60 protein-coding genes and 1 riboswitch (1 of these 61 only partly in view) are annotated in these 54898 nt (G+C 68.7%); of the genes, 19 read left to right on the forward strand and 41 right to left on the reverse strand.

Annotated features, from left to right (window positions below; translation table 11 throughout):
- Nucleotides 1-484, forward strand: the 3' portion of a protein-coding gene (locus PSV00_RS11235) for a Ppx/GppA phosphatase family protein (protein ID WP_300447166.1). The gene continues 623 nt to the left of window position 1, outside the view; only the last 484 of its 1107 coding nucleotides appear in the window; the start codon falls outside the window, past its left edge; it ends in the stop codon at nucleotides 482-484.
- On the opposite strand, the gene PSV00_RS11240 is transcribed toward PSV00_RS11235, so the two are convergent.
- Genes PSV00_RS11240 through gyrA form a run of 5 tightly spaced genes read right to left on the reverse strand, consistent with a single transcriptional unit; the run spans nucleotide 463 to nucleotide 6397 of the window.
- Nucleotides 463-1374, reverse strand: a complete 912-nt coding sequence (locus PSV00_RS11240; RefSeq protein ID WP_300447168.1) for a peptidylprolyl isomerase — start codon at nucleotides 1372-1374, stop codon at nucleotides 463-465. The two genes, PSV00_RS11235 and PSV00_RS11240, sit on opposite strands and share 22 nt — an antisense overlap.
- A 23-nt stretch (nucleotides 1375-1397) precedes the next feature.
- A complete protein-coding gene (locus PSV00_RS11245; protein ID WP_300447170.1) occupies nucleotides 1398-2267 on the reverse strand; it encodes a peptidylprolyl isomerase in 870 nt (289 codons plus the stop codon).
- A complete protein-coding gene (gene coaD / locus PSV00_RS11250) occupies nucleotides 2264-2752 on the reverse strand; it encodes a pantetheine-phosphate adenylyltransferase (RefSeq protein ID WP_300447172.1) in 489 nt (162 codons plus the stop codon). The genes PSV00_RS11245 and coaD overlap by 4 nt, the downstream gene beginning before the upstream one ends.
- A gap of 51 nt (nucleotides 2753-2803) precedes the next feature.
- The gene (locus tag PSV00_RS11255; protein WP_300447174.1) at nucleotides 2804-3607 is read right to left on the reverse strand and encodes an aminotransferase class IV; all 804 of its coding nucleotides are present in this window, start codon (nucleotides 3605-3607) and stop codon (nucleotides 2804-2806) included.
- Between the two features lie 3 nt (nucleotides 3608-3610).
- Nucleotides 3611-6397 carry a DNA gyrase subunit A gene (gyrA, locus tag PSV00_RS11260; RefSeq protein WP_300447176.1) on the reverse strand — a complete coding sequence of 929 codons (2787 nt, stop codon included), beginning with the start codon at nucleotides 6395-6397 and terminating at the stop codon, nucleotides 3611-3613.
- 124 nt (nucleotides 6398-6521) lie between these two features.
- Between gyrA and PSV00_RS11265 the strand changes: the two genes are divergently transcribed.
- The 4 genes from PSV00_RS11265 to PSV00_RS11280 all read left to right on the forward strand — a co-directional run bounded on the left by PSV00_RS11265 (nucleotide 6522) and on the right by PSV00_RS11280 (nucleotide 8922).
- Entirely contained in the window at nucleotides 6522-7085 is a 564-nt protein-coding gene (locus PSV00_RS11265) for a superoxide dismutase family protein (RefSeq protein WP_300447178.1), read from the forward strand.
- A 124-nt stretch (nucleotides 7086-7209) separates the two neighbouring features.
- The gene (lspA, locus tag PSV00_RS11270; RefSeq protein WP_300447180.1) at nucleotides 7210-7767 is read left to right on the forward strand and encodes a signal peptidase II; all 558 of its coding nucleotides are present in this window, start codon (nucleotides 7210-7212) and stop codon (nucleotides 7765-7767) included.
- Between the two features lie 68 nt (nucleotides 7768-7835).
- A complete protein-coding gene (locus tag PSV00_RS11275; RefSeq protein ID WP_300447181.1) occupies nucleotides 7836-8402 on the forward strand; it encodes a DUF3035 domain-containing protein in 567 nt (188 codons plus the stop codon).
- Nucleotides 8403-8475: 73 nt separating this feature from the next.
- Entirely contained in the window at nucleotides 8476-8922 is a 447-nt protein-coding gene (locus tag PSV00_RS11280; RefSeq protein ID WP_300447183.1) for a PaaI family thioesterase, read from the forward strand.
- Nucleotides 8923-8925: 3 nt separating this feature from the next.
- Here the strand turns inward: PSV00_RS11280 and PSV00_RS11285 are convergent, their stop codons facing one another.
- The 6 genes from PSV00_RS11285 to PSV00_RS11310 all read right to left on the reverse strand — a co-directional run bounded on the left by PSV00_RS11285 (nucleotide 8926) and on the right by PSV00_RS11310 (nucleotide 14838).
- Entirely contained in the window at nucleotides 8926-9831 is a 906-nt protein-coding gene (locus PSV00_RS11285; RefSeq protein ID WP_300447185.1) for a DMT family transporter, read from the reverse strand.
- 88 nt (nucleotides 9832-9919) lie between these two features.
- On the reverse strand, nucleotides 9920-10372 hold the full coding sequence (locus PSV00_RS11290; protein ID WP_300447187.1) for a thiol-disulfide oxidoreductase DCC family protein: 453 nt from the start codon (nucleotides 10370-10372) through the stop codon (nucleotides 9920-9922).
- Between the two features lie 7 nt (nucleotides 10373-10379).
- Nucleotides 10380-10862 carry a single-stranded DNA-binding protein gene (gene ssb / locus PSV00_RS11295; RefSeq protein ID WP_300447188.1) on the reverse strand — a complete coding sequence of 161 codons (483 nt, stop codon included), beginning with the start codon at nucleotides 10860-10862 and terminating at the stop codon, nucleotides 10380-10382.
- A 73-nt stretch (nucleotides 10863-10935) separates the two neighbouring features.
- On the reverse strand, nucleotides 10936-11373 hold the full coding sequence (locus PSV00_RS11300) for a hypothetical protein (protein WP_300447189.1): 438 nt from the start codon (nucleotides 11371-11373) through the stop codon (nucleotides 10936-10938).
- The gene (locus tag PSV00_RS11305; protein WP_300447191.1) at nucleotides 11370-12038 is read right to left on the reverse strand and encodes a hypothetical protein; all 669 of its coding nucleotides are present in this window, start codon (nucleotides 12036-12038) and stop codon (nucleotides 11370-11372) included. Before PSV00_RS11305 ends, PSV00_RS11300 begins: the two co-directional genes overlap by 4 nt.
- Nucleotides 12039-12117: 79 nt before the next feature.
- Nucleotides 12118-14838: a transcriptional regulator gene (locus PSV00_RS11310; RefSeq protein ID WP_300447193.1), complete on the reverse strand. Its 2721-nt coding sequence runs from the start codon at nucleotides 14836-14838 to the stop codon at nucleotides 12118-12120.
- A gap of 107 nt (nucleotides 14839-14945) precedes the next feature.
- On the opposite strand from PSV00_RS11310, the gene PSV00_RS11315 reads away from it, so the two are divergent.
- Complete coding sequence (locus PSV00_RS11315; RefSeq protein ID WP_300447195.1) at nucleotides 14946-15083, forward strand: hypothetical protein; 138 nt, start codon at nucleotides 14946-14948, stop codon at nucleotides 15081-15083.
- On the opposite strand, the gene PSV00_RS11320 is transcribed toward PSV00_RS11315, so the two are convergent.
- From PSV00_RS11320 to PSV00_RS11370, 11 genes are all read right to left on the reverse strand, one after another.
- Nucleotides 15084-15914, reverse strand: a complete 831-nt coding sequence (locus tag PSV00_RS11320; RefSeq protein WP_300447197.1) for a flagellin — start codon at nucleotides 15912-15914, stop codon at nucleotides 15084-15086.
- Between the two features lie 131 nt (nucleotides 15915-16045).
- Nucleotides 16046-16330, reverse strand: coding sequence for a hypothetical protein (locus PSV00_RS11325; protein WP_300447199.1), 285 nt, complete (start codon nucleotides 16328-16330; stop codon nucleotides 16046-16048).
- A 103-nt stretch (nucleotides 16331-16433) separates the two neighbouring features.
- The gene (locus PSV00_RS11330; RefSeq protein ID WP_300447327.1) at nucleotides 16434-17264 is read right to left on the reverse strand and encodes a flagellin; all 831 of its coding nucleotides are present in this window, start codon (nucleotides 17262-17264) and stop codon (nucleotides 16434-16436) included.
- A gap of 257 nt (nucleotides 17265-17521) precedes the next feature.
- A complete protein-coding gene (locus tag PSV00_RS11335) occupies nucleotides 17522-17713 on the reverse strand; it encodes a hypothetical protein (protein WP_300447201.1) in 192 nt (63 codons plus the stop codon).
- A gap of 423 nt (nucleotides 17714-18136) precedes the next feature.
- The gene (locus PSV00_RS11340; RefSeq protein ID WP_300447205.1) at nucleotides 18137-18520 is read right to left on the reverse strand and encodes a M15 family metallopeptidase; all 384 of its coding nucleotides are present in this window, start codon (nucleotides 18518-18520) and stop codon (nucleotides 18137-18139) included.
- On the reverse strand, nucleotides 18517-18789 hold the full coding sequence (locus PSV00_RS11345) for a hypothetical protein (protein WP_300447208.1): 273 nt from the start codon (nucleotides 18787-18789) through the stop codon (nucleotides 18517-18519). Before PSV00_RS11345 ends, PSV00_RS11340 begins: the two co-directional genes overlap by 4 nt.
- Nucleotides 18789-18956, reverse strand: a complete 168-nt coding sequence (locus PSV00_RS11350; protein WP_300447210.1) for a hypothetical protein — start codon at nucleotides 18954-18956, stop codon at nucleotides 18789-18791. The genes PSV00_RS11345 and PSV00_RS11350 overlap by 1 nt, the downstream gene beginning before the upstream one ends.
- Nucleotides 18953-20431, reverse strand: a complete 1479-nt coding sequence (locus PSV00_RS11355) for a DUF2793 domain-containing protein (protein WP_300447213.1) — start codon at nucleotides 20429-20431, stop codon at nucleotides 18953-18955. Before PSV00_RS11355 ends, PSV00_RS11350 begins: the two co-directional genes overlap by 4 nt.
- Nucleotides 20432-20597: 166 nt before the next feature.
- Nucleotides 20598-21317, reverse strand: coding sequence for an anti-sigma factor (locus PSV00_RS11360; RefSeq protein ID WP_300447215.1), 720 nt, complete (start codon nucleotides 21315-21317; stop codon nucleotides 20598-20600).
- Nucleotides 21314-21862 (reverse strand): sigma-70 family RNA polymerase sigma factor, encoded by a 549-nt coding sequence (locus PSV00_RS11365; RefSeq protein WP_300447217.1) that lies wholly within the window; start codon nucleotides 21860-21862, stop codon nucleotides 21314-21316. The genes PSV00_RS11360 and PSV00_RS11365 overlap by 4 nt, the downstream gene beginning before the upstream one ends.
- A gap of 78 nt (nucleotides 21863-21940) precedes the next feature.
- Nucleotides 21941-22402, reverse strand: coding sequence for a DUF4112 domain-containing protein (locus PSV00_RS11370; RefSeq protein ID WP_300447219.1), 462 nt, complete (start codon nucleotides 22400-22402; stop codon nucleotides 21941-21943).
- Nucleotides 22403-22445: 43 nt separating this feature from the next.
- On the opposite strand from PSV00_RS11370, the gene PSV00_RS11375 reads away from it, so the two are divergent.
- Nucleotides 22446-23420, forward strand: coding sequence for an endonuclease/exonuclease/phosphatase family protein (locus tag PSV00_RS11375; RefSeq protein ID WP_300447220.1), 975 nt, complete (start codon nucleotides 22446-22448; stop codon nucleotides 23418-23420).
- Here PSV00_RS11375 and PSV00_RS11380 read toward each other — a convergent pair.
- From PSV00_RS11380 to PSV00_RS11405, 6 genes are read right to left on the reverse strand one after another with little or no spacing between them, the layout of a single operon-like run.
- Nucleotides 23401-24633 (reverse strand): CCA tRNA nucleotidyltransferase, encoded by a 1233-nt coding sequence (locus PSV00_RS11380; protein ID WP_300447222.1) that lies wholly within the window; start codon nucleotides 24631-24633, stop codon nucleotides 23401-23403. The genes PSV00_RS11375 and PSV00_RS11380 overlap by 20 nt on opposite strands.
- Nucleotides 24630-25292, reverse strand: a complete 663-nt coding sequence (locus PSV00_RS11385) for a CoA pyrophosphatase (protein ID WP_300447224.1) — start codon at nucleotides 25290-25292, stop codon at nucleotides 24630-24632. The genes PSV00_RS11380 and PSV00_RS11385 overlap by 4 nt, the downstream gene beginning before the upstream one ends.
- The gene (locus tag PSV00_RS11390) at nucleotides 25289-25858 is read right to left on the reverse strand and encodes a DUF1285 domain-containing protein (protein WP_300447225.1); all 570 of its coding nucleotides are present in this window, start codon (nucleotides 25856-25858) and stop codon (nucleotides 25289-25291) included. Before PSV00_RS11390 ends, PSV00_RS11385 begins: the two co-directional genes overlap by 4 nt.
- A gap of 41 nt (nucleotides 25859-25899) precedes the next feature.
- Complete coding sequence (locus tag PSV00_RS11395; protein WP_300447227.1) at nucleotides 25900-26394, reverse strand: N-acetyltransferase; 495 nt, start codon at nucleotides 26392-26394, stop codon at nucleotides 25900-25902.
- 34 nt (nucleotides 26395-26428) lie between these two features.
- The gene (locus PSV00_RS11400) at nucleotides 26429-27202 is read right to left on the reverse strand and encodes an enoyl-CoA hydratase (RefSeq protein ID WP_300447229.1); all 774 of its coding nucleotides are present in this window, start codon (nucleotides 27200-27202) and stop codon (nucleotides 26429-26431) included.
- Between the two features lies 1 nt (nucleotide 27203).
- Nucleotides 27204-28292 (reverse strand): MBL fold metallo-hydrolase, encoded by a 1089-nt coding sequence (locus PSV00_RS11405; protein ID WP_300447231.1) that lies wholly within the window; start codon nucleotides 28290-28292, stop codon nucleotides 27204-27206.
- Between the two features lie 236 nt (nucleotides 28293-28528).
- Between PSV00_RS11405 and PSV00_RS11410 the strand changes: the two genes are divergently transcribed.
- The 4 genes from PSV00_RS11410 (at nucleotide 28529) to PSV00_RS11425 (ending at nucleotide 31877) form a co-directional block, all read left to right on the forward strand.
- Nucleotides 28529-29515 carry a hypothetical protein gene (locus PSV00_RS11410; protein ID WP_300447233.1) on the forward strand — a complete coding sequence of 329 codons (987 nt, stop codon included), beginning with the start codon at nucleotides 28529-28531 and terminating at the stop codon, nucleotides 29513-29515.
- A gap of 74 nt (nucleotides 29516-29589) precedes the next feature.
- Complete coding sequence (gene xth / locus PSV00_RS11415; protein WP_300447236.1) at nucleotides 29590-30369, forward strand: exodeoxyribonuclease III; 780 nt, start codon at nucleotides 29590-29592, stop codon at nucleotides 30367-30369.
- Nucleotides 30370-30372: 3 nt separating this feature from the next.
- Nucleotides 30373-30888, forward strand: coding sequence for a hypothetical protein (locus tag PSV00_RS11420; RefSeq protein WP_300447239.1), 516 nt, complete (start codon nucleotides 30373-30375; stop codon nucleotides 30886-30888).
- Nucleotides 30889-30971: 83 nt separating this feature from the next.
- Complete coding sequence (locus tag PSV00_RS11425) at nucleotides 30972-31877, forward strand: cobalamin biosynthesis protein CbiG (protein WP_300447241.1); 906 nt, start codon at nucleotides 30972-30974, stop codon at nucleotides 31875-31877.
- Nucleotides 31878-31924: 47 nt separating this feature from the next.
- On the opposite strand, the gene recN is transcribed toward PSV00_RS11425, so the two are convergent.
- Nucleotides 31925-33625, reverse strand: a complete 1701-nt coding sequence (gene recN, locus PSV00_RS11430; protein WP_300447243.1) for a DNA repair protein RecN — start codon at nucleotides 33623-33625, stop codon at nucleotides 31925-31927.
- Between the two features lie 98 nt (nucleotides 33626-33723).
- Entirely contained in the window at nucleotides 33724-34581 is an 858-nt protein-coding gene (locus tag PSV00_RS11435) for an outer membrane protein assembly factor BamD (protein WP_300447244.1), read from the reverse strand.
- A 203-nt stretch (nucleotides 34582-34784) separates the two neighbouring features.
- Here PSV00_RS11435 and PSV00_RS11440 point away from each other — a divergent pair, with 203 nt between their 5' ends.
- The 7 genes from PSV00_RS11440 to PSV00_RS11470 all read left to right on the forward strand — a co-directional run bounded on the left by PSV00_RS11440 (nucleotide 34785) and on the right by PSV00_RS11470 (nucleotide 41820).
- The gene (locus PSV00_RS11440; RefSeq protein ID WP_300447246.1) at nucleotides 34785-35720 is read left to right on the forward strand and encodes a ribose-phosphate pyrophosphokinase; all 936 of its coding nucleotides are present in this window, start codon (nucleotides 34785-34787) and stop codon (nucleotides 35718-35720) included.
- A gap of 89 nt (nucleotides 35721-35809) precedes the next feature.
- Nucleotides 35810-36892, forward strand: coding sequence for a hypothetical protein (locus PSV00_RS11445; RefSeq protein WP_300447248.1), 1083 nt, complete (start codon nucleotides 35810-35812; stop codon nucleotides 36890-36892).
- A gap of 158 nt (nucleotides 36893-37050) precedes the next feature.
- On the forward strand, nucleotides 37051-37734 hold the full coding sequence (locus tag PSV00_RS11450; protein ID WP_300447250.1) for a 50S ribosomal protein L25/general stress protein Ctc: 684 nt from the start codon (nucleotides 37051-37053) through the stop codon (nucleotides 37732-37734).
- A gap of 76 nt (nucleotides 37735-37810) precedes the next feature.
- Nucleotides 37811-38428 carry an aminoacyl-tRNA hydrolase gene (gene pth, locus PSV00_RS11455; RefSeq protein WP_300447252.1) on the forward strand — a complete coding sequence of 206 codons (618 nt, stop codon included), beginning with the start codon at nucleotides 37811-37813 and terminating at the stop codon, nucleotides 38426-38428.
- Nucleotides 38429-38593: 165 nt separating this feature from the next.
- The gene (locus PSV00_RS11460) at nucleotides 38594-39097 is read left to right on the forward strand and encodes a copper chaperone PCu(A)C (RefSeq protein ID WP_300447255.1); all 504 of its coding nucleotides are present in this window, start codon (nucleotides 38594-38596) and stop codon (nucleotides 39095-39097) included.
- A gap of 69 nt (nucleotides 39098-39166) precedes the next feature.
- Complete coding sequence (ychF, locus tag PSV00_RS11465) at nucleotides 39167-40264, forward strand: redox-regulated ATPase YchF (protein ID WP_300447258.1); 1098 nt, start codon at nucleotides 39167-39169, stop codon at nucleotides 40262-40264.
- A 63-nt stretch (nucleotides 40265-40327) separates the two neighbouring features.
- Nucleotides 40328-40448: riboswitch (SAM riboswitch) on the forward strand.
- An 82-nt stretch (nucleotides 40449-40530) separates the two neighbouring features.
- Nucleotides 40531-41820, forward strand: a complete 1290-nt coding sequence (locus PSV00_RS11470) for an aminotransferase class I/II-fold pyridoxal phosphate-dependent enzyme (protein ID WP_300447260.1) — start codon at nucleotides 40531-40533, stop codon at nucleotides 41818-41820.
- A gap of 67 nt (nucleotides 41821-41887) precedes the next feature.
- On the opposite strand, the gene PSV00_RS11475 is transcribed toward PSV00_RS11470, so the two are convergent.
- The 6 genes from PSV00_RS11475 to petA form a co-directional block, all read right to left on the reverse strand.
- The gene (locus PSV00_RS11475) at nucleotides 41888-42277 is read right to left on the reverse strand and encodes a RidA family protein (protein ID WP_300447263.1); all 390 of its coding nucleotides are present in this window, start codon (nucleotides 42275-42277) and stop codon (nucleotides 41888-41890) included.
- Nucleotides 42274-43893 carry a M28 family peptidase gene (locus PSV00_RS11480; RefSeq protein WP_300447266.1) on the reverse strand — a complete coding sequence of 540 codons (1620 nt, stop codon included), beginning with the start codon at nucleotides 43891-43893 and terminating at the stop codon, nucleotides 42274-42276. The genes PSV00_RS11475 and PSV00_RS11480 overlap by 4 nt, the downstream gene beginning before the upstream one ends.
- 99 nt (nucleotides 43894-43992) lie before the next feature.
- Nucleotides 43993-45654 (reverse strand): M28 family metallopeptidase, encoded by a 1662-nt coding sequence (locus PSV00_RS11485; RefSeq protein ID WP_300447269.1) that lies wholly within the window; start codon nucleotides 45652-45654, stop codon nucleotides 43993-43995.
- Nucleotides 45655-45795: 141 nt separating this feature from the next.
- On the reverse strand, nucleotides 45796-46671 hold the full coding sequence (locus PSV00_RS11490) for a cytochrome c1 (RefSeq protein ID WP_300447272.1): 876 nt from the start codon (nucleotides 46669-46671) through the stop codon (nucleotides 45796-45798).
- A gap of 5 nt (nucleotides 46672-46676) precedes the next feature.
- The gene (locus tag PSV00_RS11495; protein ID WP_300447275.1) at nucleotides 46677-47981 is read right to left on the reverse strand and encodes a cytochrome b/b6; all 1305 of its coding nucleotides are present in this window, start codon (nucleotides 47979-47981) and stop codon (nucleotides 46677-46679) included.
- 11 nt (nucleotides 47982-47992) lie between these two features.
- On the reverse strand, nucleotides 47993-48532 hold the full coding sequence (gene petA, locus PSV00_RS11500) for a ubiquinol-cytochrome c reductase iron-sulfur subunit (RefSeq protein ID WP_300447278.1): 540 nt from the start codon (nucleotides 48530-48532) through the stop codon (nucleotides 47993-47995).
- A 195-nt stretch (nucleotides 48533-48727) separates the two neighbouring features.
- On the opposite strand from petA, the gene PSV00_RS11505 reads away from it, so the two are divergent.
- Nucleotides 48728-49177, forward strand: coding sequence for a tRNA (cytidine(34)-2'-O)-methyltransferase (locus PSV00_RS11505; RefSeq protein WP_300447281.1), 450 nt, complete (start codon nucleotides 48728-48730; stop codon nucleotides 49175-49177).
- 9 nt (nucleotides 49178-49186) lie between these two features.
- Here PSV00_RS11505 and PSV00_RS11510 read toward each other — a convergent pair whose 3' ends face one another.
- The 5 genes from PSV00_RS11510 to PSV00_RS11530 all read right to left on the reverse strand — a co-directional run bounded on the left by PSV00_RS11510 (nucleotide 49187) and on the right by PSV00_RS11530 (nucleotide 54575).
- Nucleotides 49187-49981 (reverse strand): TlpA disulfide reductase family protein, encoded by a 795-nt coding sequence (locus tag PSV00_RS11510; protein WP_300447284.1) that lies wholly within the window; start codon nucleotides 49979-49981, stop codon nucleotides 49187-49189.
- Nucleotides 49978-50610, reverse strand: coding sequence for a class I SAM-dependent methyltransferase (locus PSV00_RS11515; protein ID WP_300447287.1), 633 nt, complete (start codon nucleotides 50608-50610; stop codon nucleotides 49978-49980). The genes PSV00_RS11510 and PSV00_RS11515 overlap by 4 nt, the downstream gene beginning before the upstream one ends.
- 49 nt (nucleotides 50611-50659) lie before the next feature.
- On the reverse strand, nucleotides 50660-52753 hold the full coding sequence (locus PSV00_RS11520; protein ID WP_300447290.1) for a TonB-dependent receptor: 2094 nt from the start codon (nucleotides 52751-52753) through the stop codon (nucleotides 50660-50662).
- A gap of 96 nt (nucleotides 52754-52849) precedes the next feature.
- The gene (locus tag PSV00_RS11525; protein WP_300447293.1) at nucleotides 52850-53230 is read right to left on the reverse strand and encodes a DUF2946 family protein; all 381 of its coding nucleotides are present in this window, start codon (nucleotides 53228-53230) and stop codon (nucleotides 52850-52852) included.
- Between the two features lie 79 nt (nucleotides 53231-53309).
- Nucleotides 53310-54575, reverse strand: coding sequence for a dipeptidase (locus PSV00_RS11530; RefSeq protein WP_300447295.1), 1266 nt, complete (start codon nucleotides 54573-54575; stop codon nucleotides 53310-53312).
- Between the last annotated feature and the right edge of the window lie 323 nt (nucleotides 54576-54898).

Below are 54898 nucleotides of genomic sequence, written 5' to 3' on the forward strand. Positions count from 1 at the left end.
CGGTCATGACGCCTGGTTCGAGGCCATGGTCGTCGACATGGGCGTCGCCCTGGCCGCGGCCGAGGTCGAACCGGACCTGCATGCGCTGTTCACCGGTGGCCGGGCCCATATGGTCGGCACCTCCGGTGCCATCACCAGCCTGGCCGGCATTCACCTCGGTCTCGACCGCTACCAGCGCAACCGCGTCGACGGCCTCTGGATGACGCGCGCCGACTGCGAGCGCGCGACCGAGACCCTGCAGCGCCTCGGCCCGACCGGGCGCGCGGCGGAGGCCTGTATCGGTCCCGACCGGGCCGATCTGGTCCTCGCCGGAGCCGCCATCATGGCCGCCGTTCAGCGGGCCTGGCCCTGCGAACGCGTGCGCGTCGCCGACCGTGGCCTGCGCGAGGGTCTGCTGCTGCAGCGGATGCGCGAGGATCGGCGTCCGACCCGGCGTCGACGCAACCGGGGCCGGACCCGGCCTCAGCCACCCGTCGGGACCTGAGCCTGGGAGACCTCGACCGGCAGGGTGATGTCGCAGACCGAGAAGTCCGCGCCGCGTGACTGCCGCACCTGGTCCGCCAGGGTCCGGAATGCGGCGGACTCCGTATCCAGCACCCGCACCACCGGACGCCCGACCTCGGGCAGGTCGGCGGCGACCCGGACCCGCGTCATCCTGTCGGGATCCGCCGTGACCATGCCGTTGTCGCCGGCACCTGACTTCAGCGCTCGCACCACGTCCAGCCCGGACACAACCGTGCCCCAGACCGTGTAGCGCTTGTCCAGCGCCGGATAGGCCTGCCGCATCAGGAAGAACTGGCTGTTGGCCGTGTCATTGCCCTCGTCGCGCGCCATGCCGGCCACGCCTGGGCAATACAGACCCCAGCCATGCACCTTGCCGTCGGCAGTCAGACTCATGGCCACGTCGGGCTGGGTCTGGACCGGCAGCGAATGCAGGAATCCGACCAGGGCCCCGGCCGGGGCGGCGACGGCGGTGAACGGTATCGAGGCGTCGCGGCGGAAGGTGAACTCCGCGCTGAGGTCCGGATAGGGACTCTGGCCTTCGCCATTGCCCAGGGGATCGCCGGTCTGGGCCATGAACCAGTCGATGACCCGGTGCCAGGTCAGGCCGTCAAAGAAGCCGGCGCGGGCCAGCAACCGGATCCGTTCGACATGCTCGGGGGCGACCTCCGGGGCCATCTCGATCAGGATCCGTCCCCGGTTGGTATCGATCACCAGAAGATTGGCCGCCGGCACGGTCCGCCAGTCCGTGACCGCTGCCGCCATCGCGTGCGACGCCGCCGCCGGCGGGGGTCCCCCCACCTCCTGGGCCTGGACCAGACCGGCCCCGGCCAGGGCGGCCAGACCGCCCAGGATCGCTGTCGCTCGTCTCATCGTCGCCCCTCCCGTGGTCATGGTCAGCCGCCGACCAGTTCGGCGGTCGGCTGAACATCACAGATGCTGAACTGCGCCCCGCGTGCGGCCCGCACCCGCGCCACCTCGGCCTGGAAGGCCGCGGACGCCGGTCGCAGCACCCGGACCACCGGGCGTTCCCCTTCCGGCAGGGCCGAGGCCATGCGCACCCGGGTCATCGCATCGGGGGAGTCGCTGACCCGGCCGTCCGTCGATTCCGGTCCCGCCTTCAGGGTCTTGACCACATCCAGCCCAACCACGACCCGGCCGAAGGTCGTGTACAGGCCGTTCAGGCTGTCGTTCTCATCCATCATCAGAAAGAACTGGCTGTTGGCGCTGTTGGCCCCCGAGGACCGGGCCATCCCGGCCACGGCGGGACAGAACAGGCCGCTGCCCGCGGTCTTGAAGTCGGCGGTCACGAACATCTGGGCATCCGGCTGGGTCACCACCGGCATCGAGCCGAGAATACCGCGCAGGCCGTCGCCACTGTCGGGAACGGCGACGAATCCACTGTCGGCCCCGCGCCGGAAGCTGAATTCCCCGGCGATGTCCGGCAGGTCGCTGCCGTTCATCCCGGTCCCCGTGGGATCGCCCGTCTGGGCCATGAAGCCGGCGATGACCCGATGGAAGACGATGCCGTCATAGAACCCGCGATCCGTCAGGGTGCGGATACGCACCACATGGTTCGGGGCGACCTGCGGCTCCAGCTCGACCAGGACGCGGCCCTTGGTGGTGTCGATCACCAGCAGGTTTTCCGGCGCGATGGTTCGCCAGTCACCCGATGCGGCGCCCGCCTGGGCCGCGACCGACCCCGCCCCCGTCACCAGTGCGACGGCGGCAACCGTTGCCGCCAGAATTCCGAAGGATTTGCTCATGAGTGTTCCTTGACCTTGGCCCGGACCTGTTCGGCGACCGACGGGCTGACAAAACTGTCGATCGCGCCGTCCAGACGGGCGATCTCCTTGACCAGACGCGAGGCCACGGCCTGATGCCGCGGATCCGCCATCAGAAATACGGTCTCGATGTCGGCATTGAGACGCTGGTTCATCGCCGTCATCTGGAATTCGTATTCGAAATCGGCGACGGCGCGCAGGCCGCGCACGATCATCTGGGCCCCGAGGCTCTCCGCGAAATGCATCAGCAGGGTGGCAAAGGGCTGGACGATGATCTCTGCATCGATCCCGACGACCTCGGCGCGAACCATCTCCACCCGCTCGGCGGTGGTGAACAGCGGCCCCTTGTCGTCATTCTGGGCCACGCCGATGACCAGCCGGTCCACCAGCTTCACGGCCCGGCCGATGATATCCATGTGCCCGTTGGTCACCGGATCGAATGTTCCGGGGTAAAGCCCGATACGCATGGCGTTTTCTCCGCTGCAGCGCACAGGTCTAGCAGCCGCCCGCCGCCGGGCCTAGATCGACTGACGCGGGTTTGACCGCCAGGCCTGACGCAACCGCTCGATCATGGCCGGGGACTCCGGCAGGCTGGTCGAGCCGATCCCCGTGACGGCGCAGGCCGGCGTGGCACTGTTGCACAGGAAGGCCGCGTCAAACCGGTCGACCTCTTCCCGCCGCACCGGCTCACGGACGGCGTCCAGCCCCACGCTCGCGAGGCCCCGGTCGATCAGGGCCTGGGCCACGCCCGCCAGCATCGGGGCCCGTGGCCAGACCACCGTCTCGCCACGCAGGAAGCCGATGTTCCACAGACTGCCCTCGGAGATCCGACCGTCGGCGTCGGCGAACAGGGCGTCGTCAAACCCGGCCTCACGCGCCAGACGTCGGGCACGGAGCAGGGGAAAGGTGGCGGCATGTTTGAGATGGGCGGCGTCACGGACATGGGTCTGGACCTGAACCCGCACACTGTCTGCCAGCGGCGGCGGCGGCGGCGAGGCGGCGATCATGACCTTGGGGCGACCGGTCCAGTCCGGCGTCCGAGGACCGATTTCCGGCGAAAACAGACTTACCCGCAGCCACGCCGCCTGCCGATCATCCAGCGCCGCCCGCATAAACGCCCGCAGACGCGTCTCGCCGACGGACTCGCCAAACAGTTCGCGTGCCGACGCTTCAAGCCGCGCCAGATGCAGATCCAGCCCACGGACACCGCCCCCTTCAACAAGGAATGCGGTGTAGGCCCCGTAGTTGACCAGGGAGACACAGGCGAGGTCAGCCTGGGTGGCCGCCTCCCCCTCGACCAGGATCACGCGGTCCGGCCCCATGGATCAGGCGTCGCCGCCCTCATCGCTGCCGCCGTCCATGTCCGTGTCGATGTCCACGTCGGTCCCGCCCTCAACCTCGGCCAGGCGTTCGACCGAGACGACCTTTTCACCCTCGGCGGTGCGGAAGATGGTCACCCCCTGGCTGGTGCGGCCGACGGTGCGGACCTGGCTGACCGGAGTCCGGATCATCTGGCCACCCGAGGTAACCAGCAGCAGATCGTCGCCATCCTCGACCGGGAAGGAGGCCGCCAGACGGTCCCCCGCCCGACCGCCCAGGCCATGGGCCGTCAGCCCCTGGCCGCCCCGTCCGGTGCGCCGGTATTCATAGGCCGACGACCGTTTGCCGAAGCCGGTCTCGGTCACGGTCAGGATGAACTGCTCTGCCGCGCCCAGTTCGGCGATCCGCTCGATCGACAGGGCGGCGTCGCCATTGCCCTCGTCCTCGTCATCCGCCTCGATCACCGGCGTGTCGTCATCGCCGTCACCGGCCGCGCGCCGCATGGCGGTGGCATGTTTGACATAGGCGGACCGCTCGTCCGGCGTCGCGTCGACCCGGCCCAGCACGGCCATGGAGATCACCTGGTCGCCGGCCTTCAGACGCACGCCGCGCACGCCGGTCGAATCCCGGCCCTTGAACACGCGCACATCGTCGGCCTTGAAGCGGATCGCCCGGCCCAGGGCCGTGGTCAGCATCACGTCGTCATCGGCGGTGCACAGGGCGACGCCGACCATGTGGTCGCCGTCCTCCAGCTTCATCGCGATCTTGCCGGCCCGGTTGACGGTGGCGAAATCACTGAGCTTGTTGCGGCGCACGTCACCCGAACGGGTCGCGAACATGATGTCGAAATTGCCCCACTCCGCCTCGTCCTCGGGCAGGGGCAGCACATTCATGATGCTGTCGCCGGGCTCGATCGGCAGCAGGTTGACGAAGGCCTTGCCGCGCGAGGTCGGCCCGCCCAGCGGCAGACGCCAGGTCTTCAGCTTGTAGGCCTTGCCGTTGGTGGCGAAGAACAGCACCGGCGTATGGGTCGAGGCCGAGAACACGCCGACGATGGCGTCCTCGTCCTTCATCGTCATGCCCGACTTGCCCTTGCCGCCGCGATGCTGGGTCCGGTAGGCGTTCAGCGCCACGCGTTTGACATAGCCGCCGTGGGTCACGGTCACGACCATGTCCTCGCGCGGGATCAGGTCCTCGTCTTCCAGCTCGAAATCGCCGTCGCCGATCTCGGTGCGGCGCGGCACCGCGAACTCGGCCTTCACGGCCAACAGGTCTTCGCGGATCACGGCCAGGATGTTGGCCCGGTCCGACAGCAGCAGCAGGTGTCTGGCGATGGTGTCAGCCAGGCCGCGCGCCTCACCGAAGATGTCGTCACGACCCAGGCCGGTCAGGCGCGACAGGGTCAGGGCCAGGATGGCCCGGGCCTGTTCGTCGGTCAGGTTCAGCTTGTCACCCTCGACCAGCAGCGAGCGCGGGTCGGCAATCAGCTCGATCAGGGCCATCATGTCCCCGACCGGCCAGGCCTTGGCCTGCAGCCGCTCGCGCGCCTCGGCCGGGTCGGCCGAGCTGCGGATGATGTGGATGACCTCGTCGATATTGGCAACGGCCACGGCCAGACCGACCAGCACATGGCCGCGGTCGCGGGCCTTGGCCAGTTCGAATTTGACGCGGCGAACGACCACCTCCTCGCGGAAGTCGAGGAAGACCTCGAGCATCTTGCGCAGGCCCATCTGCTCGGGACGGCCGTGGTTCAGAGCCAGCATGTTGACGCCGAACGAGCTCTGCATCGCCGTATAGCGCCACAGCTGGTTCAGGATCACGTCGCCCGAGGCGTCACGCTTCAGCTCGATGACCATCCGCATGCCCTGACGGTCGCTTTCGTCGCGCACGTCGGAGATGCCTTCGATCCGCTTCTCGCGCACCATTTCGGCGATGCGTTCGATCAGGGTCTGTTTGTTGACCTGGAAGGGCAGTTCGGTGACCACGATGGCTTCGCGGTCCTTGCGGATCGTCTCGACCGTGGCCTTGCCGCGCACGATGACCGAGCCGCGGCCCTCGCGCAGGGCGTTGCGGGGGGCGGTGCGGCCCATGATCTCGCCGCCGGTCGGGAAGTCGGGGCCCGGAACCAGGTCCAGCAGGGCGTCGTCGGTAACCTCGGGATCATCCAGCAGGGCCACGCAGGCGTCGATGATCTCGCCGAGGTTATGCGGCGGGATGTTGGTGGCCATGCCGACGGCGATGCCGCCCGCGCCATTGACCAGCAGGTTCGGGATCCGCGCCGGCAGGACGACCGGCTCCAGTTCCTTCTCGTCGTAGTTCAGCTGGAAATCGACGGTATCCTTGTCGATGTCGGCCAGCAGGGCCACCGCGGCCGGGGCCATCCTGGCCTCGGTGTAACGCATCGAGGCCGGCATATCGCCGTCGACCGAGCCGAAATTGCCCTGGCCATCGACCAGCATCAGCCCCATCGAGAAGGGCTGGGCCATACGCACAAGGGCCATATAGACGGAGGCATCGCCGTGCGGGTGGAACCGGCCCAGCACGTCACCGACCACACGGGCGCATTTCGAATACGAGCGCTCGGGCGTCATGTTCAGATCGTGCATCGAATACAGGATGCGGCGATGCACCGGCTTCAACCCGTCACGGGCGTCAGGCAGGGCCCGCGAAACGATCACGCTCATGGCGTAGTCGAGGTAGGAGCGTTTCAGCTCTTCCTCGATCGTGATGGTGGAAATGTCGCCGTGCGCACCGGACGGGGGCACGGGGGTCTCGAAGGTGTCGTCGGTCAAGGAAATCGGGCTTTAAATGGCCGGAATCGGAACGTGATCCGCTATAAGGGTTTTCTAGCATCCAGGTCGTCGCGAGGCAAAGTTTCAGGACCCGCGGAAGCCGTCTGTGAAAGGAAATCCTGCCATGCGCGCCATTCTCCTCTCCACCGCCCTCCTGCTTCCCCTCGGGGCCTGTGTCAGCCTGACCGAAAACCACTACACGCCGGAGCCTGCCGCACGCGCGGCGATGGGCGATTTCGGCGAGGCGACGCTCCGGAACGCCGCGGGGGAAACCATCGGGCGCGCCGTCCTGACCCAGGGGGCGACCGGCCTGCTGATCCGCATCGAGGCCGGCGGCCTGACACCCGGGTGGCACGGGGTTCACATCCACACCACCGGCCGCTGCGACGCCCCCTTCACCTCGGCCGGCGGCCACATCAACCACGACACACCGGTCCCGCACGGGCTGCTGAACCCGGACGGCCCCGACGACGGCGACCTGCCCGACATCTACGTCCATGCCGACGGCCGGGTGAATGCCGAGGTCTTCACCACCCGCGCCCGGATCGCCGCCACCGGTCCCGGCCAGTGGCTGTGGGATGCCGACGGCGCGGCCCTGGTCATCCACGCCGGCACCGACGACCATCGCAGCCAGCCGATCGGCGGGGCCGGGGCCCGGGTCGCCTGCGGGGTGATGGCCGCCGGCTGACCCCCGGTCCTGGCCCGCTCCAGCCCGGACCCTGGGCCGGCCGCAGACCGCCGGGCCACGATTTGATCTTCGCGCCCCGGCCTTCGCCTGCTAACCCCGGCCCCTCAACCCTGAAGCGACCTGCATGAAAATTCCTCGTATCGCCTACGCCGCCTACGGCATTGCCCTCGTCGTCATCCTCTTCGACCAGCTGACCAAGGCGTCGGTTCTGGACGCGATGCAGATGCTGACCGCCGGTGGCCAGTTGATCGACCGGGAGATGTGGTCGTTCCAGTCCATCCCCCTGATCCCGCCGATGCTGCGCCTGACCTTCGTCCTCAATGACGGCGTCAGCTTCGGCCTGCTCGGTGGCGGGGCCGGTCGCTGGGGGCTCAGCCTGTTCTCGATCCTCGTGGCCGGGGCCCTGGCCTGGTGGGCCCTGAAGGCCGACCGTCGCCTGCTGATCAGCGCCATCGGCCTGGTGATGGGCGGCGCTATCGGCAATGTGATCGACCGCATCCGTTTCGGCGGCGTCGTCGACTTCATCGACTTCTCCGGCGTCGTCATCGGCAGCCACCGGGTGTTTCCGTGGATTTTCAACGTGGCCGACAGCGCCATCACCATCGGTGTCATTGTGCTGATAATCGACAGTCTGCTGTCCGAGCGGCAGCCGGCGGTTGGCGAAGCCGCTGAAAAGTCGTAATCAACCGTCCATCTAGCCGTTCCACAGCCGCGTCCCTGACGCGCGACCAACGAGCCGAGCCCCTGATCATGCGAATTCGCAGTGCCGCCGTCCTGTCCATTGTCGCCGTATCGGCCCTGTCCCTGGGGGCCTGCACCAGCATGCGTCAGAGCATCGGCCTGACCAAGATCACGCCGGACGCGTTCCTGACCGTCTCGACCGCGCCCCTGACCGTGCCGCCGGAATACGGCCTGCGCCCGCCGGCACCCGGCCAGCCGCGCCCGCAGGAACTGGCCCCCGAAAGCGCCGCCCGCCAGATCCTTATGGGTCAGCGCCAGGCCGTCACCCGCACCACCGGTGAGCAGATGTTCGTCGCCCAGGCCGGGGCTGATCGCGCCGACCCCCTGGCCCGCTACGTCATCGACGATGAATTCGGTGACCTGGCCCACAAGGAAGAGAGCTTCGCCAACCGGCTGATGTTCTGGCGCAGTGACGCCCCCGCCACCCAGGCCGCGACCGTCAGCCAGACCGCCTCCGGTGCCCTGACCATCGACGCCGCCTCCGAGGCCGAACGACTCCGGGCCCTGACCGGCAGCGACCGCCGCATCGTCATCGCCCCGCGTCGCACCGTCGGCTTCAAGCTCCCCGGCCTTTAGGACCGCGTCTGCGGCGCTTGTCGCCGCGCGGTCTGTCCCGAATGTGTGCGGACCGTCCCGCCGGAGCGTTCCCATGGCCGAAGCTGACCGCCCCGCCCTGTCCGGGCTTGAGCAGCTGCAACAGCTGCTGTCCGGACTGGTCCCGCCGATTCCGATCGCGGTGACGCTGGACTTTCGCCTGATCGAGCTGGATGCGGGCCGCGTCGTGTTCGCCGGCACGCCCGGCCTGGCCGTCTATAATCCGATCGGCACCGTCCACGGTGGCTGGATCGCAGCGATCCTGGATTCCGCCTGCGGCTGTGCCGTCCATTCCGGCCTCAGACCCGGCCAGGCCTATACGTCGCTGGAGCTGAAGACGGTGTTCCACCGCGCCCTGACCGCCGACGTCCCGGTACGGGCCGAGGGTCGCCTCGTCCAGATCGGTGGACGGGCCGGCTTTGCCGAGGCCGATCTTCGCGGACTCGACGGCACCCTCTACGCCACGGCCACCTCAACCTGTCTGGTGATCCAGCCGCGCTAGGGCCTAGGCCCCCGAAGCCCCGGCTCTCAGGCCGCGCTCGGCCAGGGCCACCACCGCGACCCCCCCCATGGTCAGGGCGGCCCCGGTCAGGATCTGCACCGTCAGCACATCGCCCAGGAACAGCCAGCCGATGGCGATCGAGACCACCGGCGTGGCCAGCAGATAGGGTGTGACCCGCCCCGCCTCACGCCGTTGCACCAGCCAGAACACCAGGGTCGTCGCCAGGACCGACGAGACCAGTCCCGCCCACAGCACACAGGCCCAGATCAGGGGCGTGGCCGCCCGTACCGCCTCCATCTGTCGATCTTCGAACACCGCCGAGCCAAACGCGAGCGTCGGCAGGGCCACCAACGACAGCAGGCCCTGCATTTTCAGCGGCGGAATCGAGGTTGTCCGCCGGGCGATGACCGTGGTCAGGGCCCAGCAGCCGGCGGCGCCGATGCCGACGGCGATGGCCTTCCAGTCCTGCAGCACATGGGGATCGCCCATCATCCAGGCGACACCGATGAAGGCGATGACCATGCCGACCAGGGCGTATTTCGACAGCCGCTCGCGCAGCAGCAGGAAGGCGAACAGGGCCGTGAACGGGATCCACAGCTGCGCCGCTACCGACACCGGACTGACGTCCTGCGCCAGGGAAAAGGCCAGAAAGATCAGGCCATAGTGCAACGGCCCGCCGACGAAGACGATGATCAGCAGGCTCTTCCAGTTGGGAAAGGGCGGGCGCACGAACGGCACCAGACAGGCGGCGGCGATGCCAAACCGCAGCGCGCCCATCAACAACGGCGGCAGCACCTCGGTCCCGACCTTGGCCGCGGCATTGTTGACCCCCCAGATCACCACCACCGCGATAATGGCCAGGATCTCCGGCAGGGTCAGGGCATGGGAGGGGGATGCGGGCTGGGTCACCAAAGGCCTATGACACAGCGGCAGCCACCCCGGGCATCACATCCGGTGAACACCTGTGACGGGGCTCAGAAAGTCGACCAGGAAAATGTCATCCGAGTATCCGGTCCGGGTCAATGCCGGGGGTCAGCACGCAGACTGCATTTCCCAGACCTGACTGCATCCGGTTGCGGGCGACGAAATCATAGACCCGGTCCCGTAGTCCTTCCGGAACGGCCCGGAACACTGCCGTGAGCAGGAAAACGCCCCCCAGTCCCGCTGCGATCCGCAGCACGGCCCCGGAGCGCAGCCAGGCCCGGCCGTCCTGCAACAGGATCATGGTCGGTCGCTCGTCAAGATCGAGCGCGTAGTGGGCATACAGGGCACGGCCGGGGGCGGAGCCGGCCGCCATCAGGCGAAACCGACCCCGGCGATCATGGCGCAGCACCATCCGCGCCGAACGGGAGCAGATCGGACAGTCGCCATCATAGATCACCACCGGCCGATCATCGGCAAAGGCCGGGACGGCCGGGTCGCTTCGATAGCTGAACGCCGGCCGCGCCATTGTGGTCCTAGAACGGGATGTCGTCGTTCAGGTCGTAGCTTTCCTTGGGACCGCTGGGCTTGTTGGCCCCGCCGGTCGAGAAGCCCGAGGAATAGTCGTCGTCACCGCCACGGCTGGCCCCGCCACCGGCGGATTCATTGCGCCCGCCCAGCATGGTCAGCTCGCCCTTGAACTTGCCGACCACGATCTCGGTCGAATATTTCTCGACACCGGACTGGTCGGTCCATTTGCGGGTCTGGATCGCGCCCTCGATGTAAACCGTCGAGCCCTTCTTCAGATAGTTCTCGGCCACCTTGATGATGTTGTCATTGAAGATGACCACCCGGTGCCACTCGGTCTTTTCCTTGCGCTCGCCCGAGGACTTGTCGCGCCACTGCTCCGACGTCGCCAGCGACAGGTTGCAGACGCGTTCGCCCGACGAGAGCGAGCGGATTTCCGGGTCCTTGCCCAGATTGCCGATCAGAATGACCTTGTTGACGCTGCCCGCCATAGCCGAGCTCCCATGCTTGAGTTTGAAGCGCGCAACCTAGTCGATCACGCGCCAATGTTCCAGTTTTGTTCGTTCAGTTCGCCGCGGCCGGCGGCGGGGCCGCGACCGCGACCGGCGTGCCGTCGATCTCGCGCTGGATGGCCGCCGGGATCGCCAGCCGCCCGTCTCCGGTCCGGGCCAGGGCGATGAAGCGATTGCCATCGAGGGTTCTGGAGAAGGACACCCCGATCCGATCGATAAAGATATACTGCCCCTGATAGGCCCCGACAATCTCGCGTCGCGTGCCACCCATGCGCAGGAATCGCAGCCGCATCTCCTCAAGCCGCGCGGCGCAGAATTCGATCTGCGGCTGATCGTTGGCCACGACGCTCAGCTCCGGCGCACCCTTGCCGTCGGCGGCGGGCATCACGAAATAGCAGACCCCCGGCGTATAGGGGGCCTTGGGCGCGGACTCACAGGCGACCACCGCCAGACCGGCGACCGTGATCGCGGCGAGGGTCAGGGCTCTCAACGGTCCAGCCCCGGAAACTGGCAGTTGCGATCCTGCTCGGCCAGGGTGCGGAAACGGCTGTTGTCGCTGGACTGTTCGACCCGACGCGGCACCAGCCGCAGGGTGGTGTCGCCCCAGCGGCCATACAGGGCCTCGCCCGGACGCACGCAGGTGCCGGAATACAAGGCCATCACACAGGCGTTCAGCCCCATGTTCGGCGACAGCGACCGCCAGTCGGACCCGGTGTGCCGCAGGCAGGCATTGCCGGTGGCCACGGGCGCGGGGGCCGGCTGGCTGGGCGTGGCCGGTGCCGGCAGGGGCTCGGCCTCGGCCATGACGACCGGCGGCAGGCTCGGCGGCGGGGCGAAGGCGGCGGTCGGAGCCGCGGCCAGGGCTCCGGTTTCATCGAGGCCGACATCAAGGGCGTCGGTCGCCAGCCCGTTGCGGCGGGCGCAGTCCGTCAGGGTCGCCATGCCGATAAAGCGGCCGTCGACAAAGCAGCGCAGCTCGCGGGTCGGCTCCAGACCCGGCGCATCAGCCACATCGACCGTCAGTCCGCCGCGCTCGGCCGGCGACGGCCCGGGGGTCCGTTCACCGCCCGCGCTGAAGACCAGGGCCAGGACGATGGCCAGGACGGCGGCGACGCCGACGCCGATCGCCAGGATGGTGCGGTTGTTGAGGGGCATTCAGGGCTCGCGCGAATGGATGGGCCCAATAACCCCGTCCGGGGCCGGGGCGTCAACCGGCAAGCCGTCCGGATCGACTCTATCCACCCAGTCGTGAGAGCGCCGCCTGGTAGTTGGCGATCTGGGCGGTAAGATAGGCCGGAGCGGTTCCGGTAATCTTCGGCTTGGTCGAGGCCGGTGCGAGGGCGCGATAGGCGTCACGCACAGCCTTCATCGCCGCCTGCAGTCGCTCCCCGGTCTCTTTCGCCGCGTCCGGGGCCAGCGACAGGGTCCGGGGCAGGTCCAGGCCGAAGGTCCGGACGGCACCGGTGCCGCTGCTGATGCCGATGAACCCCTGCGACAGACCCAGGCCGGCCAGGGCATTGCGACCGGACTCACCGGCGGTCAGCACGGCTCCGGCCTTGCCGTCGCGGGCCATGATCGACAGGCGCTGGACTCCCGTGCGCAGGGCCGTCTGCATATCGCCCGTCGACGACGCCGGCGCGCCCTCGGAGGCGACCGTGACCTTCAGCGTGTTCCGCGAGGCCTGTTCGATCTTGCGCGCCAGGGTCTGCAGGGTGTCACGCGCCTCAATGGTGACCGCCACCGACCGACCCCCGTTCGCCGGCGAGACATAGAACCGGTCTCCGGCCCGGAGCGAGGTGGCGTCGGTCAGCTTCTTGGAATCGCTTTGCTGGATCTCGCCGGTCGGCAGGCCCAGGCGGTCCAGCACACTGGCCCCGCCTGCGGCGACCGCCAGGGTCATCGGGGCCGCCTGCTGGCCGTCACCGGCCCAGGTGCGCGTCCATTCCACCGCCCCGGTCAGCGGATCCAAACGGCTGAGATAGCCCTCGGTCGGATCCGTGTCCTTGGCCCCCTCGGCGCGATTGCTGACGCCGGTGACCCACACCTTGCCGTCCTGGACCTTCACATCAGCGGCGGTATCGTCACCGACCGTACCATAATAGGTCAGACGGTCAGCGGCCGAGGCGGCCAGGTCGGGCTCCAGCACGGCGACAAAGGCGTCGGTTCCGCCGGAATGGGCGGTGTTCACCGTGCCGACGTCCAGCGCCTGGTTTCGGGTGGTTCCAGTCAGGATGACTCGACCGCCGGAGACGGACAGACCCGCGACCTCACCGCTGGCCTCCCCCAGATCCCGCGTCGCCGTCAGGGTGGGCGCACCACCGGCCCCAAGGGCGAACTGGCGCACGATCATCCGCCCGCCCTCGACTCCGGCCGAATAGAGGTTCGATCCGTCGATGGTGATAGCCTCGACCCCGTCGTCGGCGGCCGTGCCGAACTGGGCCGTCCCGGCGGCGGTGGCGACCGTCGGGGCCGACGGATAGGCCTGGCTCTCGCTGAAGGCCTGGACATAGCCGTCCCAGCCGCCCACGGCTGAGCCGCCGGGGATGGCCGACTGGGCCCGGCCGGCGACATAGACGGTGCCGTTCGGGCCGAAGCCGACCGAGGTCGCCTCGTCGGCGGCCCGCGCGCCGCGGCGCTGGGTCCAGAGCTCCGACGCGTTCGCGTCAAACACGGTGACGAAACTGTCGGCCACGGTGGCCACATCACCGGACTTGCCCGGATCCAGGGCCCCGGTGACCGAGCCGGCCACGGCGACGCGGCCGTCGGCGTCGATGGCGATGGCATAGCCGCTGGCAGTGGCCGCCGCCCCGAGCGCCCGGCTGGCGACCAGCCGTCCGGCCGAGTCATATTTCATCAGGGCCACGTCGCGTTCGCCCTTGATCGGCTGGTTGCCCGTCCCGGGCACGACGTCAGCCACGATCCACAACGATCCGTCAGACCCGGTCGCGCTGGCGCGCACAGTCTCGATTCCGGGCGGCAGGCTGGTCTGGACCGAACGGCCCTCCACCCAGTGGGTGTCGCCGATGCCCGGCTCGGTGACCTGCGGGGCCGTGCCGCCGTCGGACTGGAATTTCAGCAGCTGGTGCCCACCGGTCAGGCCGTTGCCCTGCACCACATAGACGGCATCCGACGTCTGGGCGGCAGTGAAGCCCAGGGTCTCCGTGGTATCGCCCCGCACCACCAGGGCCCAGCGGTCCGGACCGGTCGGCAGGGTCACGGTCTTGCCGTTGGCATTAATCGTCCGTGGCTCGGCCTTGATCTGTTCTCGGCCGATCCGGGTATTGAAACCGGTCGCCTCCAGCTTGCCGTTGATATGCTCCAGCACATTGGTGAGGGTCCGCGGCGTGCTGCCCATGTCGGCCAGATCGATCGGCACCGTGGTCGTCACGCCCAGCTGGCGGATGGTGATGCCGAAGGCCACATCGCCGGAAAAGGCCGCCACGACACTGTCGGGCGAGCCCTCGTGGATCGGGCCGGTGATGGAGTTGGCATTGTCGCGCGGGACGCCGCCGGACGATTTACTCAGGGCGCTGGTGGTGCCCTGCACCAGCCGCACCGCATTCAGTTCGGTCGCGCCGACATAGGTGCCGACCTCCTCGAGGCCGGCGCTGAACCGTTTGGCCAGCAGGGCCAGTTCCGTCGTCCCGACCCCCTTGGTGCCGGCGCGGTTATTCAGGGCGTTCAGGGTCTCGAGTCCCTGGTAGAGGGCGAAAAGCTTGCGGTAGTCCGACGAGGCCCCGCTGACGTCGAGCTGGGCGGCGTTCTCGTCCACGATCCGCCGTCCCGCCATGGCGGTGCGGACCAGTTCATCGGGCTTGGGGACGTTGTAGCTGGAACTCCAGGGCGCGGTCGGCTGGGCCTTGCGCACAGGCGTCCCCACGCCGGAGGCCGACCCCGATGAGGCCGCCCAGTCCGTCATGCCGTACAGGCCGAGAAGATAGCTGCTGTTTATCACCAGGGACTCCCGTCGCCAGTGTGGGCCGATCCCCGCAACAACATCTTAACGCGGGCCGGGAACGCCGGACCGGGCCTCACGTTAACGGTCAGGATCGGAGTCTTGCCATGCCTGACCTTCGCAGCGTCCTGCAATCGGTTCTTGCCCTGTACGGCCTGGCCGAAAGCCCGCGCCACCGACGCCCGCCGCCGACCCGTATCGACCGGCCGGACATCAAACCGGTCCGCGGAATGTCCCGCCCCTGATTACTTGAACAGAGACAGGATGATCTGCGGGGCCTGGTTGGCGATCGACAGGGACTGGGCCCCCAGCTGCTGCTGCACCTGCAGGGCCTGAAGCCGCGCGCTTTCCTTGGCCAGGTCCGCATCCACCAGATTGCCGATCCCGGCCTCCAGCGTATCGACCAGCTTGGACACGAACGTCTTGTGGGCCTCGATCTGCTTGGCCTGGGAGCCGAGCTCACCCAGTGACGAGTTCAGGGCAGTGATCGAATTGTCCAGCTTGGTCAGGGCGGAGCTCGCCCCCGTGGCGGTCAGCAGACTGTCGGTCAGCGACACCGACAGGATCGACCCGCCCAGGGTCAGGTCCTTGGCCCCGAGGGTGACAAAGGACGAGGCGTCGGCATTGGCCAGGAACTGGATGCCGGACGTCAGCGCGCCGTTGAGGATGTTGCCACCGTCGAACTCGGCATTCTCGACTGCCGAGGAGATGGCGCGAAGCAGGGCCTTGAAGTCCGAGTCCAGCAACTGGCGGGACTGGCTGCCCAGCGAGGTGTCCTTGGCCGCAACCACCTTTTCCTTGAGCTGGTTCAGCAGGTCGGAGATGGATTCACCGGCCGACAGGGCCACATCCGCCACCGCCGTGGCCCGGTCGAGGCTCTGTTTGACGGCACCGAGTGCGCCGACGTCAGCGCGCTGCCCCTGGGCAATGGCCCAGATCGCAGCATTGTCCTTGGCCCCCTGGACCTTCAGTCCCGTGCTGATCCGGTTTTCAACCTCACCCAACCGCATATTGGTATGGGTCAGGTTCTGCAGCGCAATCGCGGCTGCAACATTGGTATGGACGCTATTCGTCATCCGTCTCGTTCCCTCGGGATTTCGAGACAGGCTAGAGCGTGATTCGTGTTCGTATGGTTAACGGCTGATAACCACGTCATTTAACCACGCGGATCGCTCCTGCGTGGCAACCGGCCGGATTTTCCCCGTCTTCAGACGGAGGTGTCGATCACGGCCCCTGCCGCATAGTCATCCTGGCCCTTCATCGCGACCACCTGCTCTCGCGGCAGCTGGCGGACCACTTCACCGGTCAACCGGTCCAGGGTCTTGTAGATAAACGACCCCTCACGGGATCCTTCCTCGATGACCAGCCGGTAGCGGGATGCACGCTCGGCGTCCTGCTGGGCCTTGGAATGATTGAAGTCTCCGCTGGCGGTCGAGCCGCTGGTGGCGACGATAACAGGGGGAACGGGACCTATCTTTGCATTGTTGTTCATGACTTCTGCCGACAGCGTTTCGCTGGCGGCCTCCGGTCGTCAGCGCCCGGCGGACGGTCGGGTGGGACCGCGCAATGCGGCCCCACCCTTCCGTTCGGTGTTCCTAGCGGAACAGGCCGAGCAGGATGGAGGTGGACGAGTTGGCGATCGACAGGGCCTGCACACCGAGCTGTTGCTTGGTTTGCAGCGCCTGCAGTCGGGCGCTTTCCTTGGCCAGGTCGGCGTCGACCAGGTTGCCCACACCGGCTTCCAGGGTGTCCTGGAGTTTGCCGACGAAGGTCAGGTGGGTTCCGAGCGAGTTGGAACCCGTACCCAGCTTGGCCAGCGAGGCGCCGACGTTGTCGATCGAGGCACTGACCAGGGCCAGCGAAGCGGCTGCGGCAGAGGCAGTATCGATCACGTCCGCGGCACCCAGGGTCACGACCGAACCGCTCAGGCTCATGTCTTCCGAAGCGACCGTGATGGTCGAACCGGAAACGTTGGCCAGGGCCGCGAAGCCACCGGTGCTCGAACCGTCCAGCAGATTGACACCGTTGAAGGAAGCGTTGCTCACGACGGTCGCGATCTGGTCGCGGATCGACTTGAAGTCTTCATTCAGGGCGCTGCGGGCCGAGCTCGTCAGCGACGTATCGGTCGCCGAAAGCGCCTTTTCCTTCAGCTGGGTCAGCAGATCGGAAACGGACTCACCCGCGGCCAGGCTGACGTCCACGGCCGACTGGCCGCGCTGCAGGCTGTCCTTGACGGCATTCAGGGCACCGATTTCGGCACGTTGCCCCTGGGCGATAGCCCAGACGGCGCCGTTGTCCTTGGCGGAGGCGACCTTCTTGCCGGTATTGATGCGGGATTGAACCTGGCCCAACTCATTGTTGGTCACTTGCAGGTTCTGAAGGGCGATCATTGCGCCCACGTTGGTGTTCACGCTGTTCATAGCCATGACACGGTCTTCCTTCTTCATGGTGTCCGACGCCATTTTGGCTGCCGGGAGCATTCTGCTCGGACCGGTCGACGCAAGGACGGGGCCACGGCCGCGTTTTCAGGCCAGCCCGCAACCCGCTGTTTTCGCGTTGGTACTTCTGGTTTACCACGCCGGTCGCCCGGCAGGATTTGCCGCTCCGGCGCTGAAACCGGCAGAAATTGCCGGGCACCGGGCAGAATCTGCCGCTCAGGACACGGTTTCAGGGGGTCTTCGCGTCACCGACGGCCATCCCGCGCCTTGCGCCACCGGTCCTGCAGCGCGCGCTCGGCCACCAGCGTATCGACCGCCAGCTGCCGGGCGGCGTCGCAGGCCACCAGGTCGCCGCCCCGCTGCATATAGACCGCCTCGAGATCGGCCTCGGTCGGGGAGTCCGGCAGGCGCGCGAGCGGGCACGGTAACGTCGCCACCTCCGGCAGGGTCAATCGCGGCGGGGCCGGCGCAGACGGCGGGGGATATCCGGCACAGCTCGCGATCATGAGTGCGCAGACGGGCGGCCCGGCCCGTCGCCAGGGGAAGGTCGGCATCAACATCGGTTCTCGCCTCAACAATGGCCGGGGCGGTCAGCCGGGTCACGGCTTCACTCCGGCGGTGGAACTGCTCCAGGGCCCGGCGCAGTCCGGCTTCGCCCTCGAGCTCAAGCCGGCGCGCGGCCGCATCGGCCTCGGCATCGGCCGCCCGGCTGCGGGCCGCCTCCAGCCGCCGCGGTCCGAGGTTCAACGGATCCCAGCGCAGGCCCAGCCCGTGCCCGGCCAGCAGGATGGCCAGCAGCAGGCCGATGACCACGACGGTCCGCCCTGTAGCCGTCAGGGCCCGCCACAGGGACAGGCCGGTCACGGGAAGGCCGCCCGGCTCAGTTCGAAATGCGGCCCGTCGCGCAGCCGGGCCCAATCCCCGCCCCAGTCAAGGGGCGTGTCCAGCTGGATCGCGGCCTGTTTGAAGGCCGTGGCGATCCGGCCATACAGCGGCCAGTCCCAGCGCACCCGGCCGTCGACGATCGCCGCGACATCGACCGCATGGCCGGTCAGGTGGCGCGAATTCAGCGTCCGGCTGGCCCCGGCCCGGACCAGGGCAACCTGCCGCTCCCGCGAGCGCAGACCCTCGGTGATCATGAAATCGACCGGGCTGGTGACGATGGCCGCCTCGACCACCGCGACCAGGGCGGGATGCACTCCGGCCAGCCGGGCCCGCGAACGCGTGGACAGCCGGAAGCTCACGACCGCCCCCTTGCACCGAGCCGCAGCCGCAGATTGGCCGCCAGGGTCACCAGCTGCTGGGCGGTCGGGGCAACCAGATAGAGGACCAGGGTCAGGGCCAGCAGCGCCATCAGCGCCTCGACCAGGCGCGGCAGGCTCGACGCTGGCACCCGCGCCAGGGTCCGGTCCAGCAGCAGCCACAGGGCCGCACTGGCGCTGAAGACATAGAGACGACGCCACAGCCAGCGCCCCTCGGCCAGGGAGGTCGGCCCGGATATCCGGCCGCTCATCACTCGCCCTCCGGATCATCGGGACAGCAGACCGCCCGCCGTCCGTCGAGCCCGGCCTCGATCAGCCAGTCCTCCGGTGACAGCCGGTCCGGGACCTCCCAGACCGCCTCGTCGAGCAGCAGGGTCTCGCGCGGCGCGGCCTCGCTCGGGAAAGGACGCGTGCTCATCCGATGGCCACCAGCCAGACGACGCCGGCTGCCCCCGCTCCGCCGATTCCCCCGGACGACAGACCGGCACCGCCACCACCACCGCCCGCGCCGTACAGACCCCCGCTCCCCCCGGCATGGCCATCCGCTCCGGCCGAGGCCGCGCCACCGGCCCCACCACCACCGGCCGGATGCAGGGCCGGCCGGGGCCGATCGGTGCCTGCCGCACCGGCCGCCGCGCCGCCCCCACCCCCGTCGGCCCTGATATCCAGCCAGGCACCGGCCCCGCCCGCGCCGCCGTCGCGGGCCGTGTCCGCAGCATCCAGCCCGCCACCGCCGCCACCGCCACCGGGCCCGTCGGGACCGGCGTCGCCCTGACCGGCCTCACCGGGCGCGGACACCCTCGATCCGCCGCCGGCATTCGCCGGGCCGTCGCCCTGGCCTCCGGCCCCGCCCGGGCCAGACCCACCGTCGCCCCGGGCACCAGCGCCGCCCGGGGTTGCGGTCAGCAGGACCTGGCCGTCATCGAGAACCCGGCTGGTGCCGCCGTCCTCCCCGGCCGCCGCCTCGCCGCCGACCCCACCGGACCCGACCTCGACATCCAGGGACCCGCCCAGCGCCGCGACCGGCCAACGGCCGCGATGGCATCCACCCGCACCGCCTCCGCCGCCGCCGAACCGTATCGTCGCGCCCGGGCCGGTCGCGCCGGCCCCGCCCCCGCCCCCCCCGGCCACGCAGATGGCCTCAACGCCGGCGGCCCAGGCCGGAATGTCATAGGAGCCGGAGGCGGTGAACTCGGTCACCTCGACCCGACCGGCCCCGCGCGGAAACGTCACCCGCCCGCTGACGGCATCCACCACAAACGCCTCGGACCAGCTGCCGCCGTCCGGACTGACCTTCAGTCGCAGGGCGTCGTCACCGATCAGGCCCAGCTCGGCCCGACCGCCCCAGCCGCTCTGGAACAGCAGGGACAGCACATCGCCCGGCCCTTCCTTGTTCAGCGTCAGTCGCAGATCGCCGTCACCGCCCTGCCCGCCCTCCAGGGCGGTCCACAGCGCCTTGTTGACCCGGGCGACGAAGGGATTGCCGGCGTCGGCCGTCGCGTTGAGCCCCAGCCGGTTCAGCCCCTGCACCGCCCCCAGAAGACTGCCCAGCGGCTGCCAGTCGCCACCGGCACGGATCAGGACGGCCGGCTCGTCCAGCACGGTCGCCACCGTCCCGTCCGGCACGGCAGGGACCGTCCATCCTCCCGCCTCGGCCCGGAGCAGATCGCCCGGTGCCGCCAGCGCCCAGACGCTGCCGGTCGCGCCCTCCGGCAGGATGTAGAGGGCCCCGTCCTCCGGCACGACGGGCTGGTCCGGACGGGTGCGACTGACCACCGCCAGCTGCACCAGGGCGTCCAGCCGGGTCAGGGCCTCGTTCAGGGTCACGTGTTTCTGCATCTGGCCGGCCGCCAGATAGGGCAGGCCCAGCCGGGCGCTGGCGTCGTCGCTCATGACGGTCTCCGTATCGGGTTCGGAGATCAGTCTGGGGCAGCTACGGACCCGGGTGGGAAATCGACCCCGTCCGGGAGGTTATACCTTTGAACGTTCAGACTTTTGCACAGCGACGAAGCGCGGATTCAGGCGAAAAACCTCGCAGGAATCGCGCGGGCCTTCGGGATCAGAGCTGTTGCATCTGGCCCTGGGCAACGACCGGTCCGTCCGGCTTGGCGGCCCCCGGCGTATGGCCCGGCTCCTCCATCGACACGGCGACCGAGGCGGCCTGCCCGGCCATGCCCGACAGGGCTCCGGTCAGATTGTGCCGCGAAGTGGCGGTGCCGTCGATCGCCCCGACCAGCTGGACCCCGCCCTCGGGCATGACCAGCCACAGGTGCGGTACCCGCGTGTCGCCGGCCATCTCGCGGGTCGGGGCCAGATACAGGGCACCGGTGACACTGTCATAGGCGATGGTCATCGCCGAGACGCCGTTGTCCAGTGACAGGGTCGCGACCCGCATCACCCCGCCTTCGGCCGGGGCGGTTACCATCACCGGGGCGGGGGCCGGCTGCACCAGCAGGATGGCCATGGCGGCGACACTGGCCGCGAGAAGACCGGTCGATCCAACCGCCCAGCGCCGCCAGAAGGTCAGCCGCGCATTGTCATTGGCGGGCGTGGCGATCCCGGAGGCGATACGTGGCCACACACCCCGGGACGGTTCCACCGACGCGATCTCTCCGGCGAAAACGGCCAGATGCGCGTTCCAGGCCTCGACCTCGGCGGCAAAGGCCGGATCATTGGCCTCGCGCTGGCGGGCCTCGGCCTCGTCCGCGGGCGACAGCACCCGCAGCGCCAGTTCCCCGGCCAGGGCGTCGTCTTCATTGATGTCGGTCGGTTCGGTCATTGTTCCAGACAGGCCCTCAGCCGCAGAAGCCCCCGCCGGATCCAGCTTTTCATCGTGCCCAGCGGCACATTCTCGCGCACGGCCAGGCTGTCATAGGTGACCCCCTCCATGAAGGCGGTCCGAATAACCCCCCCGACCTTGTCGTCCAGCTGGTCCAGACAGCCGTGCAGGCGGCGCGCCTCGTCATCACGCTCGACAGCCTCCGACGGCAGGATGGCCCCGTCGACCACCGCATTCGCCTCATCGACCGGGGTCGATTTGCGGAAATTGGCGCTGGCGCGCAGCCGGTCGATCGCCCGGTTGCGGGCGATTGTCACCAGCCAGGTGATCGGACTGGCCCGCGAAGCATCGAAGCTCCCGGCCTTCCTCCACACGGTCAAATAGGTTTCCTGCAACACATCCTCGGCAATCTGACGATCAGCCAAGATACGCAGGCACACGCCCAACAGTTTCGCGGAGGTGGCCAGATAGACCTGACGAAACGCCGCACGGTCGCCCTGCCCGGTCATCCCGAGGGCGTCTGCGAGTTGGTCTCGAGTCAGCATCGTCGTCATCAGGGGCCCGGAATCGGTTGCAATTCAACTAGGCGGACGTCGGACCGGTCCGTCAAGCAAAGCCCGTCATCAGTCGTGCAGATAGATGACCCGGCGCGCCTTGCCGGTGCCGCGCATCGCCGCCAGATGGTGCTCGTGCTCGCCCGAGGCGCGAGCCGCGCGCTCATTGGCCTCGACCCAGTGGGTGCTCTCGATATGTTTCTGCAGCGCGTTGGCGGCCATCAGCTGACCGGGGAAGAAGGTGTCGACCACATCGCCTGCGATCGGCACCGTCCCGACGGCCGTATCCACCGCCATATAGGCCGCCATCCGCGCGAGGGTGGACGGGGTCGCCCCGACACGCAGTCCCTGCAGCATCAGCCAGCCGCCGGTCGCCACCGTATAGACGGTCCCGACCACAGGCACCCAGGTCAGCAGGGCGTCCAGCCCCAGGCCGAACGGTCCAATGCCGATGACCCGGTCCGAGAGCTTCTTCACGCCCTCGACATTCGTCCAGATCTTCTCGATATCCCCGATGCTACGTCTGGCCATTCCATTCTCTTCCATTCGAGACCGTGACAGGACATCCCGACCAGTGTTCACCCGGAATGGCAAGTCCGCCCCGCCCCAGTTGAAGCGTCTCGTCCCGCTCCTTGTCAGCGCGCCGGCGGCGATATTGTTGCTCCTCGCCGTGGCGGGGCTGAGCGGCATCGGTCATCGCTGGGTCGATCTGCTGGCCCAGTTCGTGGCCCCGGCCTTCATCATCGCGACAAGCCTCATCGTTCCGGGCCTGCTGCTGCGCCGGTTTCGGGTCGCGGCCGTCTATGCCGTCGCCGCCCTGTCGCTGCTGATCGCCGCCTGGCCGCAATGGCGGGGGTCGGACACCCTTCCCCGCCCCGGTGCGCCGCTGGTCCGGCTGTATTCCGCCAATCTGTGGGCGGGGAACACCGAGGTCGACGCCATCGCCCGTTCGATCGCCGCCGCCGACGCCGACATCATCATCCTGATCGAGCTCGGCGATGCGCCCGCCGCCCGGCTGGACACGGTGCTGGCCGGCTATCCCCACCGGGTGGTGACGCCCCGGCTCGACCGGTCCGGCGGAGCCGCGCGGTCGGTGATCGCCGCCCGCTACCCGTTGACCGCCATCGCCGATGTCGCCGACGGCCTGCAGGACGTCGCCGCCGTGGTCCGCACGCCACTGGGCCCTGTCAATGTGGTCGGGGTTCACCTGACCCGGCCCTGGCCCTTCCAGTACCAGTGGGGCCAGATCAGCCAGGTCCAGGCCCTGGCCGGGGTTCGCGCCGGACTGACGGGTCCGGTGATCGTCGCGGGGGATTTCAACAGCGTCTCGACCGCCCGGATCGGCCGTCAGGTGCAGGCAGAGGCCGGGCTGGTCCCGGCCCCGGGCTGGCCCGGCACCTGGCCGTCGGCCGTCCCGGCCGCCGTGGGCCTGACCATCGACCAGGTCTATCGCTCGCCGGACCTGGCCTTCACCCGCCGCAGCCTGGGTCGCCGCACGGGGTCGGACCACCGGCCGGTGATCACCGAATTCACCCTGGCGGCTTACTGACCGCCGGATCCACCAGGGCCCGCAACCGCGCCTCATGGCCCCCGGCGGGAAAGTCGTCGGCGATCCACCCGGCCTCGAACGCCTTCAGCAGTCGCCCGGTCTCCGGCCCGGGGGCGACGCCCAGTCGGGCCAGATCGCGCCCACCGACCGGCAGGGCCGGCACGGTCCAGCCGGCGATCAACGCTTCCAGGCGGTCGAGATCGGCGGACGATCCGCCCCCCTCCGCCCGGTGGCGCATCAGCCCATCCCGCACCGCCTGTCCCCCCAGCCGGTAAACCGCCGCCCGCGCCGTCCGCTCACTCATCTCCGGCCGGACCGCCGCCGCGGCCACTGCAGCCGCCACCAGCCGGTCCCGGACGGAATTCGACAAACGCAGGCGCACCGACAGGGCCCGCAGACCGTCCGGATCCGCCGGCACCAGCCCCGCCAGCCGCAGCACGGGATCGGGAGTCAGGTCACACAGCCGCCGGAACACCGCCCCGGCCTCCGCCTCGGGCAGGACCTGCGCCAGCACGCCTGTCTCGTCCATGGCCGCCACGGCACGCCGAGGGTCAGGGGCCGTCAGCAGTTTCATCAGCTCCTTCGACACCCGCTCGGCCGACAGGCGCGACAGGCCGTCAGCCTCGGCCGCGCAGGCGGCCATCGCCGCCGCGTCCGGTGCCTCCCGGCCGTACCAGGCATAGAAGCGGAAGAAGCGCAGGATCCGCAGATAGTCCTCGCGGATGCGCGTCACCGGGTCGCCGACGAAGATGACCCGTCCGGCCAGGGCGTCCGCGACCCCCTCGCCCGTGGGATCGTAGATCCGCCCCGTCAGGTCCGCGTACAGGGCGTTCAGCCGGAAATCGCGCCGCGCCGCATCCTCGCTCCAGTCGTCGGTGAAGGCGACGGTGGCGTTGCGCCCGTCCGTGGTGACATCCCGGCGCAGGGTGGTGATCTCATAGGGCCTGTGTCCGGACACCGCCGTCACCGTGCCGTGGGCCAGCCCCGTCGGCACCGCCTTGAGTCCCGCCTTGCGGATCGCCGCAAAGGCCGCCTCCGGCTCCAGGGTCGTGGCGATATCGATGTCATCGACCGCCTGTCCGCGCAGGGCATTGCGTACACTGCCGCCGACGAACCGGGCGCAGTCGGACCCGCCCGCCGCCTCCAGCGCCGCGAACACGGCCCGGGTCGCGGCACTGGTCAGCCAGTCCTGGTCACCCAGCCGTGCGGTCATGCGGCGTCCTCCGCCGTCGCCACCGCGGGCTCCGGCTCATTCCCGTACAGCCGGGTGCGCAGGGCGCGGACGATCCCGGCCGTCACCCCCCAGATATAGCGTTCCTCCCACGGCATGGCCCAGAACCAGCGTCGCGGCTCACCCTCGCGATCATAGAAGTCCTGACGATGGTTCAGCCGGTTCATCAGAAAGTCCCACGGCACCTCGAACAGTTCGGCCACCTCGTCCGGGGCGGCCTTTACCTCGGGCGGGACGTTCAGCCAGCCGACCACCGGCGTGACCAGAAAGCCGGTGCCGGTCTCATAGGCGTCCCCGAGGCCCAGCACCTCGACCCTGTCCGGGACCAGGGCCACCTCCTCCCAGGCTTCGCGCAGGGCGGCTACAGCGGCCGTCTCGCCGGCATCCAGCCGCCCGCCGGGAAAGGCGATCTGCCCCGGATGGCTGGCCAGCTGGTCCGAGCGACGCGTCAGCAACACCGTGGCCCCGTCAGGGCGGGCAATCACCGGCACCAGAACGGCTGCCAGCTTCAGCGTGCGCGCCGGCCGGTTCTCTTGCGGATTCAGGTCGAAGTCCGACCGACCCGCCGTGCGGTCCGGCTGCCAGCCCGCGACCGGCTCCAGCCGCGCCGTCAGCCGCTGTTTCAGCGAGGACAGGCTCATTCGACCCCCGCCCCCACCGGTCCCAGCGCAAAGCTCTCGCCGTCGCTGCGCACCACCAGTCGACCGGCCTCGACCGTCGCCGTCTCGACCAGCTCATAGAAGATCGACCGTACGATCCGGGCCCACAGGTCGCCACGGACATGGATGCGCGGGGCGGGCTCGCCGGTCACCGGATCGGTCTCGACCACGATCGGATGACCGGCCCCGGCCTCGACCGCGTCGCCGACGTCGGTGGTGAACACCATCCGGCCGCCGACATGCTCCAGCGTCACCGCCCGGAACGGCAGGTCCTCGACCGTGATCTTCAGCTTCTCGGCCGGGGTGACCAGATGATAGCCGTCCGGGTCCTTGCGCAGCACCGTCGAGAACAGCCGCACCAGCTCGGCTCGGCCGATCGGCGCGCCCTCATGCATCCACACGCCGTCGGCGCGGATGATGATGTCGATGTCGCCGCAATGCTCCGGGTGCCACAGATGCACCGGCGGCAGTCCGCGCCCCGGTGCCTGTTTCGCGGCCCCGGCCACGGCGGCCAGACCTCCGGTCTCTGTCTTCGGGCGTTCGCTCATGACCCAGACTTAGGCGCGCCCGGCCTCGCGGAAAAGGCGTCTCAGCCGATCGGCCGCACCGGACCGCTCACCGACGCGGTCGCCAGCGGCAGCCACAGCAGCCGTCGCCGGTCGACAGGGCCCGGCAGGTCGACGTCCGGTGACGGGCCGAAACCGAAGCGCGAGAAATAGGGCGAATCCCCGACCAGCAGCACGCCCGACGCCCCCGAGGCCCGGGCATGATCGACACAGGCGGCGACCAGATCGCCCCCCAGGCCGGCGCGACGGCTGCCCGCCTCGACGGCAATCGGCCCCAGGAACAGGGCCGCTGTCTCGCCGATACGGATCGGCCACAGCCGCACCGCGCCGATGATCCGGTTGTCCTCGCGGGCAACGAACCCGGCCTCCGCCACGGTCTGTTCGCGCAGCCGTTCAGCCGTCTTGGCGAACCGGCCCGGGCCGAAGGCCGCCAGCACCACGGCCTCGACCGCCGCGGCGTCGGCGGCGGTTTCGGCGTCGATGCGCACGGTCGGATCAAGGGCGGCGGAATGGGTCATGGGCGGGCGCTGATAGGGCCGTGGCCCGACCAGATCAACCGGCTTTGGAGAAATCCGGGGCCCGCTTCTGGCTGAAGGCCATGAAGGCCTCCATCGCCTCGGGGCTGCGCATCTGGCTTCCGAAGGCTTCACCCTCGCGCTGCATCAGGGCCCACAGATGTTCGGCGTCGCGCATCAACTGCTTGGTCTTGCGGATCGAATTGGGCGCGCGCAGCGCCAGCTTGGCGGCCAGATCCTGCGCGGTGGCCTCGACCTGGTCCGCGGGAACGGCCCGGTTGGCCAGGCCCCAGGCCAGGGCGGTGCGCCCATCGATAGCCTCGCCGAGGGCGAACATTTCGAAGGCTCGTTGATGGCCGATCAGCGCCGGCAGCAACAGCGATGACGCCGCCTCCGGGGCCAGGGCCAGGTTGATGAACGGAGCCGACAACAGGGCGTCCTCGGCCACCACCACCATGTCGCAATGCAGCAGCAGGGTCAGGCCGATACCGACCGCGCGACCGCGCACCGCCGCCACCGCCGGCTTGTCCAGATCGGCCAGCGCCTTCAGAAAACGAAACACCGGCATGTCGGCAGCCTGCGCGCCCTGCGAGCCCAGGGCGATGAAGTCGGCGATGTCATTGCCGGCCGAGAAACTGTCGCCCTCGCCCCGGAACTGCAGCACCCGTACCGTGTCGTCGGTCCGCGCCCGCTCGGTCGCCTCGGCCAGGGCCGAATACATCGCCTGGGTGATGGCGTTCTTCTTGCCGGGCCGGGCCAGGGTGATGGTCAGGATGCCGCCGTCGAGGGTGGTCAGGATATGATCGGTCACGTCAGGTCTCGCTGCTTGAGGTCGTTGTCCACCAGTCCACGCCATCGGCGTCCCGGGCAACCTGTGCCCGGCCATGACGAACCAGATAGTTCAGATGCGCCAGGCTTTCGCCGGTCGCCATGCCCAGCAGACTGTCGTCGATGGAGCGGGCGAACAGGGCGGAAAACACGTCCACGGCGCGGCAGGGCGTCGCCAGGGTCCGCGACAGTCGCGTCAGCCCGGTCTCGTGGCCACGGATCAGGGCATCCAGCCGGGTCTGAACCCCGGTAAAGGGTTCGCCATGCGACGGCAGAACCAGCGTCGTTTCAGGAAAGACCGTCTTCATCCGCTGCAGCGACGCCAGCCAGTCCCCCAGCGGATCGGCGGCCGGCTCGGTCGGCCAGACGGCAACGATCGACGAGATGCGCGGCAGGATCTGGTCCCCGCCCAGCAGCACATCGTCGGCCTCCCGCCACAGACAGGCGTGTTCCGGGCTGTGCCCCTCACCGATCACCACCCGCCAGGCCCCGTCGCCGATGGTCAGGACCTCGCCCTCGACCATACGGGTAAAGGCCGTCGGCAGCGGGCGCACCCCCTTGCCGAAACCACCGAAATGCTTGCGGTAGCCGGCGATCTGATCGGCGTTCCAGCCGGCGGCACGATAGAAGGTCGCACCGTCTTCAGGGGCGGGCTGGCCGGTGTCGGCGATCAACATCCGCGCCATCACATATTCCAGCCGCGTCATCAGCAGCGGGACCGCGAACCGCTCGCACAGCCAGCCGGCCAGGCCGATATGGTCCGGATGCATGTGGGTGCAGATCACCCGCCTGACCGGTCGTCCGCCCAGCGGCCCGGCCAGGGCGGCCTCCCAGGCGGCGATCGAAGCCGGCGTGTTCAGCCCGGTATCCACCAGGGTCCAACCCTCGCCGTCCTCCAGCGCATAGACGTTGATGTGGTTCAGCGACATCGGCAGCGGCAGGCGCAGCCACAGGACCCCGGGGGCCACGGTGACGGCCTCGCCGACTCCGGGCGGAGTCGGGAAGGGATAGGTCAGGCCCCGGTTGCCGCCCGGTGACTGCCGCTCGTCCGGGAGGACCACGCCGTCCGCCAATGAAAGTCTCCTTTGAAAACGGTGACACCATGCCTCGCCCGGCCCACGGGGTCCATAGCCGTCCGCCCCGGGCCCGCCACCACGGCCCCGGGAGCGTGTCTGGCGGGCCGGACTGGCCCCGCCCCCGGTCATCCCGCGTTCATCGCGGGACCACAGACTGGTCATCTCCCTGCCTTGACCGCGCCGCCCCCGGACGCCAAGGCTGCGGGTCTACACGTTTCTTCGAGGAGTATCCGGTGTCCAAGATTCCTTTCATCGCCGTTATCGGGGGCGTGTTCGCCCTGTCACTGGCGACGGTCCCGCCGGCAGCCGCCCAGTCGGCCGGGGACCAGGCGACTGACCCCACCTTCCAGCCGGAAGCTCCCGCCGAAGACAATTCCCGCCGTCGCCTCGGCCGTCACGAGCGTCCGCGCGCCGCGCCGCGCCCGACCCAGCCGGCCGCGCCGAAACCGGAAGAACTGGTCGCCAGCGCCCAGGTCATCGCCACCTCGGCCGGCGTCGCCTGCCAGGTCACCGAGGCCTCCGAACTCGGTCTGACCGCCGCCCAGGAAGCCGCCTATGAGGCCGCCTGCGCCACCGGCCCGGGCTATATCCTGATCGCCTCGACCCCGCCCCAGGCCATCGACTGCGTGCTGCTGTCCGGCCAGGCCGACATCGTCCGTGCCGCCGATCCCGCCGCTGACGTCGGTCAGCAATGCGTTCTGCCGGCCAACCAGAATGTCGTCGCCGTCGTCCAGGCCTATGCCACCGAGGCCGGCCTCGACTGCACGGTCGACCAGGCCTCGGCCATCGGCAAGACCGACGACGATCACCTGTTGTATGAGGTCGGCTGCCAGAGCCAGGACGGCTACTGGCTCGAGAAGACCCCGACCGGCTGGACCACCACCGCCTGCTGGGAGCTGCTCGGTCGCCGCACCACCTGCCGCTTCACCTCGGCCGAAACCTCCTACGGGGCCTGGAAGGCCGTTCTGGCCGGCACCCCCGCCGCCGCCTGTGACGTCCGCCAGACCCGGGTGATGGGCAAGGATTCCGCCGGCCTGACCATCTATGAAATCAAATGCGCGTCCGGCGACGGCTACCTGGCCCGCGTCAGCGCCGACCGTCACGCCCAGCGCATTCACACCTGCGCCGAGGCCGTCAACATCGGCGGTGGCTGCCAGATCGGCGTGGCCCCGGCCGCGACGACCGAGGACGCCCCTGCGGCTGCGGCCCCGACCACGTAAAAAGTACGACCCGGGCCGGTCCGGCAGGCGCACGTGCCTTGCCGGACCGGCCGACGCCGCCTAGCGTCCCGGCCATGCGCATCGCCACCTGGAACGTCAATTCCGTCAACGCCCGCCTGCCCACCGTGCTGGAATGGCTCGAGGCGGCCAAACCCGACGTCGCCTGCCTGCAGGAAATCAAATGCGTCGACGAGAAATTCCCGCGCGAGGCCTTTGAAAGCCTCGGCTACAACGTCGAGACCCACGGGCAGAAATCCTACAACGGCGTCGCCCTGCTCTCGAAATATCCGCTGTCCGACATCCGCCGTGGCCTGCCCGGTGATGATCGTGACGAACAGGCTCGCTATATCGAAGCGCTCGTCGAATCGCCCCGTCCCGTGCGCGTCGGGGCCATCTACCTGCCCAACGGTAATCCGCTTGGCACGGAGAAATTCACCTACAAACTGGCCTGGTTCGCCCGGCTCCAGGCCCATGCCCGCGAGCTGCTGAAGCTCGAGGAATCCCTGGCCCTCTGCGGCGACTACAACGTCATCCCCACGCCCGCGGATGCCCGCAACCCCGAGGCCTGGACCGATGACGCCCTGTTCCAGCCCGAGAGTCGCGCCGCCCTGCGCGCGCTGAAATTCCTCGGCCTGTCCGACGCCCACGATCTGGGCAACGAGCCGGCCGGCACCTACAGCTTCTGGGACTACCAGGCCGGGGCCTGGCAGCGCGACCACGGCATCCGCATCGATTTTGCCCTGCTGTCGCCCCAGGCCGCCGACCGCTTCCGCGGCATCGAGACCCATCGCGAGGCCCGCGACATGGACAAGCCCAGCGACCACGTCCCGGTAGTGGTCGAGCTGGAGGACTGAGCCGTGGCCGATACGCTCCGGATCATCCTGCTGCTCGCCCTGGCCACGGCGGCCCTGACCACCGGCGTCCTGGCCCTGGCCTGGTGGATGGAGCCAGGCCGCCGCCTCGCCCGGGCCCTGCTCAAATCGCTCGGAGTCGTGCCCGAGGCCGAGGCCCTGTCGCCCGGCGAGGGCCGCGCCGCCGGCCTGGATTTCGACGGGGCCCAGATCGCTGTGCTGTGGAATCGCGGGGCCGATGGCCTGGTCTATGGTTTCGAGGAGATCGAGGGCGGCGAGGTCATCGTCGACGGCCATGTCGTGGCCCGTATCCGCCGCGGCGAAGTGCGCAAGACGCTGGACGTGATGGCCCCCGATGCCGAGACCGTTGTGCTGCGCCTGCTGTTTTCCGACGCCCGCAACCCCGAGTTCGAACTGTCGCTGTGGAACGCCACCCTGGCGGTCCAGACCGGCTCCCCGGCCGAGGCCATGCGGCTGGGCCGGCGCTGGCTGTCGCATCTGGATGCCCTGCTGAAGGCCTGATCGGACACACGGCCCTTCCGGTCCGGACGCCGGGGCGCTAGAACCCCGCATCCCGTTCGTCCCGAGTTCCTGAGGAGCCCGCCGTGGCCCGCCTTTTCGACGCCTACATCATCGCTGACTGGACCGCCGCCGAGGGCAAGAAACTGGGCGATCAGTCGATCTGGATCGGCGTGACCAAGCGCGACGTGCGCTTCCGCCTGTACAGCGAGACCCACAATGCCGCGACCCGGGCCGAGGGCGAGAAACTGCTCGCCTCCCTGCTGGCCGACCACCGCAAGCGCGGCGACCGGGTCCTGGTCGGGTTCGACTTCAACCTGGGCTTTCCGACCGGCACGGCCGAACGGCTGAAACTGACCGGCACGCCGTGGGCGGCGATGTGGAAATTCCTCGCGGCCAACGTCGTCGACAAGGCCGACAATACCAACAACCGCTATCAGGTGGCGGCCAAGATCAACCGGCTGATGACCGACCAGCCCTGGCCGATGTGGGGTGCCCCCGCCTCCCAGGCCCAGCGCTGGCTGACCACGACCAAGCCGCCCGTGGGGGCCTCGACCGACATCCCCGAACACCGCGCCACCGAGATCGCCGCCCGTCGCGGCAAGCTGCAGCCCAAGGCCGTCTGGCAGATGCACGGGGCCGGGGCCGTCGGCGGCCTGACCCTGGTCGGCATCCCGATGGTGCGCCGCCTCGTTGAGGCCCTCGGCACCGCCGCCGCTGTCTGGCCGTTCGGCACCGGCTGGCGCGAACTGACCGCCGAGGACGTCGAGCCCCTGTCGACCCTGGTGGTCGAGGTCTGGCCGGCCCTGTTCGAGGCCACGCCCGTCGCCGGTGAGTTCAAGGAACAGGTCCAGGTCCGCACCGCCGCCGAGGCCTTCGCCAAAATGGACGACAAGGGCGACCTCGCCCGCGCCTTCGCCCCGCCCAAGGGCACCGATGAGGCCACGATCGCCCGGGTCGAGAGCGAAGAAGGCTGGATCCTGGGGGCCTAGCCGCCATTCAAATCCGCTCATCCCCGCGCAGGCGGGGACCCAGTCCCCTAACCGATCAGCACCTTGGCCGCCGCTCTTGCCTCGTCGGTGATCGTCGCCCCGGCCAGCATGCGGGCGATCTCCTCCTGCCGGGCGCTCTCGTCCAGCGTGTCGACCGTGGCCGTCGTCACCCCGTCGGCGTCGGCCTTGCGCACCTTCCAGTGGGCGTGGCCGCGCGCCGCCACCTGCGGACTGTGGGTGACCACCAGCACCTGGGCCCCGGTCGACAGCCGTTTCAGCCGCTGACCCACGGCCTCGGCCACGGCCCCGCCGACGCCCTGGTCGACCTCATCGAAGATCATCACCGGCTGGCGCTGGTCGGCGCGGCTGGCCAGGGCCGCCTTCATGGCCAGGGCGAAACGCGCCAGCTCCCCGCCCGAGGCAATGGCGTCCAGCGGCCCGAACGGCGTCCCGGCATTGGTGGCAATCTGGAAGCGCACGGTCTCGACGCCCAGCGGTCCGCGGCGGCCCTCGGCCACCGGCTCGAAATCGACGCGGAACCGGGCCCGGTCCAGCTTCAGCGGCCCCAGTTCGCCCATCACCGCCGCCGACAGCCGCTCGCCCGCCGCCTCGCGCGCCGAACTCAGGAAGGCGGCGGCCACGTCATAGGCCTCGCGCGCCAGGCTGGTGGCCCGCTCCGCCTCGGTCAGGGCCTCGGCCCCGTCCTCGATCAGCCGCAGCTGGTCGCGGAACCGGCCGCGCAGCACCGGCAACATCTCGACACTGGTGTTCAGCTTGCGGGCCGCGGCGCGCAGGGCGAACAGCCGCTCCTCGGCCTTGTCCAGACGGCCGGGCTCGAAATCAAAGGCGGCGGCGGCCGCATCGACCTCGGCGATGGCCTCGACCGCCTCGACCAGGGTCCGGTCGATGGCCTCGGCCGCGGCCAGCAGCCGGGCGATGACCGGGTGATCCTCCTCGGCCCCGGCCTGCAGGGCCCGCTGGCGCGCATGTTCGACCGCACGCAGGGCTGACGACAGCTTCTGGCTCAGCTTGTCCCCGCCCAGGGCGGTGCGGGCATCCGACAGATCGGCCAGCGCCTTCTCCGCGGCGCCCAGGATGGCCCGCTCCCCGGCCAGTTCGGTCTCCTCGTCGGCGCGGGGGTCCAGCGCATCCAGATCGGCCAGGTTCAGGGCCAGATCCTCGGCCTGGGCCGCGGCCTCGGCGGCGGCGGCGCGCAGGTCGGCCAGCCGGGTGGTCGCCACCTTCAGCGTCTCGGCCGCCCGCGCCACATCGGCCAGCTGCGGAGCCAGGCCGCCATAGGTGTCCAGCAGGGTGCGGTGGGTCTTCCAGTCCAGCAGGCCGACGGTCTCGTGCTGGCCGTGCACCTCGACCAGGGCCTGGCCGATCTCGCGCAGGGCCGTGACCCCGGCGGGCTGGTCATTGATGAAGGCGCGGCTGCGGCCGTCCACCGACAGGATGCGACGCAGGATCAGATCCTCACCGGCCGCCACCTCGAAGCCGCGCTCGGCGATCAGGGCGATCAGCTCGGGATCATCGGGGGCCGAGAATACGGCCGTGGCCACGGCCTGTTTGGCCCCGTCGCGGACCAGTCCGGCGTCGCCGCGCCCGCCCAGGGCCAGACCCAGGGCGTCGAGGATGATCGACTTGCCGGCCCCGGTCTCGCCGGTCAGCACGGTCAGTCCCTCATCGACCTCGAGATGAAGGCTGTCGATCAGGACGATGTCGCGAATGGTCAGGGCGGTCAGCATGGCGCTTTGATTCGTGGCTTTCCCCATACTAGCCACGAAAGCCGGCGTCCGGGCGCGTCAAGACGCGCACCGGACTGCGGGACCACCGTCGGTCAGTGTCAGCCCGGGATGATCCGGCGCAGCCAGCTTTCGCGCTGCCCCTCGGGGGCCACCTCGGGGCGTTTGCCCTGTTCGGTCAGCAGGGCATAGGCCTCGGCATACCAGGGGCTGCCCGGATAGTTGAAGCCCAGCACGGCCCCGTTGCGCACGGCCTCGTCCTTCAGGCCGATGCTCAGATAGACCTCGACCAGACGGTAGAGGGCCTCGGGCGTGTGCGAGGTGCGCTGGAAGGCTTCGTTGTCGATCACCGTCTTGTAGCGGTTGATCGCGGCCAGCGGCTGGCTGCCGCGCTGGTAATAGCGACCGATCGCCATTTCCTTGCCGGCCAGCTGGTCGTTGACCATGTCGATCTTGACCGTCGCATCGATGGCATAGGGGGTGCCGGGATAGCGGCGGGCCACGTCACGAAGACCCAGCAGCGCCTGTTCGGCATAGCCCTGGTCCCGGCCGACGTCGGTGATCTGCTCGAAATTGCTGATCGCCTTCATATAGAAGGCATAGGCGGCCGACGGATTGCCCGGGAACAGCTGGATGAACCGGTCCGCTGCGGCGATCGCCTCGGCGTAATTGTTGTTCTGATAATAGGCGTAGATCTGCATCAGGATCGCGCGGCGCGACCATTCCGAATACGGATGCTGGCGCTCGACCTCCTGGAAATAGTCGATCGCATCGCCCCAGCGTTCGCGCTGCAGGCGCTCGTAGCCGGTATTGTAGAGCGCCTCGACCGGCCGCTCCTCATAGGCAAGCCGGGGACGTTTGGCCGTGCCCGAGCAGGCACTGATGGCCAGAACCGACAGGGCGACGGTCGCGATGGTCAGACCGGTACGGAACTTCGAAGAAGGCAAAGGCGACCCCATGACATGCCGACACCGGCGCGGCCCATACGGCCGTCCCGGTATACAGCGAGACCTCTACACCAGCCTGTGGACCGCGCCAATGCGAACGCAAATTGAAGATATTGCGTCACAGTGCCTTGAAGCAGGCCCGTCCCCTGATAAGAAGCGCGCTTGAAAACGCCAATCGATCTGGCGGTTCGATGACGGCAAAAGGATGACCGGTGATGAAGCTGCTCGCAGGCAATTCGAACCGGACCCTGTCCCTGGCGATAGCCGCCCACCTCGACATGCCCCTGACCAAGGCCCAGGTGAAACGCTTCGCCGACAATGAGGTCTTCGCCGTCATCGAGGAAAACGTCCGCGGCGAGGACGTCTTCGTCATCCAGTCGACCAGCTATCCCGCCAACGACAATCTGATGGAACTGCTGATCATCACCGACGCTCTGGTCCGGGCCTCGGCCAAGCGGATCACGGCCGTCATGCCCTATTTCGGCTACGCCCGGCAGGACCGGAAGACCGGCGGACGCACCCCGATCTCGGCCAAGCTGGTCGCCAATCTGATCACCCGCGCCGGGGCCGACCGGGTGCTGACGATGGATCTCCACGCCGGACAGATCCAGGGCTTCTTCGACATCCCCACCGACAACCTGCTGGCCACCCCGGTGCTGGCCCGCGACATTCGCGAACACTACCCCCGCAGCGACGAGCTGATGATCGTCTCGCCCGACGTCGGCGGCGTGGTGCGGGCCCGCTCCCTGGCCAAACGCCTCGACGCCGATCTGGCCATCGTCGACAAACGCCGCTCCAAGGCGGGCGAGAGCGAGGTGATGAACATCATCGGTGATGTCGAGGGCCGCCGCTGTATCCTGTTCGACGACATCGTCGATTCCGGCGGCACCCTGGTCAATGCGGCCCAGGCCCTGATGGATCGCGGCGCGGAGTCCGTCTCGGCCTATATCAGCCACGGCGTCCTGTCTGGACCGGCGGTCCAGCGCGTCAGCGACGGGCCGCTGAAGGAGCTGGTCATCACCGACTCCATCGAACAACCCCACGAAGTTTTGACCTGCGACAAGATCCGCAACGTCTCCGTGGCACCACTGATCGGCGAGGCCATCCGGCGCATCGCCAACGAAGAATCGGTATCCAAACTGTTCGATTAACGGTCGGAAAACCCCTCCGACCGCGTTATATAGGCCAACAGAATGCCGGTTCCCGCCGGCGTCGCGCTTTCACGTGGGGTTTCATGCCTATGTTCCAGACCTCTGTGCGTTCCGGTCTGTCGATCGCGGCCGTCGCCGCAACCGTCCTTCTTGCCAGCTGCGCCACGCCCGAGCCCGAGCCCGTCGCACCGCCGCCACCGCCGCCGCCGCCCGCTGTGACCCTGAACGAGGGTGTGGCCGAGGCCGCCTCCATCTATGTGACTTTCATCCGCGAGGTCGGATCGATCCAGGCCGGCTTCCCCGATGCGGAATCCATCCAGGCCGCCATCCGCCGCGGCGCTGCCTATGAGCCAGCCCAGCTGTCGCGCGGCATGATCGCCTACGGCTCGATCCTGGCGCTGCAGTCGCCCGAGTTCGTCGCCGGCGTCCGCACCTTCGGCGTCGACCCTGCCCAGCGCCAGGGGATGATCGAACGGATCATCGCCAATCCGGCCTATGCCGCCACCCTGCCGGGGGCCGATGCCGCCGCCGGCCTGATCGTCGAGGTGATCGGCAAGGACTCCGCCGCCCTGATGACCATCGCCAATGCGGTCGAGGAAGACGCCTATACCATCCAGGGACGCGGCGACCCCCGCCGTCGCTGGGCCTCGATCCACATCCAGCGCCGCGAGGACCGGCTCGAGAGCGCCAAGAGCCTGTCCGCCGTGCAGATGCTGCCGTCGGCCGATGAGGCCGCCCGCCTGTTCGCGGCGGCCAATACGGGCTCCGGCCTGTCGCTGACGGCCGCCGAGGCCGGACCGCCCTATACGCCGGCCGTGGTCAACTCCCTGGCCATCGCCGCCCTCGCCGCCCTCGGGGCCGGCGGTGACGACGCCCGCGCCAATACCGAGGCCCTGGTCGTCGAATCGAACAGCGAATTCTGCCTGAACATGTCCAAGCTGATGCTGTTCCAGTGTCTGGCGGCCTCGCGCCCCAGCTATGAGGACATCTTCTGCGTCGGCCGGCACATCATGCGGGACCTCGCCACCTGCACGGCCAGCAACATCACGCCGATCCCACCGGTCACCCCGGTGCCCGACACTGCTGTCGCCGGGGCCGGTGGGATTTCATCCCCGGTGGCGGCCGGTGCCGCAGCCGCATCGATCAGCGCGGTTCAGACCGCGTCCCGCTAGTTTTCATCGCCGTGCACCGCCCGTAAGCGACACTGTCGCGCACGGGCGGTTGCGTAGCTGCCCATGAGCGTGTAATGACCCGCGCTCTTGAATTCGAGGGTCCAAGACCCCGCCGCGCGGGCCTGCCCAGCGGCGTTTGTGTTATTGAGGCGAGCCAGATGGCCGAGATCATCCTGAACGTCGACGTCCGTGCTGGCGTTGGCACCGGTGGCGCCCGCGCCGTGCGTCGTACCGGCGCTGTACCGGGAATCCTGTACGGCGGCGACAAGGCCCCCGTGTCCATTTCGGTGAACGAGAAGGACTTCCGCAAGTCCCTCTACACCGGCAAGCTGCTGGGCCACCTCGTCACGCTGAAGTACGGCGACGAGAGCCAGTCGGTCATCGCCAAGGCGGTGCAGTTCCATCCGGTCTCGGATCGGCCCCTGCATTTCGACCTGATGCGCGTCGACATGAAGCAGATCATCAAGATCGAAGTGCCGGTGCATTTCATCAACCAGGATCAGTGCGAAGCCTTCCGTCAGGGTGGCTCGCTGGAGATCGTCCGTCACACGGTCGAGGTCTCCGTCCGCGCCGACCACATTCCGGAAGACCTGACGGTCGACCTGTCCAAGCACAAGCTGGGCGACTCGATCCGCATTTCGGACATCAAACTGCCCAAGGGTGTCGAGCCTTCGATCGGTGACCGCGACTTCATGATCGCCGCGATCAAGGTCTCCTCGGCTGCCATGTCCGAAGCCGCCGATCAGGTCGCCGACGCCGAAGCCGAAGTCGAGGCCACCGAGGTTCCGGCCACCGCCCAGGGCGACGACGTTGCTGCCGAAGGCGACAAGTCGGAAGACTGATCGTCCCGCGATTGACTGTTCTGAAGCGGCCCATTCCCTTACCGGAGTGGGCCGTTTCGGTTTCCGGAGCTGAGCGATGATCATCCTGGCCGGGCTCGGCAATCCGGGTCCCAAATACAAGAACAACCGCCACAACATCGGCTTCATGGCCGTCGACGCCATCGCCCGGCGCTGGAGGTTTGGACCCGAGCGGGCCAAATTCCAGTCGGTCGTCAGCGAAGGCGAGATCGATACCCCCGCCGGTCCGGTCCGGGCCCTGCTGATGAAGCCCCAGACCTTCATGAACGAGAGTGGCCGGGCCGTCGGCGAGGCCGCCCGCTTCTACAAGGTCCCCCCGGCACAGATCATCGTCTTCCATGACGAGATCGACCTGGCCCCGGGCCGGTTCCGCATGAAGACCGGGGGCGGTGCCGCCGGCCAGAACGGCGTCCGCTCCCTGATCAGCCACCTCGGCCCCGACTTCCGCCGCGCCCGGCTCGGCATCGGCCACCCCGGCGAGAGCCATCTGGTCATGCCCCATGTGCTGGGGGATTTTCACAAGGCCGAACAGCCGTGGCTGGAGGCCCTGCTCAACGCCGTGGCCGACGCCCTGCCCTTCGCTGCCGCCGGTGATGACGAACGCTACCAGGGCGAGGTCCTGCGTCTGGCCCCCGCCCCGAAATTCAGCCCGCGCCAGGCGGCCCGCGACGTCTGAGCCCACCGTCGGCCGTGACAAGAAAACACCCGCCGGGGCATCGTCCTTATCGCCGCCATCGTCTAGGTTCAGGGTGAGTTGAATCTGATGTCCGCCCCTGCGCCTGCACGGGGTCCGGATCGTAGGTCGGGGCCCGTCAGCGGCACCGGAAGGAGTCTTTTCACGATGCGTATTCTGATTGCCGCCCTTGCCCTGCTCGGTCTCGCTGCCTGCCAGCCCGCCGAGCCCGGGGCCTCCAAGACCACCGTCGATACGGACGGCACACGCAATGTCATCACCGCCACCGCCGCCTGGTGCCGGCCCAGCCCGAACGGGGCCCAGACCGGGGCCTGTTATCTGACGCTCAAATCCTCGACCGGCGATCGCCTGACCGGCGTTGCCACCCCGGTCTCGACCGCCGCCCAGATCCACACCATGACCATGGAAGACGGCATCATGCGGATGGGTGAAATGGCCGGTGGCCTGCCCTTGCCTGCCGACAAGGCGGTCACCCTGGCCCCCGGCGGTGAACACCTGATGCTGGTCGGCCTGACCGCACCGCTGGTCGCGGGCCAGACCGTGCCCCTGACGCTCGGTTTCGAGAAATCGCCGGCCATGACCGTCCAGGCCGAGGTTCGCCAACCCGAACCCGACCCGGCCGCCGCGACCGCCCCCGCCAAGAAACACTGACCCTCGCTGAAGCGCGAACCTGACAAACGGACCGCGACCGGCTAAAGGCTCGCGCTCACGAGGAATACCATGGCTCTTAAAGTCGCGATCGTTGGACTGCCGAATGTCGGCAAGTCCACCCTGTTCAATGCCCTGACCAAGACGGCGGCGGCCCAGGCCGCCAACTATCCGTTCTGCACCATCGAGCCGAACACCGGCGACGTGGCGGTCCCGGAACCGCGCCTGCAGGCCCTGGCCGAGATCTCCGGGTCCAAGGAGATCATCCCCTCGCGGATCACCTTCGTCGACATCGCCGGCCTCGTGCGCGGCGCGTCCAAGGGCGAGGGTCTGGGCAACCAGTTCCTGGCCAATATCCGCGACTGCGACGCCGTGGCCTTCGTCGCCCGCTGTTTCATCGATGACGACATCACCCACGTCGAGGACCGGATCGATCCGGTCAGCGACCTCGAGATCATCGAGACCGAACTGATGCTGGCCGACCTCGAAAGCCTCGAGAAGCGGGTCGGCAATGTCGAGAAGAAGGCCAAGGGCGGCGACAAGGACGCCCAGCAGACCCTGCGCCTGATCAACCTCGCCCTCGAGCCCCTGCGCGCCGGCAAGCCGGCCCGGACGGCCAAGGTCGACAAGGAGGACGAGAAGGCCTGGCACATGCTGCAGCTGCTGACCGCCCTGCCCGCCCTCTATGTCTCCAACGTCGACGAGGCCTCGGCCGACAAGGGCAACGACCTGTCCGACCTGGTCGCCAAACGCGCCGCCGAGGACAATGCCAATGCCGTGGTCATCTCGGCCAAGATCGATTCCGAACTGGCCGTCCTCGACGAGGCCGAACAGAAGGAATTCCTCGAGGGCCTGGGCCTGGCCGAGCCGGGCCTGAACCGCCTGATCCGCGAGGCCTACAGCCTGCTGGGCCTGCAGTCCTATTTCACCGTCGGCCCCAAGGAAGCCCGCGCCTGGACCATCCCGGTCGGTGCCACCGCCCCCCAGGCCGCCGGCGTGATCCACACGGATTTCGAAAAGGGCTTCATCCGCGCCGAAACCATCGCCTTCGACGACTTCGTCTCCCTGAAGGGCGAGGCCAAGGCCCGCGAGGCCGGCAAGCTGCGCGCCGAGGGCAAGACCTATGTGGTCAAGGACGGCGACGTCCTGAACTTCCTGTTCAGCAGCTGACACTCCGGTTGCACCGCACAATGAGCGCTTGACGACCTCGTCCTTCGTGGTCCAGCTTGGTGTCACTCATCAAGACCGACCGAGGGATAGGCCCTTTGACGTCGGGGCAACCTGTCCGGATCCACCTGATCCGGACGAAGGTGCCAACTCCTGCGGGGCTTTTCGGAGCCACGAGAGATGAGTGAAGGTCCCCGGCCCCATCAGGGCTGTGTCTTCACGGGTTTTCTCAGCCGTTCGGGTCGCGATGAGCGGGACCTGTGACGACCATGACCACCACCGCACCTGCACGTTTTGAAACCCTGGCCCTGCATGCCGGCTATGCGCCGGACCCGACCACCCGGGCGGTCGCCGTGCCCATCTACCAGACCACCAGCTACGCCTTCGACGACACCCAGCACGGGGCCGACCTGTTCGACCTCAAGGTGGCGGGCAACATCTACACCCGCATCATGAACCCGACCTCGGACGTGCTGGAGCAACGTCTGGCGGCGCTCGAGGGCGGGGTCGCGGCCCTGACGGTGGCCTCGGGCATGGCGGCCATCACCTATGCGATCCTGACCATCGCCGAGGCCGGCGACAATATCATCGCCACCGGGGCCCTGTACGGCGGCACCTACAACCTGTTCGCCCACACCCTGCCCCAGTACGGCATCGAGGTGCGCTTCATCGACGCCGACGATTTCGCGGCGGTGGCGGCCAACACCGATGCCCGGACCAAGGCGGTCTTCTGCGAGTCGATCGGCAATCCGCTGGGCAATGTCGTGGACTTCGCCGCCCTGGCCGGGGCCGCCCATGCCCAGGGCCTGCCGCTGATCGTCGACAACACCGTGCCGACGCCCTACCTGACCCGCCCCATCGAACACGGGGCCGACATCGTCGTCCACGCCCTGACCAAATACATCGGCGGCCACGGCACCAGTATCGGCGGGGCCATCGTCGATGGCGGCACCTTCCCCTGGGCCGAGCACAGGGCACGCTTCCGTCGCCTGAACGAACCGGAAGTCGCCTATCACGGCGTCGTCTATACCGAGGCCTTCGGTCCCGCCGCCTTCATCGGCCGGGCGCGGACGGTCCTGCTCAGGAACACCGGCGCGGCCATCTCGCCGTTCAACAGCTTCCTGATCCTGCAGGGGCTGGAGACCCTGGGACTGCGCATGGATCGCCACGTCGAGAACGCCACCGCCGTCGCCAAATGGCTGAAGGCCCACCCGAAGGTCGACTGGGTCAACTATGCCGGACTGGCCGACCACCCCGGCCACGCCCTGGTGCAGAAATATTTCGGCGGCAAGGCCTCGGGCCTGCTGACCTTCGGCGTCAGGGGCGGGCGCGAGGCCGGGGCGCGGTTCCAGGACGCGGTCAAGCTGTTCACCCGGCTGGTCAACATCGGCGACGCCAAGTCGCTGGTCTGCCATCCGGCCTCGACCACCCACCGCCAGCTGTCGCCGGACGAGCTGAAGAAGGCCGGCGTGACCGACGACACGGTGCGCCTGTCGGTCGGGATCGAACATATCGACGACCTGATCGCCGATCTGGATCAGGCCCTGGCCGCGGTCTGAGGCCTGGACCGGGGACCAGCCGGCGGATCAGCCACACCGGCTGGTCCGCAGGCCGCGCGGTGCCCCCTCAGGCCGCCGCGACCGCCTCGATCTCGACCATCCAGCCCGCCTCGAACAGGCCGGTAACGATCACCGTCAGGGCCGGCTGACGCCCGTCCAGCCATTTCAGACGCACCGCGCGGTTCTCCAGCGCATGGCGGCGGTCGGCCAGGAAGGTGGTGACCTTGACCAGATTGTCCATCGTCATGCCCGCCGCGGTCAGCTGGGTCTCGACATTGGCCCAGACCTGATCGCACTGGCCGCGGAAATCCGCCGCCAGCCTGCCGTCCGGCGCAACCGGGATCTGTCCGGACAGGAACAGCCAGCGGGTCGCCCCGCTCACCTCGACCGCCTGCGGATACGATCCCTCGACCGGCGGCGAGCCGTCGCCGGTCAGGGCGCGCAGGCTCAGGCTCACTGACGGGCCGCCGCGCTTTCGGCGCGAATGGCCCCAAACTCGGAGTCGGGCTTCCAGCCGGGCCAGTCCTCGCTGTTCGCGAGATCCAGACCCAGATGGTACAGCAGGGTCAGGTTCTCGACCGCCGAGGTCAGGTCCCAGTCCGCCGACCATTCGTCCGAGGCCCGGTGATAGTCGGCACCGAATTTGGCCTTCCACGCGGCCTCGCCCGCCTCACGTCCGCCCTCGACCCAGTCCCAGCCGTGCCAGGGCATGATCGCCGGCACGCCCATGCGCGCGAACGGGAAATGGTCCGACCGGTAATAGAAATTCTGCTCCGGCATATGGTCGTCGCTGACATAGCGCCCTTCGGCCGCGGCCAGCAGCTCCAGCCGGTCCTCCAGCTCGTTCTGCCCCTTGCCGAAGATCGGCACGTCCCGGGTCGACCCGCTCAGCGGCAGCATGTCGATATTGATGTCCGCCACCGTCGTCGCCAGCGGCCAGACCGGATCGGCGGCATAGGCATAGGCCCCCAGCAGCCCCATCTCCTCGGCCGCCATATGGGCGAAGACGATCGAGCGCTTCGGCCGTGGCGCGGCGCTCAGCTGACGCGCCATCTCCAGCACGCCGATGGTGCCCGAGGCATTGTCCCAGGCCCCGTTCCAGATCTGATCGCCGGTGACGCCCGGGTGCTGGTCCGCCCCGCCGACATGATCCCAGTGGGCCGAATAGACGATGGTTTCGTCCGGGTGCTCGGTACCGGGAATCCGGGCCAGCAGATTGTGCGTCACCAGGGTGTCGATGGTCTCGGCGACGTCGATCGACAGGGTCACGCCCTGCAGGGACACGGCCTTGAAAGCCCCGCCGGTAACCTCGAGCGCCCCGATGTCGACGCCCGCCGCCGCGCCCCAGGCCGCTGCCGTCTCCGGCAGGGTCGTGGCGGAGAACTCCAGGTCCGCCGCGCCCGGCGTCGCGGTGCGTTTGCGGGCACTGCCGCGCAGGGTGCGCTGCCAGGCCTGTGAGTTCACATCCCCCTGGGCCAGGGTGACCACACCCACGGCCCCGCGCCGGAAGGCCTCGTCCGCCTTGTATTCGTCGGACTGATAGTTGGTGGCATACGCCCCGTTGAACAGGGCCCCCTCGGGCTCGCCGGCGATGACAATGACGACCTTGCCGCGCACATCCGCATTGCCATAGTCGTCCCACTGACGTTCGGGCGCGAAAATCCCGTAGCCGACGAACATCAGGCCCGCCTCCCGGATCACGGCCCGGCCGTCATTGGTGTCCGCGCGCAGGATGATGTCGGTGCCCGGCGTCAGGACGTGGGACTGACCGTCCGGACCGGTCCAGCTGGCCGAGGCCCCGGCGACGGGCGTGTAGCGCTTCAGCTCGATGTGCTGCAGCCACTGGCCGTCCGGTCCCCCGGGCTCCATCCCCATGGCCTCATACTGGGCCTGCAGCCACGACAGAACCATCCGCTCACCCTCGGTGCCCGGATAGCGGCCCTGGTAGGCGTCGGCGCTGATGGTGCGGATACCCTCGCTGAGCGTGGCCGCGGAAAAGTCCTGGGCCAGCCCGGGAGTGGCGGCGACCAGCAAGGCGAGGGCGGCGACGCCTCCCAACATCCGACGAAACATGCAGAACTCCATCCCCGACGGCCATGCCGGCCCGGGTCATATCTTGACGGCAGCCTCTAGCGACCGCCCGTTAAGTTTTGGTCATCCGGGGCAAAGACTTCAGCGGCGGGCGGACGCGCTCGCGGCCCGGGCCGGTCCGAACTCGGATCCGGGCTTCCACGCCGGCCAGTCCCGGCTGTTGGCGAGGGCGCGACCGGCCTCGTACATGACCTCGAGGTCCTCGATCTGACCGCGCAGGTCCCAGTCCGCCGACCATTCATCATCGGCCTGGTGATAGCGGCGCGCGCCATAGTCATCGCGGGCGGTGTTGCGGGCCTCGAACGGCGCATCACGGAACGCGCCACTGCCGTGCGAATAGGCCATCGGCACGCCGCGCTTGGCCAGGGGGAAGTGATCGGAACGGAAATAGGACCCCGCGGCCGGATTGGTGTCCGGCGCGACCGTCCGTCCCTGGGCCACGGCCAGCGCGCCCAGCCGTTCGTCCAGATCCGACTGGCCATAGCCGATGATGCCCAGTGCGCTGACGCGACCGTAGACATTCATCGCATCCATGTTGAAGCCGGCCACCGTCGTCGCCAGCGGCCAGACCGGATTGGCGGCATAGAATTCCGAGCCCAGCAGACCGCTCTCCTCGGCGGTGAAGCTGATCATCACGATCGAGCGTTCGGGACGGGGACCCGCGCCCCACAACCGCGCCATTTCCAGCAGACCGGCGGTACCGGTCGCATTATCGACAGCCCCGTTGAAGATGGCGTCGCCGTTGGCGTCGGGCGTGCCCACACCGATATGGTCCCAGTGGCCGGTGAAGAGGATGGTCTCGTCCGGATGGGTCGTGCCCGGCAGCCGGGCGATGACATTGCGGGTGGTGACGCGACTGGTCGCCACGTCAAAGCTGCCGTTGAAGCGCGCGCCGGTCAGCACCACCGGCTGGAAGTCGCGACGACGGGCCTGGGCCTTCAGGGTCTCGAAATCCAGCCCCGCGCGCCGGAACAGGTCCACCGCCACATCCCGCTGCACCCAGGCCTCCATCCCCGTGCGTTCCGCAGCCGCATTGGCGCGGACGATGTCGAACTGCGGGCCGGACCAGCTGTTCTGCACCGTAGTCCAGCCATAGGAGGCGGGGGCCGTCTCGTGCACGATGATCAGCCCGGCGGCCCCCTGACGGGCGGCCTCCTCGTATTTGTAGGTCCAGCGGCCGTAATAGGTCATGGCCCGGCCGTTGAAGGTGTTCAGCGCCGGCTCCTCGAAATCGGCGTCATTGACCAGGGCGACCAGCACCTTGCCGCGCAGGTCCATGCCCTTGAAGTCGTCCCAGTCCCGCTCAGGGGCCGAGATGCCGTAGCCGACGAACACCAGCGGCGCATCGGCGATGGCCACATGGTCGCCCGGCAGGCGGGTGGAGATGGTGATCTGCTGGCCCTGGTTCAGGGCGATCGTCTCGCCGCCAACCTTGAAGTCGGCATGGATGTTGGAGGCGGTGAAGCGGTTCAGCGACACGTCCTGGGTCCAGGCCCCGCCCGGTCCGCCCGGCACGAAACCTGCCGCCGCATATTGTTCGCTCAGATAGCGGACCACCATGTCTTCGGCCGGGGTGGCGATGCCGCGCCCCATGAAGCTGTCGTCGGACAGGATCCGGACATGCTCCGACAGCCGGGCGGCGTCGAAGGCCGCGGGGGCAGGACCGGTGGGGGCGGCGACGGTGGCGCAGGCGGCCAGAACGGCCCCCGCGGCAAGAACGGCGACAGACGTAGCAAGGCGCATGAACGGAGACCCTCAGCCTTTGAACAGAGTGCGGACCCTAGGGCACCGTCCGGGGGCTGTCGATGCGACGAAGCGGGCACGAAAAACCCGCCGGCGCGAACGCCGGCGGGTCATGTCGTCCGCAGCCGGAACGGTCGGTGGCTAGTGGGCCACGCCCTTCCAGATCCGGCGGTAGCTCAGATAGGTCAGACCGGCGAACAGGAACAGGAAGATCATCACGCCGAAACCGGCCTGTTTCCGCTCGGTCGCCCGCGGGTCCGAGGCCCAGGCGATGAAGGCACTGACGTCCTTGGCATACTGGTCCACGGTCTGGGCGGTACCGTCGTCATAGGTCACCTGACCGTCGGCCAGCGGCGGCGGCATGGCGATGAAACCCCCGGCCGGCGCATGGCCCTCGCCCGTCCAGAACGGAGTCATGTCACCCGTCATATAGGGGTTGTAGTACTGGCCCGGACGGATCTGCAGGCCGGCCGGAGCCGCCTGATAGCCGGACAGCAGCGAATACATGTAGTTCGCGCCGTCGTGACGGGCCTTGGCCATCACCGACAGGTCGGGCGGAGCCGCGCCGCCGTTGCCCGCGGCCGCGGCCGTGGCGTTCGGATAGGGCGACGGGAACCGGTCGGCCGGGGTGGCGTCGCGCATGATCGCCTCGCCGGTCTCCGTATCGATGTCCGGAACCTGGACTTCGGCCGCCAGCGCCTTGACGAAGCGGTTCTCGGCCGGGTTGGCTGCGTGCGAATCGTAGAACGGACCGCCCGCTTCACCCAGATTGCGGAAATGCATCAGGTCCATGCTGTGGCAGGCGGCGCAGACCTCGCGATAGACCTTGTAGCCGCGCTGCAGCTGGCCCTGATCGAAGGTGCCGAACGGCCCCTCGAAACTGAACCCGGCCGAGCGCGGATGCTTGGCCCCGCCCGCGGCCAGGGCCGGGGCGGCGACGGCCGTCATGCCGAGGACAGCGACGAGGGTGATCAGGGTCTTGCGCATGGTGAAGGCGTTCTTCTTGAGGATCGTCATCGCGCTCAGCCTTTCTGCCCGGCGTCGGAAGCCGGCGGCAGCACCGGCTCCGAGATCGACAGCGGGATCGACAGCGGCGTCTCCTTCAGGCCCACCAGAGGCATGATGATCAGGAAGAAGGCGAAGTAATAGGCGGTCAGCAGGCGGGCCAGCCACAGGAAGCTGTTCAGCTGACCATCGCCGACGGTGAAGCTGGGCATGCCCGGGATCACCTCGGCGTCCGGCAGCTTGCCACCGCACCAGCCCAGCAGGACACCGACCACCAGGAAGATCAGGAAGAAGATCTTCATGGTCGGCCGGTAGCGCATCGAACGGACCTTGGACGTATCCAGCCACGGCAGGATGAACAGCACGCCGATCGCGCCGAACATCGCCACCACGCCGCCGAACTTGTCCGGGATCGCCCGCAGGATCGCGTAGAAGGGCAGCATGTACCACTCGGGCACGATATGCGCCGGGGTCTGCAGGGCATTGGCCGGGATATAGTTGTCGGCGTGACCCAGGGCGTTAGGCATGAAGAAGACGAACAGGGCGAACAGTATCAGGAACAGGATGATGGCGAAGCCGTCCTTGACCGTGAAATACGGGTGGAACGGCAGGGTGTCCTTGGCCTGGCGATCCTTGGGGATCAGGATCCCGACCGGATTGTTCTGACCCGCGACGTGCAGGGCCCACAGGTGCAGCACGACCACGCCCGCGATCACGAACGGCAGCAGATAGTGCAGCGAGAAGAAGCGGTTCAGCGTCGCATTGTCGATGGCCGGACCACCGCGCAGCCAGATCAGGACGGGCTCACCGATCAGCGGGATGGCCCCGATCAGGTTGGTGATGACCTCGGCCCCCCAGAAGGACATCTGGCCCCAGGGCAGGACGTAGCCGAGGAAGGCCGTGGCGATCATCAGGAAGAAGATCACGCAGCCCAGGATCCAGATCATCTCGCGCGGGGCCTTGTACGACCCGTAATAGAGTCCGCGCAGCATGTGCAGATAGACCGCGATGAAGAACATCGAGGCCCCGTTGGCGTGGACGGATCGAATGAGCCAGCCACCGTTGACGTCCCGCATGATCCGCTCGACCGAGGCGAAGGCCAGGTCGACGTTCGGCACATAGTGCATGGCCAGGACGATACCGGTGGCGATCTGGATCACCAGGCACAGGGCCAGAATGCCGCCAAAGGTCCACCAGTAGGTCAGGTTCCTGGGGGTCGGCAGCGACATGTAGTCGGCACCGAAGCGGATGATCGGCAGACGCGTGTCGAGCCATTTCTCGACGCCGGTCTTGGGGACGTAGGTGGATTCGTGGTCGCTCATTGGGCTCGCCCTCAGCCGATCTTGATGCGGGTGTCGGAGAGGTAGGCGTACTCCGGCACGACAAGGTTCGTGGGGGCCGGTCCCTTACGGATCCGGCCGGAGGTGTCATAGGTCGAGCCGTGGCACGGGCAGAACCAGCCGCCGAAATCACCGGCCCCGAAAGTCGGGATACAGCCCAGGTGGGTGCAGGAACCGATCAGGACCAGATACTGGCTGTGACCGTCCTTGACCCGCGCCGCGTCCGTTTCCGGATCCTTCAGATCCGTCAGCGGCGTCGCGGCCGCTTCCTGGATCTCCTTCGGCGTGCGGTAGCGCACGAACACGGGCTTGCCCTGCCATTTGATGACGACCTGCTGGCCTTCCTGGACCTTGCTCACATCAAATTCGATGGAGGCCAGCGCCAGGGTGTCGGCAGCCGGGTTCATGGTGTTGATCAGCGGCCAGGCCACCATCACACCCGCACCGACCGCGGCGGCGCCGGCAGCGATATGGATAAAGTCGCGACGGGTGGCTTCACCCTCGCCGTCGTTGGTCCCGACCGATTCGGTCACGTCTTACTCCTCGAACGCCACGCCCGTGCCCGATGGGGACGCCGTTGCCGCAGCACGAAAACCTTAGCCCACCCCTGCTGGACAGTGTGCGACCCACGTTTGCGGCGCATCGCCGCAAGCTGCTCACGCCTCCTGAGAAACGGTCGCATTTCGAGTCGCGACAAGTCCCGGAGGCGCGCGTATGAGGGCCTTAGAATGCGTCTCGCTCTTTTTCAACCAGCCATTCCTCAGAACGTCGGGGCCTGCATCCGCCTCAGCGCCTGTTTCGGCGTCGAATTGCACGTGATCGAGCCCGTCGGATTCACCTTCGACGACCGGGCGATGAAGCGCGCCGCCCTCGATTACGGCCCGCTCGGCCACATGATCCGGCACAGTGGCTGGGACCGGTTCCAGGCCGACCGGGGGCCCGGACGGCTGGTGCTGTTCACCACCCGCGGCGCGACGCCGCTGAACGATTTCGGCTTCCAGCCCGACGACACCCTGTTGTTCGGCAGCGAGACCTCGGGCGTGCCCGAACCGGTCCACGCCGCCGCCGACGCCCGGGTGGTGATTCCCCTGCGCCCCGAGGCCCGCTCCCTCAACCTGTCGGTCAGCGCCGGCATCGGCCTGTTCGAAAGTCTCAGACAGACCGACGGTCTGGTCTGAAGGCCTCGGTCACCGCAGGCGCGCGATCCCGGCGTCGATCTGTTCGGGCGCGATCTCGCCGACATGTGCCCGGACCAGCCGGCCATCGGACCCCAGGAACAGGGTGACCGGCAGGCCCACGGTGCCGTAGTGGCCCGGCACGGCCATGGCCCGGTCCAGCAGGACATTGTCGAGCTCGAGCCCGGCCCCCGCCAGCCAGCCGGCGACCTGCGTCTGGCCCTCCCCCTGGTTGACGAACAGGAAGCGGACGTCGGGATGGGCCTCCTGGGCCCGGGCCAGCGCCGGCATCTCGCGCCGACAGGGCGGGCACCAGGTCGCCCACAGGTTGATCACCGTGGGCCGCCCCTCGGTGGCGGCCAGGTTCACCGCCCCGCCCTCCAGCCGGGTCAGGACCATCGCCGGGGCCGGCGTCGGCTCCGTACCCGAGGTCAGTCGCGCCGTCGCCATCCCCGCGAGGATGCAGGCGATGACCGGCACCACCGCCCACAGTATCAGCCGCCGGTCCCGCAACATGACGATCGCCGAGACCGCCACCGGCAGCAGCGCCCATGGCCAGAGGAATCCCCCCTGCCACACCGCCAGCGCCCGCAGCGGGTCATCGGCGAAATAGCCCCAGTTGACGACCACATGGGCCAGACGCGCCCCGGCCAGCCCGGCCAGAACCGCCACCGTGCTCCAGGCGTTGAAGCGGGCGCTGACGCGACTCGCCAGCAGGCCCGCCCCCAGCAGGAAGACGACCACGCCCACGACGATGGCGACTCGTTCGCCGGACAGGACCAGGGGACCCAGTGCGATCGCATTCATGACGCTGCGGGCTCCGGCCGGATCGCCACAAGGTCGATCAGGGCCGACAGGCCGCTGTGGCCCGCTCCCTCTGTGATTCCGGCGTCGTAGCTGGCCAGCTCGACCCCCGTCATGTCCGCGAAGGCATCACGCAACAGGGCCTCGGTATAGAGATTCTCCACCTGCCCCGGCCCGCCGGTGCCATAGGCCAGCTGTTCCGGCCGGTACCCCTCCAGCAGCAGCAGGCCGCCCGGCTTCAGCGCCTGTTTCATCCGGGCGAACAGCCGGTCGCGCATGGCGGGCGGCGCGAACTGGACGAAGACCCCGACCACCACGTCTAAGGCCCCGACCGGCCAGTCCCAGGCATCGAGATCGGCCAGCTGCGCGTCGATCTCGACCCCGTGACGGGCCGCCAGGGCCCGGGCCTTGGCCACCGCCTTCGGCGAGATGTCGGTGCTGGTCACCGTCAGTCCCTGGCGCGCCAGCCAGACCCCGTTGCGCCCCTCCCCGTCCGCGACAGCCAGAACGGTCATGCCCGGCCGCAGCCGGTCTGCCTGTCGCTCCAGAAAGGCGTTCGGACGCTCGCCGAACAGATAGGACTCGTCGCCGTAGCGACCGTCCCAGAAGGCGCGGGCCTGTTCGGGAGTCATGATTTTCCTTTCGGGGTCGGGCGGCACCGGTCTCCGCAGTCGCGCACGTTCATCGCATGGCCGCCTTCAACGTCAAAAAGACGCCGCGTCCGGCCCCCGGCAGCCGCTCGCCCAGGGCGACGTCGGACTCCGCCACCCGGTTCCGTCCCGCCAGATGGGCGCGATAGTCGCGGTCGAACAGGTTCTCGACCCCGGCCTCCAGCTGGACGCCCGGCCGCAGACGCCAGGCGCCGCGCAGATTGACCACCGCATAGCCGCCGCTCGCCACCTCGTCATTGGTGGTCGAGACGTGGTTCTGACGCAGCGTTCCCGCCACCTCGGCCCCCAGCGACCAGTCCGTCTCATCCCAGGTCGCGGCCAGCCGCAGGGTCGGCGGGGCGATCCGGTACAGGTCATCGCTCACATCCCGGCGCTGGCCGCGCACCAGGCTCGTCACCCCGTCGAGACGGAGCCGGTCAGTGACCTGCAGGCCGAAATCCATGTCAAAGCCGTACAGGTCGGCGTCGACATTGGCGAAGCGCAGCGGGGTGGGGTCCCCGCTCATGGCCGCGACCATCTCGACCCGGGTATCGGCCACCCCGGGGGTGTCGTCGAACGGCACGCCCTGGATATAGCCGTCGACCCGCCGGTAATAGACGGTTGGCCGCGCCCAGGCCGATCCCCGTTGCCAGTCGAACCCGCCCTCGACGATCCAGGCCGTCTCGGGTCTGAGGCCCCGGTCCCCGACATAGACATTGCCATCCGCCAGACCGCCGCTCGCCTCGGTCGGCATCCACGAGAACCGCTCGACGGCATTGGGTGCCCGGGTCTTGCGCGCCAGGGTCAGGCGCGGGGTGAAGTCGCCGAGGTCACGCCAGAAGCGGGCCGCCAGATCGACGGTCTCGCCGCTCCAGTCCCGGTCACCGGCATTGAAGGCAACCGCCAGCAGGGTCGCCCCGGCGGCAACGGCCGAGCCTGTCCGGGCTTCATCCGCCGAGGCCCGGTGGGCGTCGGCCCGCACCCCCAGCTCCGTCTCGACACCCCGGACGGCCCCGCGCCACTCCAGATAGCCGCCGACACGCGACGATTCGATCCCGGGCAGGGAGGTGACGAAGAAGGCGGGATTGTCCGGATGGGTGATGGTGACCGACTTGTCGCCCCGGTCGAAATCGGCCCCGACGCTGAGGCTGCGCGCGGGCGTGCCGAGGATCAGCCGTGCCTCGCCCACCGTCGTCTCGGCGTCGGCCAGCGACAACCGCCGCATCGCGGCCATCGCCGGTCCCGGCCGCAGGCTGAAATTGTCCATCCCGTGCTCGACCCTCGTATGGCCCACTGACGCCTCCAGCCGCACGGTCGACTCCACCGGGCTGGCGAAGGACAGCCGGGCGAAATCGGTGTCGAAATACTGGATGTCCATGGCGAAAGGCGCGGTCCCGGTCGGACCGGTCTCCTGCCGCCTCAGGTCCAGCCCAAGGTCCCCCGTCGCGCTGCGCCAGCCCGCGGACAGGCCATAGGTATCCCGGCGGAAGCCGCTGTCCCGGATCACGCCGCCGGGGAAACGCATATCGCCGCCACTCTCATAGGCTCCCAGCAGATTGACCCTGAACCGGTCACTGGCCATGCCGACCACCCCGCCGACACTGTGGCTGTCGTCGACCGACCGGGCGCTGCTCATCAGGTCCCAGGCCGGGGCGAACGTCGTCCCCTCGCCGAAGCCGACCTCTTTCAGCTTCGCATTCACCCCGCCCGCCAGGGCCGGACCGTTGCGCACCGGGCTGATACCGCGGTCGACCTCGACCGTGCCGACCAGCGGCATCGGCGCATAGTGCAGCGGCGGGTCCATGGCATTGGGTCCACCGCCGTGGAAACGCTGGCCGTTGACCCGGGTCAGTACCCGGTCACCGAACAGGCCCCGGTACTGGACCTGGCCCGACAGGCCGCCATTGTCGATCAGCGCCGCCCCGGGCAGGCGGGCCACCAGGCCGGCGCTGTCGGGGGCCACGGCGGCCACGCCCTCGGGCCGGGCGGCATCGATCGCGCTATCGGGACGGGCTCCGGTGACGACGATCTCGTCCAGCAGGGAGGCATCCTGCGCATGGGCGGGCATGGCGGCCATCAGGGGCGCGCCGAACAGCAGGGCACAGGCCCCGGGGGTCATTCTCATGGAAAAAACTCGATCTGAAATCTGAACGTCGCCAACAGGGCGACAGAGGGGTCCGCCCATCCGTCGACGACGGGGCGGCTCGGCAGGGTCGCGGTTTCAGATCGACAGGGGTGGCGCGCGCGCCGGCGGAGGCGGACCTTCAGAGCGGGTGGCCGACGGGGGATCACGCCGGGCGAAGCCGGACTCGCGGACAACAGCAGGGACCACCGGTCGTGGCAGCGGCGGGGGATTGTCCGCGCCTGTGACCATGGCCACAGCGGCGAAGGCACAGACCGGGGCCGCGTCGGTCGCCCCCTTGTGGTCGGGGTCGCCATGGGTGTCCGCCGGCGCGGTCGCGCTGCAGATCACCAGATGGAAGCCGTCGTCGGCGACGTCCGGCATATAGCCGACCGGGATCAGCGCCCGCAGGGTGACGCTGAACAGCAGCGCCAGCAGCGCCACCGCAAACCTCAATGTCAGGCGTTCCCCCGAGTGCATGGCTCGCCTTCGCCGCCCGCCCCCGGCGACGCAAGGTGACAGGTCGTCGCGCGTCCGCCGGCTCCGGTGCCCCCGGGCGCTATTCCGGCGCGGTTTCGGCGGTCAGCCGGGCCAGCGAGGGTCGCGCGCCCGCCTTGCTCGCCGCCACCGTCTCGACCGCCCGCATGACCCGCAGGATGTTCTCCCCGGCCAGTTTGCGGATGTCCGCCTCGCTCCAGCCATTGGCCATCAGGGCCGCAAGGATACGCGGATAGGCGTCGACCCCGGTGATGCCCTCGGGCAAGGCCCCCACCCCGTCGAAATCGCCGCCGAGGCCGACATGGTCGATACCGGCCACGTCACGGACATGCTGGATGTGGGCCACGACGTCGGCGATCGTCGCATGGGGCTGGGGGTGGGTGTCGAACCAGTCCTTCATCGCCAGCTCGATCGCGGCATTGTCGGCCGGGCGCGGCACCAGCGCCTCAACCTCGGCCGTGGCCTCCAGACCCCAGAGTCGGGCGGCCTCACTGACGAAGCTCGGCACGAAGGTGACCATCACCACCCCGCCATCCTCCGGCATCAGTCGCAACACGGTGTCGGGCACATTGCGGGCATGACCGGTCACCGCGCGCGCCGAGGAATGCGAGAAGATCACCGGCGCGTCCGACACCCGCATGGCATCCAGCATGGTCTCTTCCGAGACGTGGCTCAGGTCGACCATCATCCCCAGACGGTTCATCTCGCGCACCACATCCTCGCCGAACGGGTTCAGCCCGCCCCATTTCGGGGCGTCGGTCGCACTGTCGGCCCAGCTGGTGGTGCGCGAATGGGTCAGGGTGATGTAGCGGGCCCCGGACGCATGGAACTCCCGCAGCAGGCCCAGCGAATCATCGATCGAATAGCCGCCCTCCATGCCGATCAGCGAGGCGATCTTGCCGCGCCGTTGAATGCGCTCGATGTCGGCAGCGGTGGTGGCCAGCTCGAACACATCCGGATGGGCGGCGACGATGCGCTTGACCGTATCGATCTGTTCGAAGGTCGCCACGGCCGCATCGGGCGGACTCAGCGACGCCGGCACATAGACCGACCAGAACTGGCCGCCGACGCCCCCGGCGCGCAGGCGCGGAATGTCGGTGTGCAGCACGGTCGAGGCATCGAGATTGACGGTCAGGTCCACCGCGTGCGGATCATTGCCAAACCCCTCGCGCAGCGCCCAGGGCAGGTCGTTGTGGCCGTCGATCACCGGCGTGGTGCGCAGGATCCTCTGCACCCGTGCCTCGGCCGCCGCATCGGTGGACTGGGCCGGCGCCGGGCCGGCCAGGACCGCAAGCGCGGCAGCGGTGAGCAGGGTGGTGCGGATCATGGGACTCTCCGGAAACAACGACGCGCGACGGTGGCACAGGACCGGGCGAAGGCAAAGCGGGCCGGTCACCCCCTTCTGCTGTCGTCATCCCGGGGGCGCGAAGCGAACCCCTCTTTGCTGTCGTCATCCTCCGGCAAGCCGCGTCTTCGCGGCGCAGACCGGGGGACCCGGCGGCGCGCGGCGCGCGAAACGGTCTGGCACGGTCGGTGCGGCCCCTCGCCCTCGCTACGCTCGCGCGCCGCTGGGTCCTCCGGTCTCGCACCCGCAAGCGCGGGCGCTCGCCGAAGGATGACGACAGCGGAAAACTGCGAGGTCTTTTGCAA

It is taken from the genome of Brevundimonas sp., from assembly GCF_029945885.1.
Classification (GTDB): Bacteria; Pseudomonadota; Alphaproteobacteria; order Caulobacterales; family Caulobacteraceae; genus Brevundimonas.

What these genes read in the sequence shown, in the direction of transcription:
- PSV00_RS11490 (WP_300447272.1), bottom strand. Translation starts at nt 46,671, where the DNA reads ATGACGATCCTCAAGAAGAACGCCTTCACCATGCGCAAGACCCTGATC.
- PSV00_RS11440 (WP_300447246.1), top strand. Translation starts at nt 34,785, where the DNA reads ATGAAGCTGCTCGCAGGCAATTCGAACCGGACCCTGTCCCTGGCGATA.
- PSV00_RS11460 (WP_300447255.1), top strand. Translation starts at nt 38,594, where the DNA reads ATGCGTATTCTGATTGCCGCCCTTGCCCTGCTCGGTCTCGCTGCCTGC.
- PSV00_RS11245 (WP_300447170.1), bottom strand. Translation starts at nt 2,267, where the DNA reads ATGAGCAAATCCTTCGGAATTCTGGCGGCAACGGTTGCCGCCGTCGCA.
- PSV00_RS11445 (WP_300447248.1), top strand. Translation starts at nt 35,810, where the DNA reads ATGTTCCAGACCTCTGTGCGTTCCGGTCTGTCGATCGCGGCCGTCGCC.
- ychF (WP_300447258.1), top strand. Translation starts at nt 39,167, where the DNA reads ATGGCTCTTAAAGTCGCGATCGTTGGACTGCCGAATGTCGGCAAGTCC.
- coaD (WP_300447172.1), bottom strand. Translation starts at nt 2,752, where the DNA reads ATGCGTATCGGGCTTTACCCCGGAACATTCGATCCGGTGACCAACGGG.
- PSV00_RS11385 (WP_300447224.1), bottom strand. Translation starts at nt 25,292, where the DNA reads ATGAGCCTGTCCTCGCTGAAACAGCGGCTGACGGCGCGGCTGGAGCCG.
- PSV00_RS11505 (WP_300447281.1), top strand. Translation starts at nt 48,728, where the DNA reads ATGCGTCTCGCTCTTTTTCAACCAGCCATTCCTCAGAACGTCGGGGCC.
- PSV00_RS11525 (WP_300447293.1), bottom strand. Translation starts at nt 53,230, where the DNA reads ATGCACTCGGGGGAACGCCTGACATTGAGGTTTGCGGTGGCGCTGCTG.
- PSV00_RS11275 (WP_300447181.1), top strand. Translation starts at nt 7,836, where the DNA reads ATGCGAATTCGCAGTGCCGCCGTCCTGTCCATTGTCGCCGTATCGGCC.
- lspA (WP_300447180.1), top strand. Translation starts at nt 7,210, where the DNA reads ATGAAAATTCCTCGTATCGCCTACGCCGCCTACGGCATTGCCCTCGTC.
- PSV00_RS11515 (WP_300447287.1), bottom strand. Translation starts at nt 50,610, where the DNA reads ATGACTCCCGAACAGGCCCGCGCCTTCTGGGACGGTCGCTACGGCGAC.
- PSV00_RS11395 (WP_300447227.1), bottom strand. Translation starts at nt 26,394, where the DNA reads ATGACCCATTCCGCCGCCCTTGATCCGACCGTGCGCATCGACGCCGAA.
- PSV00_RS11365 (WP_300447217.1), bottom strand. Translation starts at nt 21,862, where the DNA reads ATGCTGACTCGAGACCAACTCGCAGACGCCCTCGGGATGACCGGGCAG.
- PSV00_RS11390 (WP_300447225.1), bottom strand. Translation starts at nt 25,858, where the DNA reads ATGAGCGAACGCCCGAAGACAGAGACCGGAGGTCTGGCCGCCGTGGCC.
- PSV00_RS11315 (WP_300447195.1), top strand. Translation starts at nt 14,946, where the DNA reads ATGCCTGACCTTCGCAGCGTCCTGCAATCGGTTCTTGCCCTGTACGGC.
- PSV00_RS11370 (WP_300447219.1), bottom strand. Translation starts at nt 22,402, where the DNA reads ATGGCCAGACGTAGCATCGGGGATATCGAGAAGATCTGGACGAATGTC.
- PSV00_RS11470 (WP_300447260.1), top strand. Translation starts at nt 40,531, where the DNA reads ATGACCACCACCGCACCTGCACGTTTTGAAACCCTGGCCCTGCATGCC.
- PSV00_RS11290 (WP_300447187.1), bottom strand. Translation starts at nt 10,372, where the DNA reads ATGGCGCGGCCGGCGTTCAGCTATCGAAGCGACCCGGCCGTCCCGGCC.
- PSV00_RS11360 (WP_300447215.1), bottom strand. Translation starts at nt 21,317, where the DNA reads ATGACCGAACCGACCGACATCAATGAAGACGACGCCCTGGCCGGGGAA.
- PSV00_RS11380 (WP_300447222.1), bottom strand. Translation starts at nt 24,633, where the DNA reads ATGACCGCACGGCTGGGTGACCAGGACTGGCTGACCAGTGCCGCGACC.
- PSV00_RS11305 (WP_300447191.1), bottom strand. Translation starts at nt 12,038, where the DNA reads ATGCCCCTCAACAACCGCACCATCCTGGCGATCGGCGTCGGCGTCGCC.
- PSV00_RS11530 (WP_300447295.1), bottom strand. Translation starts at nt 54,575, where the DNA reads ATGATCCGCACCACCCTGCTCACCGCTGCCGCGCTTGCGGTCCTGGCC.
- PSV00_RS11350 (WP_300447210.1), bottom strand. Translation starts at nt 18,956, where the DNA reads ATGAGCACGCGTCCTTTCCCGAGCGAGGCCGCGCCGCGCGAGACCCTG.
- ssb (WP_300447188.1), bottom strand. Translation starts at nt 10,862, where the DNA reads ATGGCGGGCAGCGTCAACAAGGTCATTCTGATCGGCAATCTGGGCAAG.
- PSV00_RS11255 (WP_300447174.1), bottom strand. Translation starts at nt 3,607, where the DNA reads ATGGGGCCGGACCGCGTGATCCTGGTCGAGGGGGAGGCGGCCACCCAG.
- PSV00_RS11280 (WP_300447183.1), top strand. Translation starts at nt 8,476, where the DNA reads ATGGCCGAAGCTGACCGCCCCGCCCTGTCCGGGCTTGAGCAGCTGCAA.
- PSV00_RS11450 (WP_300447250.1), top strand. Translation starts at nt 37,051, where the DNA reads ATGGCCGAGATCATCCTGAACGTCGACGTCCGTGCTGGCGTTGGCACC.
- pth (WP_300447252.1), top strand. Translation starts at nt 37,811, where the DNA reads ATGATCATCCTGGCCGGGCTCGGCAATCCGGGTCCCAAATACAAGAAC.
- xth (WP_300447236.1), top strand. Translation starts at nt 29,590, where the DNA reads ATGCGCATCGCCACCTGGAACGTCAATTCCGTCAACGCCCGCCTGCCC.
- PSV00_RS11480 (WP_300447266.1), bottom strand. Translation starts at nt 43,893, where the DNA reads ATGTTTCGTCGGATGTTGGGAGGCGTCGCCGCCCTCGCCTTGCTGGTC.
- PSV00_RS11510 (WP_300447284.1), bottom strand. Translation starts at nt 49,981, where the DNA reads ATGAATGCGATCGCACTGGGTCCCCTGGTCCTGTCCGGCGAACGAGTC.
- PSV00_RS11325 (WP_300447199.1), bottom strand. Translation starts at nt 16,330, where the DNA reads ATGAACAACAATGCAAAGATAGGTCCCGTTCCCCCTGTTATCGTCGCC.
- PSV00_RS11345 (WP_300447208.1), bottom strand. Translation starts at nt 18,789, where the DNA reads ATGAGCGGCCGGATATCCGGGCCGACCTCCCTGGCCGAGGGGCGCTGG.
- PSV00_RS11485 (WP_300447269.1), bottom strand. Translation starts at nt 45,654, where the DNA reads ATGCGCCTTGCTACGTCTGTCGCCGTTCTTGCCGCGGGGGCCGTTCTG.
- PSV00_RS11435 (WP_300447244.1), bottom strand. Translation starts at nt 34,581, where the DNA reads ATGGGGTCGCCTTTGCCTTCTTCGAAGTTCCGTACCGGTCTGACCATC.
- PSV00_RS11355 (WP_300447213.1), bottom strand. Translation starts at nt 20,431, where the DNA reads ATGAGCGACGACGCCAGCGCCCGGCTGGGCCTGCCCTATCTGGCGGCC.
- recN (WP_300447243.1), bottom strand. Translation starts at nt 33,625, where the DNA reads ATGCTGACCGCCCTGACCATTCGCGACATCGTCCTGATCGACAGCCTT.
- PSV00_RS11240 (WP_300447168.1), bottom strand. Translation starts at nt 1,374, where the DNA reads ATGAGACGAGCGACAGCGATCCTGGGCGGTCTGGCCGCCCTGGCCGGG.
- PSV00_RS11520 (WP_300447290.1), bottom strand. Translation starts at nt 52,753, where the DNA reads ATGAGAATGACCCCCGGGGCCTGTGCCCTGCTGTTCGGCGCGCCCCTG.
- PSV00_RS11495 (WP_300447275.1), bottom strand. Translation starts at nt 47,981, where the DNA reads ATGAGCGACCACGAATCCACCTACGTCCCCAAGACCGGCGTCGAGAAA.
- PSV00_RS11330 (WP_300447327.1), bottom strand. Translation starts at nt 17,264, where the DNA reads ATGGCTATGAACAGCGTGAACACCAACGTGGGCGCAATGATCGCCCTT.
- PSV00_RS11265 (WP_300447178.1), top strand. Translation starts at nt 6,522, where the DNA reads ATGCGCGCCATTCTCCTCTCCACCGCCCTCCTGCTTCCCCTCGGGGCC.
- PSV00_RS11320 (WP_300447197.1), bottom strand. Translation starts at nt 15,914, where the DNA reads ATGACGAATAGCGTCCATACCAATGTTGCAGCCGCGATTGCGCTGCAG.